This is a genomic window from Chromobacterium sp. CCUG 76385 (genome assembly GCF_059916625.1).
Window position 1 is genome coordinate 1 of record NZ_JAUCGU010000031.1, and the last position, 43,046, is coordinate 43,046.

At 63.2% G+C, this 43,046-nt stretch carries 43 protein-coding genes and 2 tRNA genes; 12 read left to right on the forward strand and 33 right to left on the reverse strand.

The window, feature by feature from the left end:
- Positions 1-276: 276 nt before the first annotated feature.
- From QUG01_RS16425 to QUG01_RS16435, 3 genes are all read right to left on the reverse strand, one after another.
- A complete protein-coding gene (locus tag QUG01_RS16425) occupies positions 277-480 on the reverse strand; it encodes a cold-shock protein (protein ID WP_083338705.1) in 204 nt (67 codons plus the stop codon).
- Between the two features lie 641 nt (positions 481-1,121).
- A tRNA-Ser gene (locus QUG01_RS16430) sits at positions 1,122-1,211 on the reverse strand.
- A 97-nt stretch (positions 1,212-1,308) separates the two neighbouring features.
- Positions 1,309-2,202, reverse strand: a complete 894-nt coding sequence (locus tag QUG01_RS16435; protein ID WP_500831041.1) for a LysR family transcriptional regulator — start codon at positions 2,200-2,202, stop codon at positions 1,309-1,311.
- Positions 2,203-2,295: 93 nt separating this feature from the next.
- On the opposite strand from QUG01_RS16435, the gene QUG01_RS16440 reads away from it, so the two are divergent.
- Positions 2,296-2,838: a GNAT family N-acetyltransferase gene (locus QUG01_RS16440; protein WP_500831042.1), complete on the forward strand. Its 543-nt coding sequence runs from the start codon at positions 2,296-2,298 to the stop codon at positions 2,836-2,838.
- A gap of 75 nt (positions 2,839-2,913) precedes the next feature.
- On the opposite strand, the gene QUG01_RS16445 is transcribed toward QUG01_RS16440, so the two are convergent.
- On the reverse strand, positions 2,914-3,117 hold the full coding sequence (locus QUG01_RS16445; RefSeq protein ID WP_011137214.1) for a cold-shock protein: 204 nt from the start codon (positions 3,115-3,117) through the stop codon (positions 2,914-2,916).
- A 225-nt stretch (positions 3,118-3,342) separates the two neighbouring features.
- Between QUG01_RS16445 and clpS the strand changes: the two genes are divergently transcribed.
- Both clpS and clpA read left to right on the forward strand, forming a co-directional pair.
- Entirely contained in the window at positions 3,343-3,651 is a 309-nt protein-coding gene (clpS, locus tag QUG01_RS16450) for an ATP-dependent Clp protease adapter ClpS (protein ID WP_043624381.1), read from the forward strand.
- The gene (gene clpA, locus QUG01_RS16455; protein ID WP_500831043.1) at positions 3,651-5,933 is read left to right on the forward strand and encodes an ATP-dependent Clp protease ATP-binding subunit ClpA; all 2,283 of its coding nucleotides are present in this window, start codon (positions 3,651-3,653) and stop codon (positions 5,931-5,933) included. Before clpS ends, clpA begins: the two co-directional genes overlap by 1 nt.
- Positions 5,934-6,002: 69 nt before the next feature.
- Here the strand turns inward: clpA and xerD are convergent, their stop codons facing one another.
- The 7 genes from xerD to QUG01_RS16490 all read right to left on the reverse strand — a co-directional run bounded on the left by xerD (position 6,003) and on the right by QUG01_RS16490 (position 12,130).
- A complete protein-coding gene (xerD, locus tag QUG01_RS16460; protein ID WP_500831044.1) occupies positions 6,003-6,890 on the reverse strand; it encodes a site-specific tyrosine recombinase XerD in 888 nt (295 codons plus the stop codon).
- On the reverse strand, positions 6,877-7,341 hold the full coding sequence (locus QUG01_RS16465) for a methylated-DNA--[protein]-cysteine S-methyltransferase (protein ID WP_500831045.1): 465 nt from the start codon (positions 7,339-7,341) through the stop codon (positions 6,877-6,879). The genes xerD and QUG01_RS16465 overlap by 14 nt, the downstream gene beginning before the upstream one ends.
- 75 nt (positions 7,342-7,416) lie before the next feature.
- Entirely contained in the window at positions 7,417-7,785 is a 369-nt protein-coding gene (gene rplS, locus QUG01_RS16470; protein ID WP_043624391.1) for a 50S ribosomal protein L19, read from the reverse strand.
- Positions 7,786-7,788: 3 nt separating this feature from the next.
- Entirely contained in the window at positions 7,789-8,556 is a 768-nt protein-coding gene (gene trmD, locus QUG01_RS16475) for a tRNA (guanosine(37)-N1)-methyltransferase TrmD (protein WP_500831046.1), read from the reverse strand.
- Positions 8,556-9,062 (reverse strand): ribosome maturation factor RimM, encoded by a 507-nt coding sequence (rimM, locus tag QUG01_RS16480; RefSeq protein WP_500831047.1) that lies wholly within the window; start codon positions 9,060-9,062, stop codon positions 8,556-8,558. The genes trmD and rimM overlap by 1 nt, the downstream gene beginning before the upstream one ends.
- Before the next feature lie 34 nt (positions 9,063-9,096).
- Complete coding sequence (gene rpsP / locus QUG01_RS16485) at positions 9,097-9,348, reverse strand: 30S ribosomal protein S16 (protein ID WP_011137222.1); 252 nt, start codon at positions 9,346-9,348, stop codon at positions 9,097-9,099.
- Positions 9,349-9,454: 106 nt separating this feature from the next.
- The gene (locus QUG01_RS16490; protein WP_500831048.1) at positions 9,455-12,130 is read right to left on the reverse strand and encodes a bifunctional acetate--CoA ligase family protein/GNAT family N-acetyltransferase; all 2,676 of its coding nucleotides are present in this window, start codon (positions 12,128-12,130) and stop codon (positions 9,455-9,457) included.
- 386 nt (positions 12,131-12,516) lie between these two features.
- Here QUG01_RS16490 and nadA point away from each other — a divergent pair, with 386 nt between their 5' ends.
- The 5 genes from nadA to rpoS all read left to right on the forward strand — a co-directional run bounded on the left by nadA (position 12,517) and on the right by rpoS (position 17,104).
- Positions 12,517-13,434 (forward strand): quinolinate synthase NadA, encoded by a 918-nt coding sequence (nadA, locus tag QUG01_RS16495; protein ID WP_500831049.1) that lies wholly within the window; start codon positions 12,517-12,519, stop codon positions 13,432-13,434.
- Between the two features lie 116 nt (positions 13,435-13,550).
- Complete coding sequence (surE, locus tag QUG01_RS16500; protein ID WP_500831050.1) at positions 13,551-14,294, forward strand: 5'/3'-nucleotidase SurE; 744 nt, start codon at positions 13,551-13,553, stop codon at positions 14,292-14,294.
- Positions 14,279-14,947, forward strand: a complete 669-nt coding sequence (locus QUG01_RS16505; RefSeq protein ID WP_500831051.1) for a protein-L-isoaspartate(D-aspartate) O-methyltransferase — start codon at positions 14,279-14,281, stop codon at positions 14,945-14,947. The genes surE and QUG01_RS16505 overlap by 16 nt, the downstream gene beginning before the upstream one ends.
- Positions 14,948-15,096: 149 nt before the next feature.
- Positions 15,097-16,104: a peptidoglycan DD-metalloendopeptidase family protein gene (locus tag QUG01_RS16510; RefSeq protein WP_500831052.1), complete on the forward strand. Its 1,008-nt coding sequence runs from the start codon at positions 15,097-15,099 to the stop codon at positions 16,102-16,104.
- A 49-nt stretch (positions 16,105-16,153) separates the two neighbouring features.
- Positions 16,154-17,104, forward strand: coding sequence for an RNA polymerase sigma factor RpoS (gene rpoS, locus QUG01_RS16515; protein WP_500831053.1), 951 nt, complete (start codon positions 16,154-16,156; stop codon positions 17,102-17,104).
- Between the two features lie 45 nt (positions 17,105-17,149).
- Here the strand turns inward: rpoS and QUG01_RS16520 are convergent, their stop codons facing one another.
- From QUG01_RS16520 to QUG01_RS16535, 4 genes are read right to left on the reverse strand one after another with little or no spacing between them, the layout of a single operon-like run.
- Positions 17,150-19,078, reverse strand: a complete 1,929-nt coding sequence (locus QUG01_RS16520; protein ID WP_500831054.1) for a transglutaminase TgpA family protein — start codon at positions 19,076-19,078, stop codon at positions 17,150-17,152.
- The gene (locus QUG01_RS16525) at positions 19,075-19,881 is read right to left on the reverse strand and encodes a DUF58 domain-containing protein (RefSeq protein WP_500831055.1); all 807 of its coding nucleotides are present in this window, start codon (positions 19,879-19,881) and stop codon (positions 19,075-19,077) included. The genes QUG01_RS16520 and QUG01_RS16525 overlap by 4 nt, the downstream gene beginning before the upstream one ends.
- Complete coding sequence (locus QUG01_RS16530; RefSeq protein ID WP_500831056.1) at positions 19,866-20,021, reverse strand: hypothetical protein; 156 nt, start codon at positions 20,019-20,021, stop codon at positions 19,866-19,868. Before QUG01_RS16530 ends, QUG01_RS16525 begins: the two co-directional genes overlap by 16 nt.
- A complete protein-coding gene (locus QUG01_RS16535) occupies positions 20,005-20,910 on the reverse strand; it encodes an AAA family ATPase (protein ID WP_500831057.1) in 906 nt (301 codons plus the stop codon). Before QUG01_RS16535 ends, QUG01_RS16530 begins: the two co-directional genes overlap by 17 nt.
- A gap of 73 nt (positions 20,911-20,983) precedes the next feature.
- On the opposite strand from QUG01_RS16535, the gene QUG01_RS16540 reads away from it, so the two are divergent.
- The gene (locus tag QUG01_RS16540; protein ID WP_500831058.1) at positions 20,984-21,943 is read left to right on the forward strand and encodes a histone deacetylase family protein; all 960 of its coding nucleotides are present in this window, start codon (positions 20,984-20,986) and stop codon (positions 21,941-21,943) included.
- Positions 21,944-22,303: 360 nt separating this feature from the next.
- On the opposite strand, the gene QUG01_RS16545 is transcribed toward QUG01_RS16540, so the two are convergent.
- Positions 22,304-23,212, reverse strand: a complete 909-nt coding sequence (locus QUG01_RS16545; RefSeq protein WP_500831059.1) for a LysR substrate-binding domain-containing protein — start codon at positions 23,210-23,212, stop codon at positions 22,304-22,306.
- Between the two features lie 164 nt (positions 23,213-23,376).
- Between QUG01_RS16545 and QUG01_RS16550 the strand changes: the two genes are divergently transcribed.
- The gene (locus QUG01_RS16550; RefSeq protein ID WP_500831060.1) at positions 23,377-23,928 is read left to right on the forward strand and encodes a hypothetical protein; all 552 of its coding nucleotides are present in this window, start codon (positions 23,377-23,379) and stop codon (positions 23,926-23,928) included.
- 33 nt (positions 23,929-23,961) lie between these two features.
- Here the strand turns inward: QUG01_RS16550 and QUG01_RS16555 are convergent, their stop codons facing one another.
- From QUG01_RS16555 to QUG01_RS16635, 17 genes are all read right to left on the reverse strand, one after another.
- Complete coding sequence (locus tag QUG01_RS16555; protein ID WP_500831061.1) at positions 23,962-25,842, reverse strand: polysaccharide biosynthesis protein; 1,881 nt, start codon at positions 25,840-25,842, stop codon at positions 23,962-23,964.
- Between the two features lie 2 nt (positions 25,843-25,844).
- A complete protein-coding gene (locus QUG01_RS16560) occupies positions 25,845-26,312 on the reverse strand; it encodes a GNAT family N-acetyltransferase (RefSeq protein WP_500831062.1) in 468 nt (155 codons plus the stop codon).
- Positions 26,309-26,977: a sugar transferase gene (locus QUG01_RS16565; RefSeq protein WP_500831063.1), complete on the reverse strand. Its 669-nt coding sequence runs from the start codon at positions 26,975-26,977 to the stop codon at positions 26,309-26,311. The genes QUG01_RS16560 and QUG01_RS16565 overlap by 4 nt, the downstream gene beginning before the upstream one ends.
- Positions 26,974-28,137 (reverse strand): DegT/DnrJ/EryC1/StrS family aminotransferase, encoded by a 1,164-nt coding sequence (locus QUG01_RS16570; RefSeq protein ID WP_500831064.1) that lies wholly within the window; start codon positions 28,135-28,137, stop codon positions 26,974-26,976. Before QUG01_RS16570 ends, QUG01_RS16565 begins: the two co-directional genes overlap by 4 nt.
- Positions 28,138-28,319: 182 nt before the next feature.
- Positions 28,320-29,549, reverse strand: a complete 1,230-nt coding sequence (locus tag QUG01_RS16575; RefSeq protein ID WP_500831065.1) for a glycosyltransferase family 4 protein — start codon at positions 29,547-29,549, stop codon at positions 28,320-28,322.
- A gap of 113 nt (positions 29,550-29,662) precedes the next feature.
- Positions 29,663-30,757, reverse strand: a complete 1,095-nt coding sequence (locus tag QUG01_RS16580; protein WP_500831066.1) for a glycosyltransferase family 4 protein — start codon at positions 30,755-30,757, stop codon at positions 29,663-29,665.
- Between the two features lie 436 nt (positions 30,758-31,193).
- Positions 31,194-32,264 (reverse strand): glycosyltransferase, encoded by a 1,071-nt coding sequence (locus QUG01_RS16585; RefSeq protein WP_500831067.1) that lies wholly within the window; start codon positions 32,262-32,264, stop codon positions 31,194-31,196.
- Positions 32,257-32,838, reverse strand: coding sequence for an acyltransferase (locus QUG01_RS16590; protein WP_500831068.1), 582 nt, complete (start codon positions 32,836-32,838; stop codon positions 32,257-32,259). The genes QUG01_RS16585 and QUG01_RS16590 overlap by 8 nt, the downstream gene beginning before the upstream one ends.
- Positions 32,835-34,106, reverse strand: a complete 1,272-nt coding sequence (locus QUG01_RS16595) for a lipopolysaccharide biosynthesis protein (RefSeq protein ID WP_500831069.1) — start codon at positions 34,104-34,106, stop codon at positions 32,835-32,837. Before QUG01_RS16595 ends, QUG01_RS16590 begins: the two co-directional genes overlap by 4 nt.
- 5 nt (positions 34,107-34,111) lie before the next feature.
- Complete coding sequence (locus QUG01_RS16600; RefSeq protein ID WP_500831070.1) at positions 34,112-35,209, reverse strand: DegT/DnrJ/EryC1/StrS family aminotransferase; 1,098 nt, start codon at positions 35,207-35,209, stop codon at positions 34,112-34,114.
- Positions 35,210-35,339: 130 nt separating this feature from the next.
- Positions 35,340-35,906 carry an acyltransferase gene (locus tag QUG01_RS16605; RefSeq protein WP_500831071.1) on the reverse strand — a complete coding sequence of 189 codons (567 nt, stop codon included), beginning with the start codon at positions 35,904-35,906 and terminating at the stop codon, positions 35,340-35,342.
- Positions 35,907-35,956: 50 nt separating this feature from the next.
- Entirely contained in the window at positions 35,957-36,319 is a 363-nt protein-coding gene (locus QUG01_RS16610) for a GxxExxY protein (RefSeq protein ID WP_043628184.1), read from the reverse strand.
- Between the two features lie 40 nt (positions 36,320-36,359).
- A complete protein-coding gene (locus QUG01_RS16615) occupies positions 36,360-37,424 on the reverse strand; it encodes a Gfo/Idh/MocA family protein (RefSeq protein WP_500831072.1) in 1,065 nt (354 codons plus the stop codon).
- 105 nt (positions 37,425-37,529) lie between these two features.
- Positions 37,530-38,834 carry a nucleotide sugar dehydrogenase gene (locus QUG01_RS16620; protein ID WP_500831077.1) on the reverse strand — a complete coding sequence of 435 codons (1,305 nt, stop codon included), beginning with the start codon at positions 38,832-38,834 and terminating at the stop codon, positions 37,530-37,532.
- Between the two features lie 224 nt (positions 38,835-39,058).
- The gene (locus QUG01_RS16625) at positions 39,059-39,859 is read right to left on the reverse strand and encodes a polyamine aminopropyltransferase (protein WP_500831073.1); all 801 of its coding nucleotides are present in this window, start codon (positions 39,857-39,859) and stop codon (positions 39,059-39,061) included.
- Complete coding sequence (ttcA, locus tag QUG01_RS16630; protein WP_500831074.1) at positions 39,849-40,817, reverse strand: tRNA 2-thiocytidine(32) synthetase TtcA; 969 nt, start codon at positions 40,815-40,817, stop codon at positions 39,849-39,851. The genes QUG01_RS16625 and ttcA overlap by 11 nt, the downstream gene beginning before the upstream one ends.
- A gap of 77 nt (positions 40,818-40,894) precedes the next feature.
- Positions 40,895-41,653 (reverse strand): pteridine reductase, encoded by a 759-nt coding sequence (locus QUG01_RS16635; protein WP_500831075.1) that lies wholly within the window; start codon positions 41,651-41,653, stop codon positions 40,895-40,897.
- A gap of 81 nt (positions 41,654-41,734) precedes the next feature.
- Here QUG01_RS16635 and QUG01_RS16640 point away from each other — a divergent pair, with 81 nt between their 5' ends.
- Together QUG01_RS16640 and QUG01_RS16645 are read left to right on the forward strand one after the other, a co-directional pair.
- Entirely contained in the window at positions 41,735-42,892 is a 1,158-nt protein-coding gene (locus QUG01_RS16640; RefSeq protein ID WP_500831076.1) for a class I SAM-dependent methyltransferase, read from the forward strand.
- Positions 42,893-42,969: 77 nt separating this feature from the next.
- Positions 42,970-43,046 (forward strand) — tRNA-Met (locus QUG01_RS16645).

Below are 43,046 nucleotides of genomic sequence, written 5' to 3' on the forward strand. Positions count from 1 at the left end.
TGTTCCGCGCTGGCAGAGAATGACTATGCGGCGCGCGAAACGCCTCGATTCGGCGCAAAACGCATCCCGGCGCGACCACTCACCAAACGTCAACAGCCCCTAGGTAGAACCACTTCAACAAGGCTTCGTCGCTCGGAAATGAGCTGCGACTCTTGGTGAGCTTGCTGCGGAAAGACAGCGACTACTTCTTTCTGAAGATCAAAGCCGCGTCCCCCGGTCATCGGGGATGAACCAAAAAAAAAGCCCGCTAGGGGCTTTTTTGATAGCAGCGATAATTTAGAGAGGCTGAATGCCGGATGCTGCCGGACCCTTTTGGCCCATGGCTCTGGTAAAGCTCACTTTTTGGCCTTCATTCAGCGATTTGAATCCATCGGCGCGAATTTCAGAAAAATGAGCGAACAGATCATCACCACCATTGTCCGGGGTGATAAAACCAAAACCTTTTGCGTCGTTGAAAAATTTAACGATACCGGTTTCCATAATTTACTCCTTGTGTCAGTAAGGGCAATAAAATTGCCGAAAAGCATGATAATCAAGGAATAGATAAGGAAACAATGAAGACCAACTGGGTGGGCAACGCGGTGTCGATAGATATGACGCTTGAAGATCCTGCTACCTCACATAGTGCACAGATTACTTTTCAATTGTCAACAAGATTTGTCATCTTGAAAAATGTAGGCTGACCGCATCCACGACGAATTGCATAAATAATTTTAAAATTCATTGAAACTGGCTAGGGGCTGTTGACGTTTGGTGAGCGGTCGCGCCGGGATGCGTTTTGTGACGAATCGAGGCGTTTCGCGCGCCGCATAGTTATTCTCTGCCAGCGCGGAACAACGAAGAGTCGGCGCGAAAGGCGCCCGGCCCTGCGGGTTTGGCGAAACGCAAACGCGATCCACTCACCAAACGTCAACAGCCCCTAGGTCTCTATCTTATTTGCGCACGGGAAAAGTGTTTTGGTGATGTCTATCATCAGTCGAATTATTGTACGCCGCGACGATGGAAAATGCCTTTTCATTGCTGTATGGCAGCAAAACTTGGGTGGCATAATGGATATGCATCCGACAAGAAGCGATGAAAACAAAAAAGCCCTGATTGCTCAGGGCTTTGATGCGTTCTGCTGGCGGAGAGGGAGGGATTCGAACCCTCGGTACGCTTGCACGTACGCCTGATTTCGAGTCAGGTACATTCGACCACTCTGCCACCTCTCCAGCGGTCAGTCGAGGTGCGCATTATGGTTTGAAGCGGTTTTCCTGTCAATACCCGGTTGCAGCTTATTGCGGGCAAACCCCACCCTACTTGGCCAGCCTAGTCGACGCGCCAGTCCCGAGCCAGTTGCCGCGCCGCGGCCAGCGCCCTCTCCTTGGTTGCATCCCGGCGCTTGCCGCCTCGCCAGGCCATCACCACCCGCCAGCGCCCCAGCTCCGGTTCGGCCAGATCCAATTCGTGGAGCAGTCCCTGCGCCAGCTCTTCCCGGACCGCCAACCTGGGCACGAACGCCACGTAGCCATGCCACAAGGCCAGGTCGCGCGCCGCCGTCGCCGGCTGCAGCAGATGGATCGGGCTGTTGGACTGACGCAGCGGCCGCAAGCGCCTGACCAAGTCCTCCGCCGCATCTCCCCAGCGCTGCGGCGCCAAGGGATGAGCGGCAAGCTCGCGCAAGGAAAGGCCGCGCTCGCCCGCCAAAGGATGTGTGGCGCAGACCACGGCCACAATCGGCGACTCGCCCAGCGCTTCCTGCGCTATGCCGGAAACCGCAGGCCGTTGCAGCACGAATCCAATGTCCAGCGTTCCCGCCAACAGCTGCTGCAGAATTTGCGGCGAATGGTCGGTATCGCAACGGATTTCCAACGGCGCGTCCGCCAGTTTGCGCAATAGCGGGCCGAATATCACTCCGGCCAGCGAAGGCAGGCAAGCCAGCCTCAATTTGGGCAGGCCCTGCCCCACGCTCAACTGCTCCCGCCCATCGGCCAAGGCCTCCAGCGCGGTGCGCGCGGCAGGCAAAAAGGCCAGGCAAGCCGCTGTCGGTTCCGCGCCACGACGATGGCGGCTGAACAGGCGGGTCCCCAGCGACGACTCCAGCTGCGCGATGCGCTGGCTGACCTGCGGCTGCGTCCAGCCATGCTTTGCCGCGGTCTGGCTGAAACTGCCCAGCTCCGCCGCGTCGAGCAGCAATTGCAGATCGCTCAAGACAATAGCCATAACCAAAATCCATACCAAAAATCACCAGATAACGTCTTCCATGATATCTAAATCATCACGACAATGACATTTCATTCTTATGGAGACGCCCCCATGCGCTATCTCGAAACCGAAAGACTCATTTTGCGCGCCGTGACAACAGAAGATACCCAAGCTTTGTTCGACATCTACGGCGACCCGGCCACCAATCTCTACAACCCCAATGGCCCCTACCCTAGCCTGGAATATGCTCGACAACGAATGGCCAGCTGGCTGGAGGGCTGGGCAGCGGATGGCATCGGACAGTGGGCTGTAGAAAAAAGAGAGGCGCCGGGCCATGTGATCGGCTTTGGTGGACTATCCTATAAGGACTACGGCGGCGAAATGCGCTTGAATCTGGGCTACCGTTTCGCCACGTCGGCCTGGGGCTGCGGTTATGCCAGCGAAACGGCCCGCGCGGCTATAGGGTTTGCATTCGGAGAGAGGGCGCGAGAGGCGATTTACGGCATGGTGCGGCCGGCCAATCTGCAATCGATCCGCGTGTTGGCCAAGCAGGGTTTTCGACAGATTGGACAACTGTCGGATGTGCCCGGCCATCCGCCGTCACAGGTCTTTATGCTGAGCCGAGACGACTACGCCAGAGAGTGCGGAAAATGAAAAACCCGCCGGGGGCGGGCTTTTTTGGAATACGACTATCAGCTCGCCGCGCGGCGAGACTGGCCCAGAACCCAATTAGGCGTTCTGGATATTAGACGCTTGCTTACCTTTCGGACCGGACACCACTTCAAAGCTTACACGTTGACCCTCTTTCAGAGTCTTGAAGCCTTGCATGTTGATGGCCGAGAAGTGAGCGAACAGATCTTCGCCGCCTTCATCCGGAGTAATAAAGCCGAAGCCTTTTGCGTCATTGAACCACTTCACGGTACCAAATGCCATTTAACTTCCTTGCAAAAAAAGGCTGGTGAAGCCGACCAACTTAGAGCTTAATAGAGTGACAGAACTTGCTGGATCGCAAAATGCCAAACAGTTAAGCCAAGCACCAGCTGCATTTCTACGCAACCCGGGCGACGACGTCAAGTGATAGCGGTCTTACGGCCCCCCTTGAAAAAAAGTCAGAGGGAACCAAAATTGAAGTAAGGCACCGTTTCCATGAAAGTCGACATGTCCACCTCGGTCAAAGACGATGCCCAGCTTGAGGCGTCACGGGTTAGGGAAAACCCTCCACCGATGTATAAGGTGTTGTTATTGAACGATGATTTTACCCCGATGGACTTCGTGGTGCAGGTTCTCCAGCAGTTCTTCCATATGAACAGAGAGAAGGCCACACAAATCATGCTGCAAGTCCACACGCAAGGTCACGGCGTGTGTGGCGTTTATACCAAAGACGTGGCTGCAACGAAGGTCGAGCAGGTGTTGCAATATGCGAAAGCGCATCAGCATCCGCTTCAGTGCGTAATGGAGGAAAACTGATGATTGCCCAGGAGCTTGAAGTAAGCCTGCACATGGCGTTCATGGACGCACGGCGCAAGCGCCACGAGTTCATCAGCGTGGAGCATCTGCTGCTCGCGATGACCGACAATCCGTCGGCCGCAGAGGTGTTGCGAGCCTGCGGGGCGAATATCGACCAACTCAAAAAACAACTGTCCGACTTCATCGACGAGCACACGCCCACCGTGCCCGGCGAGACCGAGGTCGAGACGCAACCCACCCTCGGCTTCCAGCGGGTGATTCAACGCGCCATCCTGCACGTGCAGTCGTCGGGCAAGAAAGAAGTGTCCGGCGCCAACATCCTGGTCGCCATCTTTGGCGAAAAGGATTCGCACGCGGTGTATTACCTGCACCAGCAGGGCATCTCGCGCCTGGATGTCGTCAACTTCATCTCCCACGGCATCACCAAGCAGCGGTCGCAGCAGCAGCCGCAGGAGCCGCGCGACAATAGCAACAGCGACGCGGACAGCGAGGAGCAGGTCACCGGTCCGGGCGGGGCGCTGGAGAACTACACCCAGAACCTCAACCAGATGGCGCGCGACGGCAAGATCGATCCCTTGATCGGCCGCGAGCAGGAGCTGGAGCGGACGGTGCAGATCCTGTGCCGCCGCCGCAAGAACAATCCGCTGCTGGTCGGCGAGGCCGGTGTCGGCAAAACCGCCATCGCCGAAGGCCTTGCGCGCCGCATCGTCAATGGCGAGGTGCCGGAGATTTTGTCCAAGTCCACCGTTTACGCGCTGGACATGGGCGCCCTGCTGGCCGGCACCAAGTACCGCGGCGATTTCGAACAGCGGCTAAAGGCCGTCATCAAGCAGTTGACCGATGACACCAACGCCATCCTGTTCATCGACGAGATCCACACGCTGATCGGCGCCGGCGCGGCCTCGGGCGGCACGCTGGACGCGTCCAACCTGCTGAAGCCGGCCCTGTCCAACGGCAGCCTGCGTTGCATAGGCGCGACCACATACAACGAGTACCGCGGCATCTTCGAGAAGGACAACGCGCTGTCGCGCCGTTTCCAGAAGATAGACGTGACCGAGCCTACCGTGCAGCAGACGGTGGAAATCCTGAAGGGGCTGAAATCCCGCTTCGAGGCCCACCATGGCGTCAAGTACACGCAATCGGCCCTGTCCACCGCGGCGGAGCTGTCGGCGCGCTACATCAATGACCGCCACCTGCCGGACAAAGCCATTGATGTGATCGACGAAGCCGGCGCGGCGCAGAAGATTCTGCCGAAGTCCAAGCAGAAGAAGGTCATCAACAAATCGGAAATCGAGGAGATCGTCGCCAAGATCGCCCGCATTCCACCGAAGACCGTCTCCAGCGACGACAAGAACGTGCTGAAGAATCTGGAGCGCGACCTGAAGAACGTCGTGTTCGGCCAGGAAAAAGCCATCGAAGGACTGGCCAGCGCGATCAAGATGACGCGCTCCGGCCTGGGCAACCCGCAGAAGCCGATCGGATCGTTCCTGTTCTCCGGCCCCACCGGCGTCGGCAAAACCGAACTGGCGCGCCAGCTGGCCTACATCCTCGGCGTCGAGCTGATCCGCTTCGACATGTCCGAGTACATGGAGCGCCACGCGGTGTCCCGCCTGATCGGCGCGCCTCCGGGCTATGTCGGTTTCGAACAGGGCGGCCAGCTGACGGAAGCCATCAATAAGCATCCGTACACCGTGCTGCTGCTGGACGAGATCGAGAAGGCGCATCCGGACATCTACAACGTCCTGCTGCAGGTGATGGACCACGGCACGCTGACCGACAACAACGGCCGCAAGGCGGACTTCCGCAACGTGGTGCTGATCATGACCACCAACGCGGGCGCGGAATCGCTGTCCAAGCCTTCGCTGGGCTTCACCCAGACCAAGGCCGCGGGCGACGAGATGGGCGACATCAAGAAGATGTTCAGCCCCGAGTTCCGCAACCGCCTGGATGCCATCATCCCGTTCGGCATGCTGGACGAGCAGATCATCCTGCAGGTGGTGGACAAGTTCCTGATGCAGCTGGAGCAGCAACTGTCGGAGAAGCATGTCGACATCCACTTCACCGACGAGCTGCGCCAATACCTGGCGAAGAACGGCTTCGATCCTCTGATGGGCGCGCGTCCGATGGCACGCCTGATTCAGGACACGCTGCGCAAAGCGCTGGCGGACGAGCTGCTGTTCGGCCGTCTGGTGGCCGGCGGCGAGGTGACGGTGACGGTCATTGACGGCAAGGTGGAGCTACAGTTCGACCAGGACGCCCTGGCCGCCGCCGAACCGGCCTGATGCTAGGCTGCTCTTTCAAGCAAACGCCCGCGCATGCGGGCGTTTTTGTTTGGCGCGCTCGCCCCGGCATCAACCGCGCGGATGATGGCGCGCATGCAGTTGCTTTAGCCGCTCCCGCGCCACATGGGTATAGATCTGGGTGGTGGAGATGTCGGCGTGGCCCAGCAGCAGCTGCACCACGCGCAGGTCGGCGCCGTGATTGACCAGATGGGTGGCGAAGGCGTGCCGCAGCACGTGCGGGCTGACCTGGGACAGGCCCTGGCGGCCGGCGTATTGCGAAATCAGATGCCAGGCCATCTGCCGCGTCATCCCGGCCTTGCGCTGCGTGACAAACAGAGCGTCGCAGGGATGGCCGGCCAGCAGCAGCGGCCGCGCCTGTTTCAGGTAGCGCAGCAGCCAGTCCTGAGCGATTTCGCCCAAGGGCACCAGCCGTTCCTTGCTGCCCTTGCCCACTGTCTTGACCACGCCGTCCAGCAGATTCAGCTGGTTCAGCGTCAAGCCCACCAGTTCGGACACCCGCAGGCCGCTGGCGTACAGCACCTCCAGCATGGCGCGGTCGCGCAGGCCCAGCGGCGTCGCCACGTCCGGCGCGGCCAGCAAGGCCTCGACATCGACTTCGGACAGGGACTTGGGCAAACGCTGGCCCTGCTTGGGCGAGGCCAGATTGGCGCTGGGATCATCCTGCCGCTGGCCGCTTTGCAGCAGGTATTGGTAATAACGGCGCAAGGCCGAAGTCAACCGGGCGCGGGTGGCCGGCTTCTCGCTGCCCGCGCCGATCAGCATCGCCCGCTCCAGCTCGTCCCGCCCGGCCCGCTCCAGCGACGCGCCCAGCTCAGCCAGCCGGGCTGCCAGCTTGGACAGGTCGCGGCGATAGGCCGCCAAAGTGTTGTTGGATAGCCCGTCGGCCAGCCATAACTGGTCGAGAAAGGCGTCGATGCTGTCCTTATCCGAGTTCATGCCGCAGCAGCCATCGCTTGATGTCCAGCGTTTCATCGCCGGTGGATTGGTTGAAGCCCCCAAGCCCCGCGCTGGCCACCACGCGGTGGCACGGCACGATGATGGGGATGGGATTGCGGCCGCAAGCGCCGCCGACGGCGCGCGGCGACGACGCGAGCGCCTGGGACAGGTCGAGATAACGCCGGGTCTGGCCGCAGGGGATGGCGGCAATCTGCTCCCATACCCGCAACTGATAGGGCGTGCCGTGCAAGCGGTAAGGCACAGTGAAGGCGTGGCGCGCATCGGCGTAATGGGCGTCCAGCTGCTTGGCCACTTCGGCCGCCAAACTCCCCGCAGCCGGCGCCTGCAAGGCCGCACCCGCCGGCAGGAAACGCAGTTCGACCAGCTCGCCGTCTCGACAGGCCACGCCCAGCCGTCCAAATGGCGCGGCGATCACGGCGCTGTATTCCATCGCATCCCCCCCTGAAACGAAAAAAGCGCAAGGCCAGGCCTTGCGCTTTGATGATAGCGGCGGTCGCCGACAGGATTAACCCTGCTTGCGAGCCGGCAGCTTTTCCTTGATGCGAGCGGACTTGCCGGTGCGGCCGCGCAGGTAGTACAGCTTGGCGCGACGAACGTCACCGCGACGCTTCACTTCAACAGAAGCCACCAGCGGGGAGTAGGTTTGGAAGGTACGCTCAACGCCTTCGCCGGCGGAGATCTTGCGCACGGTGAACGCGCTGTTCAGACCGCGGTTACGCTTGGCGATGACCACGCCTTCGTAAGCCTGCAGACGCTCGCGGTTGCCTTCCTTTACCTTCACCTGAACCACTACGGTGTCGCCCGGGGCGAATTCCGGCAGGGTCTTGCCCAGGCGTGCGATTTCTTCTTGCTCGAGTTTTTGGATCAGATCCATGATTTACTCCGATTTGTTCTGGACATCTTGTTCCTGCTGGTACTCCGCCAGCAGCCGAGATTCCTGTTTTGTCAAAATACGGTCTTTCAGCAGTTCGGGCCGACGTTGCCACGTGCGTCCCAGCGACTGCTTCAGCCGCCATTTGGCGATCAGGGCATGATTACCGGACAACAGCACATCCGGCACCCGCATGCCTCGATACTCTTCGGGTCGGGTATAGTGCGGACAGTCCAGCAGACCATCCACAAATGAGTCTTCGTACGCCGATTGCGCATCGTTGAGCACGCCCGGCAACAAGCGCACCACCGCATCCGCCAGCACCATCGCCGGCAATTCGCCGCCCGACAGCACGTAGTCGCCGATGGAAATTTCCTCGTCGACTTGCGTGGCGATCAACCGCTCATCTATGCCTTCGTAGCGGCCGCACAGCAGTATCAGGCCAGGCCTTTGCGACAGCTCCACCGCCTTGGCGTGCGAGAGCCGCGCGCCCTGCGGCGACAGATACACCACATGGCTGCTCTCGGCGCCGGCTTCGCGCTGGCGCGCGCGCGCGGCGGCAAGGGCCTGCTCCAGCGGTTCGATCTGCATCACCATGCCGGGACCGCCGCCATACGGCCGGTCATCCACCCGACGATAGTTGTCGTGGGTGAAATCGCGCGGGTTCCAGGCATGGAACTGCCACAAGCCCAAGTCAAGCGCCCGCTGGCTGACGCCAAAGCGGGCGATCGAGTCGAACATCTCGGGGAACAGCGTTACCGCGTCGATCTGCATCAGTAATCCAGACCCCAGTCCACCAGGATGCGGCCTTCGGCCAGCAGCACCTCCAACACGTATTGATCCACGAAGGGGATCAGCCTTTGGCCGTGCTCACCCTTCACCACCAATACGTCGTTGGCGCCGGTTTCCAGCAGCGTTTCCACCGTGCCCAGCGTCTCGCCCTGCTGGTTGACGACTGCCAGACCGATCAAATCGTTCCAGTAGTATTCGCCTTCGCCAGCTTCGGGGAGTTCGCTGCGCGGCACGGCAATCTGCATGCCGCGCAACGCTTCCGCTGTGTCGCGCTCGTCGACGCCTTCCAGCTTGGCCGCCAGGGCCTTGGGCTGAACGGCGCCGTTTTCGAATGCGTACGGCTTCCAGCTGCCGTTTTTGCCCAACCACCAGGTCGGGTAATCAAACAGGCTGTCAGCGTATTCGGTATCGGCGTGGATTTTCACCCAGCCCTTAATACCGAAGGCGCCGCGCACAAAGCCCATTACTACGAGATCTTCGTCGCGCATGCGCCCAAATCCGTCTTGATGTTGGATAGCCGGATTAAGCGGCTACGACCTTCTGCTCTTTCAGCAGCTTGGCAACGGAGTCGGACAGCTGGGCGCCAACGCCTACCCAGTAGTTCAGACGGTCCATGGTGAAGCGGACGCGTTCTTGCTTCTCGTTGGCTACCGGGTTGTAGAAGCCAACGCGCTCGATGAAGCGACCGTCACGACGGTTACGGGAATCGGTCACCACGATGTTGTAGAACGGACGGTTCTTGGCGCCGCCGCGTGCCAGACGAATCACTACCATTGTCGATTGTCCTTGAAAAAAACTGGATATAGAAAAGCCCACGATTTTAGGTCAGTTTTCCCTTATCTTGCAAGCGCTTAATGCAAGACTGTATCGGATAGACCGCTCAGAGCGGCTTCAACACCAGCGTCAACGCCCTGTCTTCGGGGTGCGGCTCCACGCTAAACCCCAGTTTATGCATCAGTTTCAACATGCCCTTGTTGCCGGCCAGCACTTCGCCGCGCATCAGCTTCAGGCCCTGCTCGCGCGCCGCGTCGAACAAGGCCTGCATCAATAGATTGCCTATGCCGCGCCCCTGCCAGTCATCCGCCACTTCCAGCGCGAACTCGCAGGCCTCGTTGTCGGGGTCGGTGATGAAGCGGGCCACCGCCAGCATCTCCTCCCCCGCCTCGCCTTCCCGCGTCATCGCCAGCGCCATTTCGCGGTCGTAGTCGAGCTGGGTGAAGCGGACCAGCATGCTCTGCGACAGCTGCTTGATGCTGGAAAGATAGCGGTTGTAGCGGCTTTCCTCAGACAGGTTGCGGACGAAAGCCTGCTGCATGTCGGCGTCTTCCGGCCGCACCGGGCGGATCATCACCGGCGTGCCGTCATGCAACTTGGCGCACACCACCATATGCGTGGGGTAAGGCATGATGGCCATGTGGCCGTAGCGTTTGCGCTCGGCGCCCGCCGGCTGCACCACGATGCGGGCATCCAGCGCGATCACGCCCTTCTCGTCCGCCACCAGCGGGTTGATGTCCAGCTCGCGGATCTGCGGCAGCTCGCATACCATTTCCGACACTTGCAGCAAGACATGGCGCAGCTCGTCCACGTCCACCGGCGGCAGGTTCTTGAACGGCCCCAGCAACTGGCCGATGCGGGTCTGGCTGATCATGCTGTCCACCAGATAATCGTTCAGCGGCGGCAGCGCCAGCGCCAGGTCGTGCATGACTTCCACCGCGATGCCGCCGGCGCCGAACGCCACCACCGGACCGAAGGCGGCGTCGTGAGCCACCCCCACCATCACCTCGCGGGCGAAGCGCCGCTTGCGCATGGGCTGCACCGATACGCCCTCGATGCGCGCGTCCGGCCGCGCCTGCCGCGTGCGGCTGATGATGCCGTCAAAGGCCGCGCGCAAGGTGGCCTCGTTGCTGATGTTCAGCTCCACGCCGCCCACATCGCTCTTATAGATGATGTCCGGCGAATCGATCTTCAGCACCACCGGATAGCCTATCGCCTCGGCCTGGCGCACCGCCTCGTCGGCTTTGCGCGCCAGGGTGGTGGGATTGACCGGGATATGAAAGGCCGCCAGCACCTGCTTGGATTCGCGCTCGGACAGGATTTCCCGCCCTTCGGCCAGCGCCGCGTCTATCACCTTGCGCGCCGCCGCCACGTCGGGATCGTCGCGCTGGCCCTCCAGCGGCCCCGGCGTCTGCAACAGCAGCTGCTGGTTGTGCTGATAGGCCGCCAGATGGCGGAACACCTCGATGCCGTACTCCGGCGCGCTGAAGTGCGCGCATTTGGCCTTGGAGAACAGCTCGCGGCTTTCCGACACCTTGGCGTCGCCCAGCCAGGACAGGAACAGCGGCTTAGCGGTCTCGCGCTGCAGGCCTATCATCAATTGCGCGGTGGTCAGGTGATCGGTGCCGGCCTGCGGCGTGAAGATCACCATCACGCCGTCCACACCCGGATCATCGACACAGGCCTTCACCGCGGTGCGGAAGCGCATCGGACTGGCGTCGCCGATGATGTCCAGCGGATTGCCATGCGACCAGTTGCGCGGCAGCACGCTGTCCAGCAGCTTCATGGTGCCCTCGCTCAGCTTGGCCAGCTCCACGCCGCAATCCACGGCGCTGTCGGCCGCCAGCAAGCCCGGCCCGAAACCGTTGGTCACGATGGCCAGCCGCTTGCCGCCGACGCGGTAATTGGCCGCCAACACCTTGGCGGCGGTGAACAATTGGGCGATCGACGACACCCGCAGCACGCCGGCGCGCGCCAGCGCGGCGTCGAACACATCGCCGCTGGCCACCAGATTGCTGGCGTGGGTGCGGCCGCCGGCATCGTTCTCGAAACGGCCGGACTTGATCACCACCACCGGCTTGGTGCGGGCGGCCGCGCGCAGCGCCGACATGAAGCGGCGGGCATCGTAGATGTGGTGAACATGCAACAGAATGCCCTGGGTGGCGTTGTCGGCCACCAGGTAGTCGAGAATTTCGCCGAATCCAACATCCAGCGCCCCGCCCAGCGACACCACGCTGGAAAAGCCGATCTCCTTGCTGTCCGCCCAGTCCAGCATCGCCGCGCACAGCGCGGACGACTCCGACACCAGCGCCAGATTGCCCGGCCTCACCTTGCCGTTGTAATTGCTGGCGTTGAAGCCGGCCACCGGCCGCATCAGGCCCAGCACATTCGGGCCGAGCAGACGGATGCCGAAGTGGCGGGCGATGGACAGCGCCTCGTTGATCAGTTCCTGCTCCAGCTGTTCGCTGTCGGAAAACTCCTTGGCCAGCAGCACGGCCTTGACGCCCTTCTTGCCGCAATCCTTGACGATGCCCGGCAGCGAACGTATCGCCGTCGCCACCACGGCCAGGTCTATCGGCTCCTCGATCTGCCGCACCGAAGACACCGCCGGAATGCCGCCGACCACCTTGTGGTTCAGATTGACCGGGAACAGCTTGCCCTGAAAGGAGCCGGCCAGCAGATTGGCGAAGACGGCCTGGCCGATGGAGCCGGGACGATCGCTGGCTCCGACCACGGCGACAGTGCGCGGGGAAAACAGCGGGGTCAGATAATGTGGCCTCATGCGTGCGTGTCCTCGGAAACAATATCAATCAGTAGCGCCCTGCCGGCAGGCGCCGGCTGCACTGCAAGATTACGTGATCCATGCGAAATGCGCGCGACAGCATCGGCTGCCGAAACGGAAAGGAAGGACGGCGTGGCCGCCGTCATGCGGCGGCGCCCAGCCCTTCCCATCATGCAGAGCAAACCTGCGCGTCATATTGACCTCCGGCAAACCATACACATGTGGGTAAGCTGGTCCGCAACGGTTGAATTTCGCCGCCGGCCATACCGAGCTAGTGGCGCAGCCTTTACAATATTGCTAACCTTTACAGTTTCGCAATAAACGTATTTTGCGCCGCAGCACGCAACCGGCCGGGAAACCCTCGGCCAGGCAGGAGCCGACACACCATGACGAAACGCGTCGTCACACTCGCTCATTATTACACCCAGCCGGAAATCCAGCAGATGGCCGACAAGGTGGGTGACAGCCTGGAACTGTCGCTGTACGCCAAGGAAGCCCAGGCCGACATCATCGTGTTCGCCGGCGTGCGTTTCATGGCCGAGACCGCGAAGATCCTGAACCCGGAAGCCACGGTGATCCTGCCGGACGCCGGCTCCACCTGTTCGCTGGTGACGCAAACCGACGTCGTCGAGCTGACCCAGTGGCGCAAGCGTTACCCGGACCATGTCCACGTCGCTTACATCAACTCCAGCGCCGAGCATAAGGCAGTGTCCGACTGGATCGTCACCAGCCGCAATGTCGACGACATCATCGCGCATCTGTATGCCGAAGGTAAGAAAGTCATTTTCTCGCCGGACCGCAATATGGGCGGCTACCTCAACGACCAGTACGGCTACGACATGCCGCTGTGGTCCGCCGTGTGCGAAGTGCACGACAAGTTCAACGAGGCCGCGCTGAACGAGGCCTTCGCCGCCGCGTCCGGCGACAAATACCTGATCGCCCACCCGGAAAGCCCGCTGCCGGTGCTGAAGAAGGCCGATTATGTCGGCTCCACTTCCGGCATGCTGAACTGGGTGAAAAACTACCAGGGCAATGCCAAGGCGGTGATCTTCGTCGCCACCGAGGACGGCATCCTGTACAACATGGGGCTGGCCCGCCCGGACCTGGACCTGCGCCAGGCGCCGATCTATGCCGGCTGCCAGTGCAACTCCTGTCCTTACATGAAGATGAACAGCATCGAAGCGGTCAAGCGCGCACAGCAAGGCGAAGGCCTGGTGATCGACTACCTGAGCCCCGAACAGATGGACGCCGCGCGCGTGCCGATCGAACGCATGCTGGAATTCAGCAAACGCTACTACGCCTGAGCCAGGCCGCACAACCCGCCCGACGCGGGTTTTTTTACGGGCCGCCGCCGCCGCGCGGCACTATTCGCTGTCATGATGGCGGCGCTACAATCACGCGATGAATACGGAAAGACAGTATGAAGTTTCTGCTGAGCAACGATGACGGCTACGCCGCCCCTGGCCTCGCCATGCTGGCCCAAACGCTGAGACGTTACGGCGAGGTGGTGGTCGTGGCGCCGGACCGCGACCGCAGCGGCGCCAGCAACTCGCTGACGCTGGACCGCCCGTTGACGGTGCGCTCGGCGGACAACGGCTTTTACTACGTCAACGGCACGCCCACCGACTGCGTGCATCTGGCGGTGACCGGGCTGTTGGATTTCAAGCCTGACATGGTGTTCACCGGCATCAACCACGGCCCCAATATGGGCGACGACACGCTGTATTCCGGCACGATGGCGGCCGCCACCGAAGGCTTCATGCTGGGCATCCCGTCCATCGCGGTTTCGCTGGCCGGCCATAGCGGCAAGCATTTCGCCAGCGCCGGCAAAGTGGTGGAACAATTGGTCGAACGTTGCCTGGAACAGCCGTTGACCCAGCCGGTTCTGCTGAATGTGAACGTTCCGGACGCGCCGCCGGAACAACTCGGCGCGATGCAAGTAACGCGGCTGGGACGCCGCCACGCCGCGCAGCCGGTGATCAAATCTCAGAATCCTCGCGGCGAGACGATATACTGGGTAGGGCCGGTCGGCGCAGTGCAGGATGCCGGGGCCGGAACCGACTTCGGCTGCATTGCGGCGAACCAGCCCTCGGTGACGCCGCTGATGCTGGATCTGACCGCCTACGGGCAATTGGACAGGATTTCCACATGGCTTCACCGCTGACACAGAACAGCCAGGCTTACGGCATGCTTTCCGAGCGCACGCGCCGGCGCATGACCGACCGTCTGCGCCAGCATGGCATCGCCGATGAGCGAGTGCTGACCGCCATGCATGAAGTGCCTCGCCATCTGTTCGTCGATCAGGCCCTGGCCACCCGCGCCTACGACGATGTGTCGCTGCCCATCGGCCACGGCCAGACCATCTCGCAACCGCTGACGGTGGCCCGCATGACCGAACTGCTGATCCAGGGGCGCCCACCCGGCAAGATCCTCGAGATCGGCACCGGCTGCGGCTACCAGACGGCGGTGCTGCTGAAGGCAGGCGCCGAAGTCTATTCAGTGGAACGACTGGGCACGATTCTGGACCAAGCAAGACGCAATCTGCGCGCCGCCAAACTGGTTCACGCCCGCTTGGTGCACGGCGACGGCAATACCGGCCTGGCCGAAGCCGCACCCTTCGACGGCATCATCGTCACCGCCGCCGCGCGCGCGGTGCCGACCGCCCTGGTGGATCAGTTGGCCGACGGCGGCAGAATGGTGCTGCCGCTGGGAGACGGCGAGCAACATTTATGGCTGCTGGAGAAAACCGCGCAAGGTTTGCAAAAGACTAGGCTCGATCCTGTGAAATTTGTGCCACTGCTGAATGGACGCAGTTAAAACTGCAAAAACGCAACACTATCACTGTCAGACAATCGAGCAAGACCCCAACTTAAACGCTTCTACACAAAAACATGCTAAAAATGCATTGCAGGTATGCCCATATATTAGCTGCGCTAGCCGCCACCGCATTGGCCGGCTGCAGCAGCATGGTACAGCAGGCGGCGCCGGTGGAATCCGCGGCGCCCTCGACGATAAGCAGCAGCAAGCCGTCTCCGGTAGCAGCCAACGCCAACCATGCGGCCAATACGGAAGCCATGCCCTACCGGGACGCCGGCAACCTGAATATGCAGCCCGTGGGCCAAGCGCCGGCAGCGTCCGCGCCTGCCGCAGGCGAACAGACTTACGTGGTGAAGCCGGGCGACAATCTGTTCCGGATCTCGTTGAACCACGGCTTGAAATACAAGGATGTCGCCGCCTGGAACAACCTGCCGGATACCGGCATCAAGGTGGGACAGGTGCTGCGGCTGACCCCGCCAGGCGGCGATGCAATCCCGGCGCCGGTTACGACGGCGGCAGCGGCGCAGACGGCGCCAGCGGAACCCGCCGCTGCCGCGGCGACCGGCGGCGCGGTCAAGACGTATCCCAAGGCCCTGAAGCTGCCTTACAGCGGCGAAGCGGCCAAGGACATCGCGGCTCAGAGCGAGGGCCGCGCTGGCGTCAAAAACAACGCTCAGGCATCAAGCTCGACCCCTTCCCCCGCCCCGGGGAAAAAGCAGGAAGCCAGCACGGCAGTTGCCGCCGCGCCGGCGCAGGAGGCCAGCGCCCCCGCGGCCAAGCAGGAAGAAGACGCGGTGGCATGGCTGTGGCCGACCGAAGGCAAGCTCATCAAGGGCTTCTCGGAAAACAATAAAGGCATTGAAATCAGCGGGCGCATGGGCCAGCCGGTGCTCGCGGCAGGAGATGGCAAGGTGGTGTACAGCGGGACCGGGCTGCGCGGCTACGGCAAGCTGATCATCATCAAGCACAACAAGACTTTCCTGTCGGCTTACGCGCATAACAGCCAGCTGCTGGTCAAGGAGGGACAGTCTGTCAAGAAAGGGCAGAAGATTGCCGAAATGGGCAATACCGATGCCGACCAAGTCAAGCTGCACTTTGAGGTGCGCCGTTTCGGCAAGCCTGTGGATCCGATGCAGTATCTTGAACACAAGTCCTAGCGGGTAGGCTCTGCCCCCGCCGGGACAAGACAGCGACGGGGGTAGAGACATGAGCAACGAAATCGATATCCTGGACGAGAACGAAATTCTCGATGAGGAAGCCGGCGAAGAAGCCGCAGCGGAGGCCGAAGCCGAAGAAAGCGCGGACAGCACCGCGGTCTTTGAAGACGTGGTCGCCGATGTCACCCAGATTTACCTGAACGACATCGGCAACAACGCGCTGCTGACCCCGCAGGAAGAGCTGGCGCTGGCGCGCCGCGTAGTGGCCGGGGAGTTTGAAGCGCGCCAGAAGATGATCGAGCACAATCTGCGGCTGGTAGTGAACATCGCCAAGCACTACATCAACCGAGGACTGGCGCTGCTGGATCTGATCGAGGAAGGCAATATCGGCTTGATGCACGCGCTGGAAAAGTTCGATCCGGAGCGCGGCTTCCGCTTCTCCACCTATGCCACCTGGTGGATACGCCAAAGCATAGAGCGGGCCATCATGAACCAGTCGCGCACCATCCGGCTGCCGGTGCATGTGATCAAGGAACTGAACGTCTACCTGCGCGCCTCGCGCCACCTGGAAAGCCAGATCGGCCGCGAACCCACGCTGGACGAGATCGCCCACTTGGTCGGCAAACCGGTGGACGACGTGCGCAAGGTGATGAACCTGAACGAGCGCATGGCCTCGCTGGATGCGCCGCTGGACATCGACCCGATGCTGTCCATCGGCGAATCGATCCCGGACGAGCAGCATGAGGAGCCGGAGCTGCAGCTGCACAACAGCCAGCTGGAAACCTTCGTCCACGACTGGCTGGGCCAGCTGAACGAAAAGCAGCGGCTGGTGATCGAACGGCGCTACGGCTTGAACGGCTACGAGATCTGCACGCTGGAAGAGCTGGCCGCCTCGCTGAACCTGACCCGCGAGCGCGTGCGGCAGATCCAGATCGAAGGGCTGGAGCAGTTGCGCCGCATCCTGCGCCGCAAGGGCATCTCGCGCGACTTCCTGCTCTAAGCGCGGCAAACCTCGCTCATCGGCCCGGCCCCATGCCGGGCCTTGTCATTTCCAGCGCCGCGCCTGGCGCAACCAGCGCCGCTCCCGCGCCGCATCGGCCTGCGGCTGGCGATAGCGCAGCTCGACATACTCCTTCACCAGCCGCTGCAGACGAGCAAAATCCTCGCGCGGCAGGCCCTGGGCCGCCTTCAGCAGCTCAATCGGCCCAAGCGCGGGCGAGACTGCGACGCCGCGCTGCGCCAGCCGCTGCCGCAACCTCATCCATCCTTCGGCCAGCGGCGGCTGCCGCGGCCGTCTGCGCCACCACCAAGCCAGCGGCAATAGCGCCAGCGCCATGCCGATCAGCAGGCCGCGCACCACGCTGCCGCCATCGACATCGTCCCCCAGCCCCAGACGCCGGAACAAGCCGCGCTGCCGGGCGGCATCGTAACCGACCACCCATTGCTGCCAGGCGAAATTCGCCGCCTGCCATTGCTGCCGCCAACGCCGCAGCCATTGCGGCGGCAGCGCCGCGCCCGCGCCGTCCGCGCCGCGCAAAGCCGGCAGAGACTGTTCCGCCCCCTGCTCCAGCCGATTCGGAGAAACCGCCGAGGTCGGATCCACTCTCAGCCATTGCCTCTGATCCGCAAGCCAGACCTCAACCCAAGCGTGGGCGTCGGAGGAGCGCACCAGCCAGAAGCGGCCCAACGGATTGTATTCCCCGCCCTGATAGCCGATCACCACTCGCGCCGGCATGCCGGCGGCTCGGGCGAGAAAGGCGAAGGCCGAGGCATAATGCTCGCAAAACCCCTGCCGCGTGCCGAACAAAAACGCGTCCACCGGCTGCTCGCCCAGCAATGGCGGCTGCAAGGTGTAGCGGAAGCCCCCCAGCCGCAGATATTGCAATGCCTCCCGCACAAAGCCGGTTTCGCCGCCGCCACGCTGCCGCAGCTGCCATGCCAGCGCCCGGCTTCTGGCGTTGCCAGCCGGCAGTTGCAGATAAAAGGCGCGTCTGCCGGCCGACAGCGGCTCCGAAAGACGCGCGCCGACCATGCTGAGCAGCCGATAACGCGCCAGATCGTCCTGGCCGCGATCCTGGCGCAGCAAGCCGCCGGGCGCCATATGACTGCCCGGCGTGGCGGCCTGCGGCATCTCCAGCGCCGGCACACGCCCCTGATCGGCGCGCAGCGTCAGGCTGTAAGCCAGTGGACGGCCTCCGGAGATGGCCAGCGGCGATGGCCGCGACTCGGCGGCGCGCAGCCAGCGCCTACCATCAAACGCGTCCAACAGCATCACCCGCCAGTACAGCTGATCCTGGCGCGGCGGCGGCCCATCGAACACCACGCTGAATGCCGGCTCCCGATTCAGAATCAGTTTGCTGATGCTCCCAGGCTCCATATCCTCGCCCAGGCCGCTGCCGGCGGCAGGCTGTTGCCGCGGCATGCTCCACAGCGGCTCCGGCAGGCGCGGCATCATCACGAACAGCACCAGCATGATGGGCAGCGACAATAGCAAGGCCTGCGCCGCGCTGCGCCAGCTGCCGCGCGGCAAGCCGCCCGCCAGCATGGCGGTGGCCCAGGTCAGCAACAGCAAGGCAGCCACCAGCCAAGCCGCCATCAGCAGGGACTGGTTGAACAGCAGCGGCATCGCCGCCAGGAAAAAACCCAGCGCCAACAGCACGCGCCAGTCGCGCAGCGTGGCGGTTTCATAGGCTTTGAACGCCGTCAGCAGCACCAGCAACGCCACGCCGCCCTCGCGGCCGATCAAGGTGCCCAGTTGCAGCCAAGCCCCGCCGATGGAAAGCATCAGCAGCGGCAACAGCAACCAGCGCGACGGCAAGCGCCCAGCGCGACGGGCCAGCCAGCCGCGCCCGAGCAAGGCCGCGCCGCCCAGGGCCATCAACCACAGCGGCAGAAACCATGCCAAGGGCAGCATGACCCAGGCCAATGCCAGCAGCGCCGGTCCATGGCGCATGGCCGGCCCCGCCCCGCTCATTCGCGGCTCCCGAACAAGGCCAGCGCGGCCAGCGCCAGATCGCGTTGCCGCGGCTGCGGACCGATCTCGGCATCGGGCAGGCACAGCCGGTAGCGCTGGCGTAGCCGCTCGCACTGCTCCACCCGCCAGGCCATCCGCGACAATCTCCGTTCCGCGTCCGTCTCCTGGCCGTAATCGCTCCAGCGGATCAGCCGCAGCGCGCTGCACGCCTCGCCGACGAAACGCTTGCTGGCCAAGGTGTCGCGCTGCGCCAATACCTTCCAGGCGATCTGCCGCGGCGTATCGCCATGGCGGTAGGCGTCGAGGTGGGAAAAGTCGTCTCCGCCTGGACGCGCATCGCCGCCCTCCCCGCCATCGCCTTCGCCGGCGCCGCGCGACGCGTCAGGCAAAGGCGCCGGATAGACCAGCGCCCGCGCGTCCAGCCGCAACACTGCCCAGGCGCGGATCAAGCCGAATGGCGCTTCGCTTTGCGCCACGCATGGCGGCAACGCCAGCCAGCCGCGGCGGGTGGTCGGCACCGCCAGCGCCGCCTCGCCGCCATGGCCGTCGAAAACGCAGGGAATGAGAGCATCGTCCAGACCCAAGAGATGCAGCGACAGCTGCCGCGCCTGCGGCTGCGGACTGTCCAGCCGCAGGCGGAAACCGGCAGGGTCGCCGGCGAACACCGGCGCGGCGGCCTCGGCCGACACGATCAGGCCGGACAACTGGCGATAGGCCATCAGCACCGCCACCAGCGCCAGCCCCACGATCCAGAACGCCAAGGCATAGGCCAGGCTGACCTGGTAATTCAGCGCCCCCCCCACACCGCCAGCGCCACCGTCAGCAACAACAAGCCAAAACGGGTAGGCAACAGGTATATCCGGCGCTGCGTCAGTTCGCAGCGCTCTTGCAGCGGCAGCCGCGCCAGCCACCAATGCCGGAAGCGATCACGGAATGGCGACATGGGCGAGCAGCCGCTCCAGTTCCTGCCCGACGTCCACGCCGGACGCCGACTGCAGCCGGTGCGCCGCCACCGGCAGAAAGATCGCCTTGACGTCCTCCGGCAACAGATGATCGCGCCCGGCCAGCAAGGCCCAGCCGCGGGCGGCGGCCACCAGGGCCTGCCCGGCGCGCGGACTCAGCCCGGTGACGAACAGGCCGGGACGCCGCGTGGCTTCCAGCAGCGCCAGCAAATAGTCGGCCAGGGCCGGCGACACCGTCACGGCGGCGGCCTGCTGCTGCAGCGACAGCAGCTCGCCCTGCGACATCACCGCCTGGAATCGCGCCAGCAGGTCGCGCCTATCCTCGCCCATCAGCAGCGCCCGTTCCGCCTCGCGCGGCGGATAACCGAGGGAAATCCGCATCAGAAAGCGGTCCAACTGCGATTCCGGCAAGGGAAACGTCCCCATCTGCTCGCCGGGGTTCTGCGTGGCGATGACGAAAAACGGCGACGGCAACGCATGGGTCTCGCCGTCTATCGACACCTGGCGCTCCTCCATCGCCTCCAGCAAGGCCGACTGCACCTTGGGCGAGGCGCGGTTGATCTCGTCGGCCAGCAGCACTTGGGTGAACACCGGCCCCTTGTGCAGCTCGAAGCGCCCGCCGTCGCGCTGATAGATGCTGACGCCCAGGATATCGGCCGGCAGCAGGTCGCTGGTGAACTGCACCCGGCGGTAATCCAGGCCCAAGACGGTGGCCAGGCCGTGCGCCAGCGTGGTCTTGCCGACGCCGGGGACATCGTCGATCAACAGATGGCCGCGCGCGATCAGACAAGCGAAGGCCAGCCGGATCGGCTGCGGTTTGCCCAGGATAAGCGTGTTCAGTTGCCGGTAGGCAAGGGAGAGAGATTGCATTTGACCCCGGTTGCGCGCAGTATTTATCAAAATCACATATTCGATACCCATTGTAAGCGCGTAGGGAGCGTACGTGTTCAACTGGCTGAAAAACCGCCTGCAGCGCAACGGCCTGACGGCCTACATCACCCATCCCGACTGCCTGCTGCACAATATGGGGGTGGGCCACCCGGAATGCCCGGAGCGGCTGACGGCTATCCGCGACCAGCTGATGGCCTCGCAGATCTTCGACACCCTGCAGGAAGTCGAAGCGCCGGAAGCCACCTATGAACAGCTGGCGCGCGTCCACCCGCCCCGTTACGTCGAATATCTGGAAGCCTGCGCGCCCAGCGTCGGCACCTTCCGCATGGACCCGGACACCGCGATGTCGCCCGGCACGTTGAAAGCGGCCCACCGCGCCGCCGGCGCCGTGGTGAAGGCGGTGGAGCTGGTGGCCGAGGACAAGGCGCCCAACGCCTTCTGCGCCATCCGCCCGCCCGGCCACCATGCCGAGAGCGACAAGGCGATGGGCTTCTGCTTCTTCAACAACATCGCCGTCGGCGTCGCCCACGCGCTGGCCCAGTACAAGTTCGAGCGGGTGGCGGTCATCGATTTCGACGTCCACCACGGCAACGGCACCGAGGAAATCCTGCACGACGATCCGCGCGTGCTGATGGTGTCCACCTTTCAGCACCCGTTCTACCCCTATTGCGGCGACAAACCGCAAGGGCCGAACATGCATAACGTTCCTTTGAAGGCCGGCAGCGGCGGGCGCGAATTCCGCGAGGCGGTGGAAAACGTCTGGCTGCCGCTGCTGCACGACTTCCAGCCGCAGATGCTGTTCATCTCCGCCGGCTTCGACGCCCACCGCGAGGACGATATGGGTTCGCTGGGCCTGACCGAAGCCGACTACGAATGGGTGACGCGCCATCTGCTGCAGATCGCCGACCAATACTGCGCCGGCCGCATCGTATCGGTGCTGGAGGGCGGCTACGATCTGTCGGCGCTGGGGCGCAGCGTGGCCGCCCACATCCGCGTGCTGTCGGAAGGTTGAACGTTGTCTTTATGGCTGGCGACCAACCCTGTTCAGTTCCGATGGCGGAACGAGAGAATTTCAGATGCGCTCCGCCTAGGGGCTGTTGACGTTTGGTGAGCGGTCGCGCCGGGATGCGTTTTGCGACGAATCGAGGCGTTTCGCGCGCCGCATAGTTATTCTCTGCCAGCGCGGAACAACGAAGAGTCGGCGCGAAAGGCGCCCGGCCCTGCGGGTTTGGCCGCTTTGGGCCGGAAGCCACGTTGCCCAGCCCTTGCATAGAATGACTATGCGTCGGACTGTGCGCCTTGCTTCCGGCACAAATCGGCTCAAACGCGATCCACTCACCAAACGTCAACAGCCCCTAGCGCAAGTAGAGGCTCACACTGTCGGATAGCGCGCGCAGAGATAATCCCACAACGCCTCCTGTTCCGGCTTGGCGCGACGGTGGTCGCAATACAGCTGGACTTCCATTTCCACGCTCCATTCATCGCCGCCGGCCACCGCCAGCAGGCCGGCCGCGCACTCGGCGGCCACCGAGCTTTCCGGCAGAAAGGCGAGGCCATGGCCGGCCAAGGCCATCTGCTTCAGTCCCTCGGCCATATCGGTCTCGTAGCGCAAGGACAGGTGCGCCGGCTGCGGCCCGCTGACCAGCAGCAAATCGCTCATCAAACGGAAATAGGCGTTGCTGGCATAGCCCAGAAAAGGCAGCGGCGCGTCCGGCCACCCCGGCAGCGCATACATGGGCGCGCCGTCCGCGGCGATGGAGTACGGCCGCAAGCGCTCCACGCCCAGCCGCAGCCCGCCATAGCGCGCGTCATGCAGCTCCACCGGCTGCTTGGGATGGTGGTAGCACATCAGGAAGTCGCTGCCGCCTTCGACAAAAGCCAGCACCGCGTCGTGCACGTTGCTGGCCTGCAGGCGGCAAGACAGCTGGCCGAAGCCGTCCTCGACCGCGGTCAGCCACTTGGGAAAATACGAGAACGACAGCGTGTGCGGCACCGCGAATTCCAGCGTGCCCCGCGGCAAGGGCTGCAGGCCGCGCAGCATGGTGCGAGTGGTATTCAGTTGGGCCAACAGCGGCACCGCCTGCTCGCGCAGCAGCTTGCCGGCGGCGGTGAGCTTGGTCGGATAGGTGGTGCGGTCTATCAGATCCGCACCCAGCCAGCTCTCCAAGGCGCGGATGCGCCGGGAGAAAGCCGGCTGCGTCAGGTGGCGCAGTTCGGCGGAACGGGTGAAGCTGCCGGTATCGGCCAGCACCAGGAAGTCTTCCAGCCAGCGGGTTTCCATCGCTCAAGGTCCAGATTGCGGATGCCAGATGGTACACCGCCAGGGCACTTTGCGGCGCGCGCGGACTCTACCATGAGTCCCGCAGCCGCAATGTCACAACCCATGCACCAAACCCAAACGACAATCCCATCAACATGGCAAAGGTCCGCATTTAGTTTACAGATATGAACGCGCTTACCGTTCCCCTCCATACGCCGCTGCCACGACGACCGCTGGCCATCGCCGCCAGCCTGCTGTTGCATGCGCTGGCGCTGCTCGCCTTGAAGACCGCGCAACCGCAGCCGGCTGCCGCGCCACAGCCGCTGCGGGTCAGCATGGTGTCCATCACCCTGCCCCCGCCTGACACGCCATCACGGGCCGCTTCGGCGCAGCCGGCGCCCGCGGCGCGATCGCCACGCCCAGCCCATTCCGCTCGCGCCGCAACTGCCGTTGAAACAGCCGCCCGGCCGGCGCGGCAGGGAAAAGCCTCAGCCAGCGCCGGGCACGCGGAACCACTTCTTACCATCGAGGGGCTGCGCCAGCAGATGCGGCAGCTGGAACCGGAAAATCCCAAGGCCAAACCGCTGCGCGAAGATCCGGAAAAAGCCCGGCTGGCGCGCAATATCAATCGCGCCGAGCGCGCCGACTGCGCCAAGGCCTACGCCAACCTGGGCCTGCTCGCCGCACCCATGCTGCTGAAAGACGCCTTCGATAAAGACAACGGCTGCAAGTGGTAGCTTGCAGCCGTTGATTAAGGGATAGGGGGGCGATCAGCCCTGCAACGTCACCCAGTCCTGCGTCGCCTCCGCGGCCTGGAATTCATGCACCGCCTCCTGCATCAGGGCGAAGGCCTGCGGGGCGTCCAGCCGCTGGCAAGCGTCCTGCAGACGCGCCAGCAAGGACGCCATTTCGGCTTCGGACAGATGGTATTCCTGGGCGCGCATGATGCGGGCGTGGTCGGTCGGCAGCACGTTGTCGCCGATCAACAGCTCCTCGTACAGCTTCTCGCCCGGACGCAGGCCGGTGACGCGGATGGCGATATCGCCGTCCGGCTGGCTTTCGTCCTTCACCTCCAGGCCGGACAGGTGAATCATGCGCCGCGCCAGGTCGATGATCTTGACCGGCTCGCCCATGTCCAGCACAAACACGTCGCCGCCGTCGCCCATCGCGCCGGCCTGGATCACCAGTTGCGCCGCCTCGGGGATGGTCATGAAGTAGCGCGTGATGTCGGCGTGGGTCAGCGTGATCGGGCCGCCGGCCTTGATCTGGCGGCGGAACAGCGGCACCACGGAGCCGGAGCTGCCCAGCACGTTGCCGAAGCGCACCATCACGAAACGCGTCTTGCTGCCGCGCGCGTGGCGGGTTTGCAGCGTCAGTTCGGCCAGGCGCTTGGTGGCGCCCATCACATTGGTGGGACGCACGGCCTTGTCGGTGGAGATCAGCACGAAGGTGTCGACGCCGCTGTCTTCCGCCGCGCGCGCCGTAGTGTCGGTGCCGAAGGCGTTGTTGACGATGCCGGCGATCGGGTTGTGCTCCACCATCGGCACGTGCTTGTAGGCGGCGGCGTGATACACCGTCTCCACCTTGAAGGCGCGCATCACTTGGGTCAGCCGATCATAATCCGTCACCGAACCCAAGATAGGCGTGCGCGGGATGCGCGGTGCGATCTGGGCCAGCTCCTGATCGATGCTGTACAGGGCGAACTCGGACAGTTCGAACAACACGATGCGCGCCGGCCGGTTGCGGACGATCTGCCGCGCCAGCTCCGAGCCGATGGAGCCGCCGGCGCCGGTCACCATCACCACCTTGTCGCGGATGTTGCGCGCCAGCAGTTCGGCCTTGGGCGGCACCGGATCGCGGCCCAGCAGGTCCTCGATCTCGACTTCCTTCAACTCCTCCACCCGCGCCTCGCCCGAGACCAGATCGGCCATGCCGGGCAGCCGTTTGATCGGCACGCGCAGTTTTTCCAGCGATTCCAGAATCTCGCGCTGGCGGCCGCGGCCGACCGAGGGCATGGCCAGCAGAATGCACTTGGCCTGGGTATCCTTGACCAACGCCGGCAGCTCGTCCGGCGCGTGCACCGCCACGCCGCGGTAGGTGCGGCGATGCAAGTCCGGATTGTCGTCGACAAAGGCCATGGGCCGGTATTCGCGCCCAGCCTGCAAGGCCAGCATCAGCTGCAGGCCGGCCTGGCCGGCGCCGTAGATGATGACCGGATCGCGCGGGGCCTCGGTGGCGTCGATGCGCCGCACCAGGCCGCGCAGCAGGAAGCGGCTGCCGCCGATATAGGCCATGGCGAACACCCAGAAGATGATCACCGAAGTGCGCGGCATGGCCCAGATGTGGAACATCTGAATCACGCCCTGCAGCACCAATACGGACAAAGTCACGCCGCTGAACACGGTGTAGATGATCTTGTCGTCCAGATAGCGCAACACGGCGCGATACAGCCCCAGCTTGATGAAGATGGGAATGGCCCACAAGGGCGGCACGATGAAGACCCACAAATGCGCGTTGAGTTTAGGGTCCCAATAGCCGCCCAGGCGCAGGAACACGGCGCTCCACAAAGCGAGCGGCAACAGCAGCGCGTCCATCAGCGCCAGCATCGCCATCTTGTTGTGGCGGGAGAAGGCTAGCAGTTTTTCAAACATGGTCATTCTTTCGTATCCGGCAGCCATTGGTACAACGCATCCGGACAACATTCCTCGTTATCTTGGCCATCGCTGAGGCGCAACAGCGTAAAACCATGCGCCTCATAGAAACGACGCGCCCCGGCATTGGCCTGAAACACGAACAAGCGGCAGGCCTGTTTCCACTGCGACAATACCTGCCCCAGCAGGGCGCGGCCTATGCCGTTTCCCTGCTGGCCAGGCGCGACATACAGCTGATCCAGCCAGCGCATGCCATCTTGCATGGAGCAGGCGGCAAAGCCTGCGATCTGGCCATCACGCTCGGCCAGCCAGACCTGGCTGGTTTGCAACAGCGCATCGGCAAACCAGCTGCGCACCGACGCCTCATCATGCGCCAGCGGCGCATAAGGCATTTCCCGGCGACAGGCCAAATAGATGGCGGCCAGCGCATCGGCATCGGCAAGCCGGGGTTGGCGGATAGTCCACCTCATCGGGTCACGATCTTCATCAGGGTGGCGACGATGATGCGGATATCCTCGAACAAGCTGTGCGTCTCGGCATAGCGCACGTAGTAACCGAGCTTTTCCGGCAACACCTGTTCGATATAGGCGCGTTCCGGATCGTCAGCTCGGCCCAGTATCTCGTTTTCATCGATCATGCGGATCGACGCCCAATCGGTGATGCCGGGGCGCACCGACAGCACGATATCGCGCACCTCTTCCGGATAATGCGCCACGTACTTCGGCACCTCCGGACGCGGGCCGACCAGGCTCATGTCGCCGAACAGAACGTCGATCAATTGCGGGAGTTCGTCCAGCTTGGTCTTGCGCAGGATGCGGCCGGCGCCGGTGACGCGGCTGTCCGCGCCAACGGTCAGTTGGCCCTGGCGTTCGGTATCCACCTGCATGGTGCGGAATTTGTGGATGCGGAACAGCGTGCCGCCGCGCCCCACCCGCACTTGGCGGAAAAACACCGGCCCCGGCGAGTCCAGCTTCACCCACAAGGCGACCGCCAACAGCGGCAGCGCCAGCACCGCCAAGCCCAGGCTCGATGCCGCAATGTCGAACAGGCGCTTGATCAGCCGCGAGCCGTGGCGGGGCGGCCGGCAGCAAGGCGGCAACAGCTCGCCGCCCTTTTTTTCCAACCGCTGGCTCATGCGCCCAGAATCTCGCGCACCGCGGCGATGACGCGGGTCTGGTCATCGTCCGTCATCTTGGTGTACAGCGGCAGCGTCACCTCGGCTTCAAACGCCGCGTCGGCCACCGGGAATTGCTCGCGCGTCAGCTGGTAGCCGTCGCGCCATACCGGCTGGCGGTGCAGCGGGATGAAGTGCACCGAGCAGCCGATGCCCTTCTCCGCCATCTTGGCGATAAAGTCGTCGCGGGAGATGCCAGCCTCCGGCTTGAGACGCACCGGGTACAAATGCCAGGCGTGGTTGCTGCCCTCGTCCTTGGCGCGCGCCGGCAGGATCAGCGGCAGGTCGGCCAGCTCGCGGTCGAAGCGCTGGGCCATGACTTCACGCTTTTCATAGAAGCCGCGGATTTTCTTCAACTGATGGATGCCCATCGCCGCGGCGGTGTCCGGCATATTGTACTTGTAGCCCGGCGCGACCACTTCGTAGAACCAGGCCGGGGTCTTGGACACATAGCGGTCGAAGGCGTCGCGGCTGATGCCGTGCAGGCGCATCACCTTGCAGCGGGCGATGATGTCCTTGTTTTTCGACACCACCATGCCGCCTTCGCCGGTGGTCATGGTCTTGTTGGCGTAGAAGCTGAATACCGTCACGTCCGAATCCAGCGTGCCCACCAGCTTGCCCTTGTAGTAGGTGGGCATGGCGTGGGCGGCGTCTTCCACCACTTGCAGACCGTGTTCGCGGGCAATGGCGATGATCTCGTCCATGTCGCAGGCCAGGCCGGCGAAGTGCACCGGCATGATGGCCTTGGTCTTGGTCGTGATCGCAGCGCGGATGGCAGCCGGGCTGATGTTGAAGGTGGCGGCATCCACATCCACGCACACCGGATGCGCGCCCAAGTAGCGCACCACTTCGGCGGTGGCGGTGAAGGTGTAGGACGGCACGATCACCTCGTCGCCTTCCTGGATGCCGATCGCCTCCAGCGCCAGGTGCAGGCCGGCGGTGGCGGAATTGACCGCGATCGCCTCGACGCCGTCGCCGAGGAAGGCGGCGAAATCGGCCTCGAACTGCTTGGTCTTAGGCCCAGTCGTCACCCAGCCGGAACGCAGCGCGTCGACGACTTCGTTGATCTCTTCCTCGCCGATGTCCGGCAAGGCAAACGGCAAAAATTTCTGTTCGCTCATTTCTCAGTCTTTCGTCTTTGCGCGGCCTCGCATGGCCGCCGTCCATATCCATCGCCGCGTGCTTGGCGCGGCCTACCAAATCTTGCGTAGGGCGGAAGCCCCGAAGGGGCGTTCCGCCATCACTCTATTCATCTCAACAAAGGCGGAACGCCCGCGCAGCGGGCTTCCGCCCTACGCCAAAATCACAGTTTCACCGCCGCCAGAAAACGCCGCGCCAGCACCGCGTAATCGTGGTTGGCCAGCACATAGGCCTTGCCGGCCGCGCCCATGGCTTCGCGCTCGGCCAGCGGCAGCACCGCCATGCGCTTGACCGCGTCTGCGATCACCGCCGGATCTTCCACGCCGATGCTGATGCCGGCACCGGCATCGCGCACCATGTCATTGCCGGCTTCCACCGAGTGGATCACCGGCTTGCCCGCCATCATGTAGTCGAACAGCTTGTTCGGATTAATGCCGAATCGGTAGATAGGCAGCTTGCGCCAGCCGATGTACAGCGCGTCGCATTCGGCCAGGAAGGCCGGCACGCTGCGCTTGGCGATGGACGGCAGGAACAGCACATTGTTCAGCTTCAGCTCTGCCGCGCGCGCCACCAGCGCTTCCTTGTCCGGGCCGTCCCCCACCAAGACGAATGTCACCGGCGCGTCCTGCATCAGGGCCGCGGCTTCCAGCAGATAATCCAGCGCGTTGGCCAGGCCGTGGCCGCCGGCGTAGCCGACGACAAAACGGCCATGGGCTTTGAGTTCGGCCAGCCTCATGCGGTGTTCGGCCGGCAAGGCTTGCGCCTCGCCCTGCCACTCCGTCACGTCCACGCCGTTGGGAATCACCGCGTATTTTTCCGGCGCCATGCCATGCGCCATCATGTAGTCCTTGGCGCAGGGCAGCATGGACACTACGGTGTCGGCGCGCTTGTAACCGAAATCCTCGGCCCATTGCAGCAGGCGGATGAAGGGATGCTTCGGCGACATGCCGCCGACCTCCACCGGCGTCAGCGGCCACAAGTCATGCACCTCGTACACCAACCGGGCCCCGGTCTTGCCGGCGATCCATGCCGCCGGCACGGTGTCCAGCGGATAGGTGGACGAGGCGATCACCACGTCCGGTTTCCATTGCTTCAAATAGCGGCCAGACAAGCCCATCACCTTGCCAAGGAAGCTGAAAATGTTCAGCACCCTGCCGACGCCGTTGCCGCTGTACGGCCGCGTCTTGCACCAGGTGTAGCGGATGCCGGCTATGTCTTCGTCCAGATATTTTCCCTGCACTTGCGGGTGGGTCTGCCGCAGGTGAGACACATCGGCCGCCAGCATGTTCACTTCGTGCCCGGCTTGCACCCATTCACGCGCCAGGTAGTAGGGGCGGAATTCCATGCCGTGGCGCGGGCTGCCGGCGTAGTGGTTGATGTAGAGTATTTTCATTATTCGATATCGCCACGAAACCCACGAAAGACACGAAATACATTCGCAAGCTCGTTTGAAAATGACTTCCTTGTTTCGTGTTCTTTCGTGGGTTTTGTGGCTAAAAATCAGGATTATAAGGACGCATACAGCGCCACCAGCTTGTCGGCTTCCGCCGCCCAGCTGTATTTGCTCAGCACCGCCCGCTTGCCGGACTCGCCCAGCTGGCGCATGCGCTCTTCGTCGCCCAGCAGTTCGTTGATGGAGGCGGCGATGGCGGCGGCGTCCTGCGGGTCTACCAGCACGCCGCAGCCGGCGTCGGCTACGATCTCGCGCCACACCGGGAAGTCGCTGGCGATCACCGGCATGCCGGCGGCCATGTATTCAAACAGTTTGATCGGCAGCGCGTCGACGTAATTGGGCGTGGGGAACAAAGTCACCAGGCCGATCTTGCTCCTGGCCAATACCTCGGCCACGCCCTGGCGGTCCAGAATGCCCAGATCGTTGACCCGCGCCCAGCCCGGTTGGGCCGTTAGCATGGCCTTCAGATCGCTCTCGCTCCACGGGCCGGCCAGATTGAGCCGGGTGGAGGTGTCCGGCAGCGCGGCGACGATCGGTTCGATGCCGCGGATGCGGCTGATGCCGCCGATATAGCACACCTCGTTGCGGCGGCTTTCCCACGGCGTGTCGCGCACCAGCTCCTCCAGGATCGGGAAGTTGCACACGTCGAACGCCTTGGCGCCCAGCCTCTCGAAGCGTTTGCGGATGTGCGGGGTGGAGGTGACGATGGCGTCGAAGCGGCGCGCCGCCCAGTCCTCCAGCGTCTCGAAGCCGCCGGACACCAGCGGTCGCACCGCGCCGGGTATCCAGTGCTTGGCCAGTATCTGGCGCGGCACGTCCTCGTGCACGTCGTACACCACCTTGATGCCGGCCTGTTTCAGCCGCACGCCGGCGGGAATCAGTTCCGGGTCGTGGAAATGCACCACGTCAGGCCGCAGCTTCAACGCGGCCTGGTAGACGCGCTTGACGGTGCCGGTCATGCGAGCGAAACGACCGCCGGTCTTGGGGCCGACGTCGTGGATGCGCACGCCGTTGCAGATTTCCTCGCCCAGGCCATCGGCGACGATCAGCGTCACCTCATGGCCGGCCGCCGCCAGCGAACTGCACTCCTTGACGAAGATGCGGATGTCGTGGCGCGGGTGCGCGGAGGTCAGGTGGGCAATTTTCATTACAGATTCAAACCTTTATTTGTTGCTTGGCTAGGGGCTGTTGACGTTAGGTGGGCGGTCGCGCCGGGATGCGTTTTGCGACGAATCGAGGCGTTTCGCGCGCCGCATAGTCATTCTCTGCCAGCGCGGAACAACGAAGAGTCGGCGCGAAAGGCACCCGGCCCTGCGGGTTTGGCCGCTTTGGGCCGGAAGCCGCGTTGCCCAGCCCTTGCATAGAATAACTATGCGTCGGACTGTGCGCCTTGCTTCCGGCACAAATCGGCTCAAACGCGATCCACTCACCAAACGTCAACAGCCCCTAGCCCAAACAGACCAAACCCTTTTAGCCACGAACCACACGAACGCGCGCCAAACATTTTATTGAAACTGCGCCAATCCCGCTTCTGGATGCTGGCCAATGGTTGCGTGTCCTTTCGTGTCTTTTCGTGGCGAAAAATTAAGCTAACTCTCGATACAATGCGGCAAAGCCGGCCATATTGGCCCGATGCAGCGCCTTGGCCGCCACCAGGCCGCGATTCATCTCGGCGATTGCCTGCAAGGCCGCGTCATCCTCGGCGCGGGCCATGGCGCGGCACAGCTCGGGGCCCAGACGGCCGACATCCTCGGCGATGGCGCCGTTGAGGCCGTCTATGGTCCATTCGCCATTGGCCGGCAGATTGGACAACAGCGGGAAGCAGCCATGACCCATCGCCTCCAGCAGGCTGATGCTGGTGGCGTCGGAACGCGGCACGCTGACGAAAACGCGCGATTCGGCATACAGCTTGTCCAGCGTCGCGCTATCGACAAACCCCGTGAATTCGACGCGCTTGAGGCCCAGCGACGCCGCCAGTTGTTTCAGGCCATTCGTTTCGCTGCCGCTGGCGGCGACGACCAAGTTCCAGTCGTGGAAGCGGCCGCTGCTTTCCACCTCGGCCCAGCCCTTGAGGATGGCGGCGATGCGGTATAGCGGCTTGTGCAGCCGGCAGGACAGCACTTGCTTCTGCTTGGCGGCGATAATCGGCGCCGGCGGCAAGGCGTCGATGCCGTAATTGAGCAGCGATATCCGGCAATCGCCGGCCAATTCGCGTATCTTCGCCGCCATGTACAGCGAGTCGGAAGTGATGGCCGCCGCGGCTTGCAGATTGCCGCGCACCATGGCCCGCATCAGCCGGTTCTGGTCCGGCAGCAGCAGCACATCGGACCCCCAGGCAGTCAGCAGCATCGGGATGCTCGAGCCACGCAGCGCGCGGCGCGCGTGCCAGGCCACGCTGTTGGCCTGGTGGACGTGGACCACGTCGGGCTTCACCTCGGCGATCCAGGCCTTGAGCCGACCCGCTGTAGACAGCGCCTTCAGGCTGAAGTCCATTCGCAGCACAGTTTTCAGATTGGCCGGCCGCTTATCCGCCGGCACCTCGCCGTTGCAGGCCAGATACAACTCGTCCACATGCGGCGCGATGCCGGACAGGAAGCGCCAGGTATGAATCGAAGCCGAACCCACCACCAGCAGGCGGGCGATGCGATCAGTCATGGGCCCAGGCCTCATACAGCGGGTGCAAATCCGGATGCTGCGCCAGCCATTCGGCGTCGGTATCGCGGGTATCGCCGACCACCCGCGCCGGATTGCCGGCCAGGATGGCGAAATCGGGATAGTCACCTGCCTGCACAAAACTATAGGCCGACACGATGCTGCCCTTACCCAAGGTAACGCCCGGCATCAATACCGAATGCGGGCCGATGAAGCTGTATTTGCCGAGCTTGGTCGGCTTCTTCAGGTAACCCGCGTGGTTGCCGCGGTCCAAGTATTCGCGGCCGTACAGCCGGATCGCCACATGGCTGGAGTGCGTCAGCAGGGACACATAGTTGGTGATCTGACAGCCCTCGCCTATATACAGGCCGCCGGAGGAATCGATCAGGTTGAAATGGCCGATATAGACATTGTCCTCGACCATCAGCTTGTCGATATGCTCGATCCGCGTCATGTTGGAGACGCGGGTGCGCTTCAGGTACGCGCCGTCGCCGCGACGAAAGCCGTATACCATGCGCGGCCGGATCCAGGCGGACAGCCGGAAGCGGATGCGGCTGAAAAGTCCGTGCAAAGTCATCGCGCCGCCTTATAAAGCCAGGTGAAATAAGCAATGAAATAGCCGGCCATCACCACCGAGACCAGCTGGAACGTCGCCACCGCATCCTGCCAGATATGGAAGCCCAACCATAGCGACCCGAGGAACAGCACGGCCTGCACCAGGGACAGGAAAAACGCGAAACGTTGCCGATTGATCACCGGCGGCACCATGCCCAGCGGCGAGGCGACGAAGTGGAACAGGATGAACAACGACATCGCCTCGGCGTAACGGCCGGCCTCGCTCCAGTTGGCGCCGAATACCAGCGAGAACAAGGGCTCGCCGAAAATCTGGATTACCAGGAAGGGGAACATCGCCATGCCGAACAAGGTCAGCATCATCTTGCGCAAAATGGGCCGCAGCGGCAGCCCTTGATTCCGCGCCTCCGCCAGCTCCTTGTAGGCCACTTGCGCCACCGCCTGGCCGATAAAGGCCGCCGGCAGCTTCAGCACCCGCATCATCAGGCCATACATGCCGACGGCGGAGGTGCCAGCCAGCACCGTCAAGACCACCAGCGTGGCCGAATCCAACAACGCCGTGCTCAGGGCATGCGGCGCGTTGATCTTGGGAAACTCGATATAGGCAAGCGCGGCGCCGCGCATGTCCTGGCGGTTGACGTCACGGCGCCAGGCGAACTTGGCCTTGAGGTCGGTCCAGGCCTGCGCCAGCAGCGAGCCCAGCTGGCCGGCCAACTGGCCCAGAATCAGCCCGCCGGCGCCGGCGCCCAGCCAACCGGCCAGCACCTGGGTGCCGGCCATGCCGAACGACTGCGCCATGCGGCCATTGGCATTGGCCTGATAGCGCCGGTGGCGGTTGTTCCAGTTGGTCCAGGCCTGCATCAACCCGGCCAGCAGCACCGACAGCGGCAACAAGGCCAGCCACGACTGCAGCGTCGGCGCGCCCAGGCGGGCGGCGATATGCGCATGCCCGCCCAGCAGCACCACCAGCGCGATCAACAGCGACAAGGCGCCGGCGCACAGGATGGACAAGCCCATCAGATTGCTGGCCCGCTTGTCGTCGGCCGGCAGCACGATGGCCATCTCGTAGCGCGCGGTGGCCAGCACGGCCAAGGTCGACATCCAGGACACGTACACGGTCTGGATGCCAACCTCATGCGGATTGTACAGGCGCGTGATCAGCGGCGACACCAATAGCGGCACCACCTGGGCGACGGCCGCGCCGGTGACCAAGGTGATGACGTGGCGGACAAAGCCGGTTTTGGGCACGCGCAGCGACGACAAGGTCAGCATGCTCCTCAGCCCAGCGCCTTCTTCACCGCAGCCACAATGGCGTCTTGCGCCTCTTCCGTCAGGAAGGGATGCATCGGCAGGCTCATCACGCGCTTGCCGGCGGCTTCTGCGTGCGGGAAGCGGCCTTCGGCCAGGCCCAGGTGGGCGAAGGCCGGTTGCAGGTGCAGCGGAATCGGGTAGTGCACAGCGGTCGGCACGCCCAGTTCCTTCAACTTGGCCTGAACGTCGTCGCGATGATCGACCTCGATGGTGTACTGGGCGTAGACGTGGGTATTGCCCGGCTGGATCACCGGCACGCGGGCCACATCCTGCAGCAGCGCGCTGTAGCGGGCGCCGATGCGCTCGCGGGCGGCCACTTCATCCGGGAAGCTCGGCAGCTTGGCCAGCAGCACCGCGGCCTGGATGGTGTCCAGCCGGCCGTTCAGGCCGATGACTGGATGATGGTAGCGGCGATCCTGGCCATGGACGCGGATTTCCCGGATCTTCTTGGCCAGCGCGTCGTCGCTGGTAAACACCGCGCCGCCGTCGCCATAGCAGCCCAGCGGCTTGCTGGGGAAGAAGCTGGTGCAGCCTATGGTGGACAAATTGCCGGACTTCTTGCCGTGCTGGCTGGCGCCGAAGCTTTGCGCGCCGTCCTCGATCACCGCGATGCTGTGCTTGGCGGCGATGGCGTTGATGGCGTCAAAGTCCGCGGCCTGGCCGTACAGGCTGACCGGCATGATCGCGCGGGTGCGCGGCGTGATCGCCGCTTCCAGCAGCGCCGGGTCCAGGTTGTAGCTGACGGGGTCGATGTCGACGAACACCGGCTTGGCGCCCAATAGCGCGATCATCTCGCCGGTAGCGATGAAGGTGAACGGAGTGGTGATCACCTCGTCGCCAGGGCCGATGCCCAAGGCCATCATCGCGATCAGCAGCGCCTTGGTGCCATCACATACCCCAATGACGTGCTTGGCGCCGCAGTAGGCGGCCAGTTGCTCCTCCAGCTCTTTGACTTCAGGCCCCATGATGTACTGGCCATGGTCCAGCACCGTGTGGATGCGGGCGTCGATGTCGGCTTTCAGATGCTGGTATTGCGCTTTCAGATCAATGAACTGGATGAACATGGTTTAAACCTTCTTTTGCCACGAAATCCACGAAAAACACGCAAATACGCACCGAATTTCCAAATTGCCATCCTGCGCGTCCGATCTACTATTTTTCGTGTCGTTTCCTGGGTTTCGTGGCTAAAAACTATCAAACCGGCGTGCAATGATTGCCGCCGACCTCGTAATGAATGCCGCAAGTCGGACACGGGTGGGTGCCGATATCGTTGGACAGCCGCTCGCCGCAGGCGCACATCCAGCCGATGCGCTTGGCCGGCGCGCCCACCATCAGCGCGTAGGCCGGCACATCCCGCGTCACCACCGCGCCCGCACCGATGAAGGCGTACTCGCCCACCGTGTGGCCGCAGACGATGGTGGCGTTGGCGCCAATCGACGCGCCTTTTTTCACCACGGTGCGGCGGTACTCGTTTTTGCGGTTGACGTGGCTGCGCGGATTGTTGACGTTGGTAAACACCATGGACGGGCCGCAGAACACATCGTCCTCCAGCGTCACCGCGTCGTAGATTGAGACGTTGTTCTGCACCTTGACGTTGTCGCCGATCAGCACATCGTTGCCGACGAACACGTTCTGCCCAAACGAACAGCCCTTGCCTATCTTCGCGCCGCCGCAGATGTGCACCCAGTGCCAGACACGGGTGCCTTCGCCCAGGGTCGCGCCTTCGTCGACGATGGCGCTGGGGTGGATGGTGTAGTTCATTTCTAAAAACCCTTCATTGGCCACGAAAACCACAAACAACACGAACGAAACTACAAAACTACGCGAATGATTTCCGCTTTCGGGTATGCAAAATTCACCAGCAATCCAACCCGAATTCCGGTTGCCTTCAGGTAATTAAGCACCTGCGCCCGGTGAGCATCGCCAACTTTGGATTGCGCTTTCAACTCCAACAAAACGCGGTCCTCCACAATCAGATCGGCGCAATACTCACCAACCTCTTCGCCTTTGTAGCAGATCGTCAGAGGACATTGCGCCTGGACGGCCAAACCTTGCTTTTTCAACTCGGAGAACAAGGCCCGCTCGTATACCTTTTCCAGAAATCCATGCCCCAACTCACGGTAAACCTCAAACACACAACCTTGTATCCGATAACAAAGTTCCTGTTCGAGCATGCTTTCGTGTTCTTTCGTGGTTTTCGTGGCCAAACGATAATCAGTAATCCAGCGGCAGGCTGACGCGGCGGCCGTCGCGGGCGGACAGATACATCGCGATCAGCAGCTCCAGCGACTTCAAGCCTTCGCGGCCGTCGGTTTCCGGCGTGGCTTCGCCGCGCATGGTCTTGATCACGTTGTCGTAGTACAGCGGGTGGCCGAAGCCGTACACGCTGGTCGTCGCGTAGCTGGCGTTCTTGATCTCGTCGTCCATGGCATGCGGCTCGGCGAACTCCCAGTGCTGGATTTCGTTGACGGCCACGCCGCCGACGCGCACCGAGCCCTTTTCGCCCAGAATTGTGATGCTGCCTTCCAGGTTCTTCGGGTAGGTCAGCATGGTCACGTTCATGCTGCCCAGCGCGCCGGAGCGCCACTTGACGCTGACGGTGCCGGTGTCTTCCACCTCGATATTGCGCGCCAAGGTGGCAGTGTAGGCCTGCACGCTCTCAACCGGGCCGATCAGCCAATCCAACAGGTCGACATAGTGGCTGGCCTGGTTCATGAAGGCGCCGCCGTCGAACTCCCAGGTGCCGCGCCAGCCGGCCGCGTCGTAATACTCTTGCGGACGAGTCCAGAACACATTGACGTTGACCATATAGATGCGGCCGAAGCGCTTTTCCGTCATCGCGCGCTTCAACAGCTGCAGCGTGTCGTTGCGGCGGTTCTGCTTGACCACGAACAGGTATTTCTTTGCCTTGTCCGCCGCCTTGACCATTTCCAGGCCATCTTCCCAGCGGGTGGCCATCGGCTTCTCGGTCATCACATGGAAGCCCGCCTCGGAACACTCGATGCTCTGCGTCGGGTGCAGGCCGGACGGCGTGGTCAGGATGACGATGTCGGCGTTGGTTTTGGCCAGCATGTCGGTCAGGCTGGCATGGCCGCGGGCGCCGGTGCGCTCGACGGCGGCTTGCAGCGCCGCGGGATCGATATCGCAAACATCCACCAGCTCGGCGCGGTCTGCGTGCTTCTCCAGCGCGCCGAAGTGGTTGTTGGCGATGCGGCCGCAGCCCACCAGGGCGAAGCGGATCTTGCGGTCGGTGATCGGGGGAAGGTGCAGGGTTTGCATATTACGCGATACCTTTATGAGCCACGAAACCCACTACAAAACACAAAAACCGTCCCGCTTCCGGGTTTGGCTTTCGTGGATTTCGTGGGTTTCGCAGCAAAAAAATCAAGCCTTGACGATATTGTCGGCCGGTTGCAGGTACTTGCCGCGGCTGTCGACGATCAATTGGGCCTTGGACTTGATCATTTCGTAATCGAACTTGTCGTGGTCAGTGGCCAGCAGCACGCAGTCGTAGCTGGCGATGGACTCGGCGGTCAGCGGCACGCTGGACAGCTCGAAGTGGTGCTCGCGCATCTTCGGGAACACCGGCACGTGCGGGTCGCTGTACGCCACTTCCGCGCCCAGGTCGCGCAGTTTTTCCATCAGGAACACAGACGGGCTTTCGCGCATGTCGTCGACGTTCTTTTTGTAAGCAATGCCCAGCACCAGTACCTTGCTGCCATTGATAGCCTTCTTGCGCAGGTTCAGCGCGGAAGCCACTTTCGAGACCACATAATCGGGCATGGCGCTGTTCACTTCGCCGGCCAGCTCGATGAAGCGGGTATTGACGCCGTATTCGCGCGCCTTCCAGGTCAGGTAGAACGGGTCGATCGGGATGCAGTGGCCGCCCAGGCCCGGGCCCGGATAGTAGGGCACGAAGCCGAACGGTTTGGTGGCCGCGGCGCGGATCACTTCGTGGATGTCGATGCCCATCTTGTCGGCGACGATCTTCATCTCGTTGACCAGGCCGATGTTGACCGCGCGGTGGATGTTCTCCAAGAGCTTGGTCATCTCGGCGGCGCGGGTGGACGACACCGGCACCACTTTGTCGATCACCGCGCCATAAAGCGCCACGCCGATTTCCTGGCAGGCCTCGCTGTAGCCGCCGCACACCTTGGGGATGGTGCGGGTGGTGAAATTCGGGTTGCCCGGATCTTCGCGCTCTGGCGAGAACACTAGGAAGGCGTTTTCGCCGACCTTCAGGCCGCGCGACTCGATGCGCGGCAGCAGTTCTTCATCGGTGGTGCCCGGATAGGTGGTGGACTCCAGCGAGACCAGATGGCCTTCGCGCAGGAAGGGCACCAGGCTGTCGATGGTATTCAGCACGAAGGACAGATCCGGCTCGCGGTATTTGTTCAGCGGGGTCGGCACGCACAGGATCAGCGTGTCGGCTTCGCCGGCGCGGGAAAAGTCGGTAGTGGCTTCGAAACCGCGGGTCAGGGCGGTGGCGATGCTGTCGGCGGAGATGTGCTCGATATAGCTGTTGCCGGCCATCAAGGCATCGACCTTGCTCTGGTCGATGTCGAAGCCCAGCACCTTGTAGCCGACTTCGGCGAAACGCAGCATCAGCGGCAGGCCGACATAGCCCAGCCCCACGATGCCGATCACAGCGGATTTGTCCGCGATACGATTGAGCAGTTGCTGCTTGATCACGATGAATGTCCCAACAGGATGTAAAAGCTTGAGCGGCGGACGCCCGTCCGCCGCCCGGTCATTCGGTACTGACTGTATTGTCCCGCCACGTCTGACCCGGGCCCGCAGCCCGAAACCGGCGCGCAATGCGCATGCAGCTTGGCATTATACGCCGCGCCGCGCCGGCTTTTGGGTAAGCAAACGTAACCGATCCGCCGATTTTGCGACGGATTTGTCCTGGCTCAGATCAGCAGGTGGCCGGCGGTCTGCTGGTTGGTCTGCTTCAGCCGGTTGACGAATTCGCCAAACTCCAAGCCAAAGCGTCCTTCCAGCTCGTCAGCGCGTTTCTTCAGCGCCTCCCACTGCGTCAGCGTCGGGCTCTGGCGGAAAGCCATGACCGCGACGTTGCCGTGAGTGGCCGCAGGCAATTCGATCACCCGACCCTCGAAAACGTTCAACAGACGCTCGATGAAGCTGTGGTAGCGCTTGTCGCCGCTCCACCAATTGGTGACGAATACGCCCTTCGGGCTCAGCGCGCGCTTGCAGTCCTCGAAAAAGTCCTCCGTGGTCAGCGCGTCGACGATCTGCAGGCCGTCGAAGCCGTCCACCAGGATGGCGTCGGTGGAGCCGCGGAAGATCTTCACGTAGTCCGCGCCGTCGGCCTCGACGATCTCGAAGAAGTCGCCCTCTTCCGGCAGCTGGAAAAACGCGCGCGCCACCGCGATCACCTGCGGATTGATGTCCACCGCCACGCTGACCGCGTCCGGCAGATATTCGTCGATGAAGCGGGCGAAGGAGCCGCCGCCCAGGCCGATCTGCAGGATGTGCTGCGGCGTGTCGTTCCACAGCAGGAAACCCATCATCGCGCGGCTGTAGCTGAGCACCAGATCCGGCGGATCGTCCAGGTCCATCGAACTCTGGATGGTTTCCGAGCCCAGATGCAGCGAGCGGATATTGCCCTCTTCCGAGATTTCCACTTCCGGCATTTCCTCCACCGCGGCGCGCACGCGGCGGCGGAACGGATGCAAAGCCCTACGCGCCACAGCTGTCTTCCTTGGGACGGGAGTCCAGAATGCTGATGGTGCGCTTGGCCAGCCGCGCCTCCTCCACATCATCCTCATGCGGCGCCGGATCGCGGAACTCTTCCTTGTCAAACGCCGTGTCGCCATCGATGAACGGCGCGTCGCCGGTCTTCAAACCGGCAAAGTCGAACAGCTTGGTGTCGGCCAGATGCGACGGAACGACGTTTTGCAGCGCGCGGAACATGCTCTCCACGCGGCCGGGGAAACGCTTGTCCCAGTCGTTGACCATTTCCTTCACCACCTGGCGCTGCAGATTGGGTTGCGAGCCGCACAGATTGCACGGAATGATGGGGAAGCCGCGCCAGTCGGCGTAGCGGATAATGTCCTTTTCGCGGCAATAGGCCAGCGGGCGGATCACCATGTGGCGGCCGTCGTCGGACACCAGCTTGGGCGGCATCGCCTTCATCTTGCCGCCGTAGAACATGTTCAGGAACAGCGTATGCAGGATGTCGTCGCGATGGTGGCCCAGCGCGATCTTGGTGGCGCCCAACTCGTCGGCCACGCGGTACAGGATGCCGCGGCGCAGGCGCGAGCACAGGCTGCAGGTGGTCTTGCCTTCCGGCACCAGGCGCTTGACGATGGAGTAGGTGTCTTCCTCGACGATGCGGTACTCCACGCCGATGGACTTCAGATACTGCGGCAGCACATGCTCCGGGAAGCCCGGCTGCTTCTGGTCCAGATTGACCGCGACGATGGAGAAATTGATCGGCGCGGACTTCTGCAGGCCAAGCAGGATGTCCAGCAAGGTATAGCTGTCCTTGCCGCCGGACAGGCAGACCATCACCCGGTCGCCTTCTTCGATCATATTGAAATCATTGATGGCGTCACCGACATGGTGACGCAGGCGCTTGGCCAGCTTGTTGCCTTCAAACGCGGCCTTCTTGGCTTTGTCGTCGAGCACGGCGTTCTGTTCGGACATCGGGATGCGGCTAAGAAATTGAAAAACAGGCGATTTTACCGTTTTCCGCCGCCAAAATCCATGGCGGCGAAAAACCGTTACAGCACGATGCTGCGTCCGCCATCCACCGCCAGGATCTGCCCGGTGACATAGCCGGCGTCCAGCAACAGGAAAGCCACCGCGCGGGCGATGTCTTCCGGCACGCCGGTGCGTTGCAGCGGAATGGTGGCTTCTATCCTGGCGCGCGCCTCCGGGCTGAACGATGCCTCATCTTCCGGCCACAGATTGACGCCGGGCGCCACGCCGTTGACGCGCACCGCCGGCGCCAGCTCGATCGCCAGGCTGCGGATCAGCTGGGCATGGCCGGCCTTGGCCAGGTTGTACACCACATGGCGCGCCATCGGCCGGTCGACGTGGATGTCGACGATGCCGACGATGGCGCCGCCGCGGCGCGTCAGCTCCGGCGCCAGCGCCTGGCTCAGGAACAAGGGTGCTTTCAGATTGCTGCCCATCAGGTCGTGCCAGGCCGCCTCGTCGATCTGGCCCACTTCGGTCGGAAAAAAACTGGACGCGTTGTTCACCAGCCCGTCCAAGCGGCCAAACGCCGCCACCGCGGCCTCGGCCAAAGCCGGCAGCGCCGCCGTGTCCAGTAAATCGGCCTGGACCAGCTTCGCGCTATCGGGACGGATGGCGTTCAACTCCGCCGCCAGCGCCTCGGCCGCGGCGCGCGAGCCGCGGTAATGCAGCACCAGCCGCAAGCCGCGGCCATGCAGCAAACGGGCGATGCCCGCCCCCACCCGCCGCGCGCCGCCGGTAATCAGGACCACACGCTCATCTTGTTGTTGCTCTGTTAGCATTGCTTCCTCATTTCGAATTGCCCCTTCACGGGGACGGCGCTTTGCACCACAATCGCGCCACATTGTAGCAGGACGAAAACCATGACCACCCTACCCGCCGCCAGCCCCGAGGCGCTGGCCGTCAGCCAGGCCCTGTGCGGCCGCATCCGCGAAGCGATAGCGCAAGCGGGCGGCTGGATACCGTTTTCGCATTATATGGAATTGGCGCTGTACGCGCCCGGCATGGGTTACTACGCCGCCGGCAGCCGCAAGCTCGGCGCAGACGGCGACTTCATCACCGCGCCGGAACTGACGCCGCTGTTTGGGCAGTGCCTGGCGCGCCAGCTGGCCGAACTGCTGACGCAAACGGCCGGCGCGATCTACGAATTCGGCGCCGGCACCGGCAAGCTGGCGATAGACCTGCTGGCCGAGCTGGAAACGCTGGGTTGTTTGCCGCAGAAATACGTGATCCTGGACCTGTCGCCAGACTTGATAGACCGCCAGCGCGACAATATCCGCGCCGCGCTGCCGCACTTGGCGGATCGCGTCGAATGGGCCAGCCGGCTGCCGGGCGCCATCGACGGCATCGTCATCGGCAACGAATTGCTGGACGCCATGCCGTGCGAGATGGTGTTCCGCGACGAAAACCGCCAGCTGCGCCAACGCGGGGTGACGATACGCGACGGCGCCCTCGCCTATGAAGACCGCGATTTCGCCGATGCCCGGCTGGCTGAGCTGGCCGCGCAGCTGGTGCCGGACATCCCGCGCTATGAAACCGAAATCAGCCTCGCCAACCGCGGCTTCATCGCCAGCCTGGCCGGCGCGCTGACCCGCGGCGCCATCCTGATGATCGACTACGGTCATGCGGCGTCCGAGTACTATCACCCGGAACGCAGCATGGGCACGCTGCTGGGCCACTACCGCCACCACACGGTGCAAGACCCGTTCTACCTGCCCGGCCTGATGGATCTGACCTGCCACGTCGACTTCACCGCCGTCGCGCAGAGCGGCATAGACGCTGGGCTGGACCTGATAGGCTACGCCAGCCAAGCCCAGTTCCTGCTCAACTGCGGCCTGACCGAGCTGCTGCAGCAATGGGACGCCAACGATGTCAAAACCTATCTGCCGGTGGCCAAGGCCGCGCAGCGGCTGCTGTCGCCGCAGGAAATGGGCGAAACCTTCAAGGCGATAGGCTTCGGCAAAGGCGTATCGATAGACTGGCTGGGCTTCGCCCGCGGCGACCGCTGCTACACGCTGTGATTTTTTCGGAAGCGGGCTTGACAGCCCTTTAGCCGCTGCGTATAGTTCGCGTCTCGGTGCAGGCGCATCGAAATTGTGGCGAATTAGCTCAGTCGGTTAGAGCGACGGAATCATAATCCGCAGGTCCGGGGTTCGAGTCCCTGATTCGCCACCA

What these genes read in the sequence shown, in the direction of transcription:
- QUG01_RS16510 (WP_500831052.1), top strand. Translation starts at nt 15,097, where the DNA reads ATGGTACAGCAGGCGGCGCCGGTGGAATCCGCGGCGCCCTCGACGATA.
- QUG01_RS16520 (WP_500831054.1), bottom strand. Translation starts at nt 19,078, where the DNA reads ATGAGCGGGGCGGGGCCGGCCATGCGCCATGGACCGGCGCTGCTGGCA.
- QUG01_RS16465 (WP_500831045.1), bottom strand. Translation starts at nt 7,341, where the DNA reads ATGGAATACAGCGCCGTGATCGCCGCGCCATTTGGACGGCTGGGCGTG.
- QUG01_RS16560 (WP_500831062.1), bottom strand. Translation starts at nt 26,312, where the DNA reads ATGAGGTGGACTATCCGCCAACCCCGGCTTGCCGATGCCGATGCGCTG.
- rimM (WP_500831047.1), bottom strand. Translation starts at nt 9,062, where the DNA reads ATGCGCGACGAAGATCTCGTAGTAATGGGCTTTGTGCGCGGCGCCTTC.
- QUG01_RS16545 (WP_500831059.1), bottom strand. Translation starts at nt 23,212, where the DNA reads ATGGAAACCCGCTGGCTGGAAGACTTCCTGGTGCTGGCCGATACCGGC.
- rpoS (WP_500831053.1), top strand. Translation starts at nt 16,154, where the DNA reads ATGAGCAACGAAATCGATATCCTGGACGAGAACGAAATTCTCGATGAG.
- QUG01_RS16590 (WP_500831068.1), bottom strand. Translation starts at nt 32,838, where the DNA reads ATGACTTTGCACGGACTTTTCAGCCGCATCCGCTTCCGGCTGTCCGCC.
- QUG01_RS16535 (WP_500831057.1), bottom strand. Translation starts at nt 20,910, where the DNA reads ATGCAATCTCTCTCCCTTGCCTACCGGCAACTGAACACGCTTATCCTG.
- nadA (WP_500831049.1), top strand. Translation starts at nt 12,517, where the DNA reads ATGACGAAACGCGTCGTCACACTCGCTCATTATTACACCCAGCCGGAA.
- rpsP (WP_011137222.1), bottom strand. Translation starts at nt 9,348, where the DNA reads ATGGTAGTGATTCGTCTGGCACGCGGCGGCGCCAAGAACCGTCCGTTC.
- QUG01_RS16555 (WP_500831061.1), bottom strand. Translation starts at nt 25,842, where the DNA reads ATGTTTGAAAAACTGCTAGCCTTCTCCCGCCACAACAAGATGGCGATG.
- surE (WP_500831050.1), top strand. Translation starts at nt 13,551, where the DNA reads ATGAAGTTTCTGCTGAGCAACGATGACGGCTACGCCGCCCCTGGCCTC.
- clpA (WP_500831043.1), top strand. Translation starts at nt 3,651, where the DNA reads ATGATTGCCCAGGAGCTTGAAGTAAGCCTGCACATGGCGTTCATGGAC.
- QUG01_RS16610 (WP_043628184.1), bottom strand. Translation starts at nt 36,319, where the DNA reads ATGCTCGAACAGGAACTTTGTTATCGGATACAAGGTTGTGTGTTTGAG.
- QUG01_RS16490 (WP_500831048.1), bottom strand. Translation starts at nt 12,130, where the DNA reads ATGAGGCCACATTATCTGACCCCGCTGTTTTCCCCGCGCACTGTCGCC.
- QUG01_RS16595 (WP_500831069.1), bottom strand. Translation starts at nt 34,106, where the DNA reads ATGCTGACCTTGTCGTCGCTGCGCGTGCCCAAAACCGGCTTTGTCCGC.
- QUG01_RS16570 (WP_500831064.1), bottom strand. Translation starts at nt 28,137, where the DNA reads ATGAGCGAACAGAAATTTTTGCCGTTTGCCTTGCCGGACATCGGCGAG.
- QUG01_RS16575 (WP_500831065.1), bottom strand. Translation starts at nt 29,549, where the DNA reads ATGAAAATACTCTACATCAACCACTACGCCGGCAGCCCGCGCCACGGC.
- QUG01_RS16530 (WP_500831056.1), bottom strand. Translation starts at nt 20,021, where the DNA reads ATGTCGCCATTCCGTGATCGCTTCCGGCATTGGTGGCTGGCGCGGCTG.
- QUG01_RS16640 (WP_500831076.1), top strand. Translation starts at nt 41,735, where the DNA reads ATGACCACCCTACCCGCCGCCAGCCCCGAGGCGCTGGCCGTCAGCCAG.
- xerD (WP_500831044.1), bottom strand. Translation starts at nt 6,890, where the DNA reads ATGAACTCGGATAAGGACAGCATCGACGCCTTTCTCGACCAGTTATGG.
- QUG01_RS16615 (WP_500831072.1), bottom strand. Translation starts at nt 37,424, where the DNA reads ATGCAAACCCTGCACCTTCCCCCGATCACCGACCGCAAGATCCGCTTC.
- QUG01_RS16580 (WP_500831066.1), bottom strand. Translation starts at nt 30,757, where the DNA reads ATGAAAATTGCCCACCTGACCTCCGCGCACCCGCGCCACGACATCCGC.
- QUG01_RS16605 (WP_500831071.1), bottom strand. Translation starts at nt 35,906, where the DNA reads ATGAACTACACCATCCACCCCAGCGCCATCGTCGACGAAGGCGCGACC.
- trmD (WP_500831046.1), bottom strand. Translation starts at nt 8,556, where the DNA reads ATGCAGATCGACGCGGTAACGCTGTTCCCCGAGATGTTCGACTCGATC.
- QUG01_RS16565 (WP_500831063.1), bottom strand. Translation starts at nt 26,977, where the DNA reads ATGAGCCAGCGGTTGGAAAAAAAGGGCGGCGAGCTGTTGCCGCCTTGC.
- QUG01_RS16550 (WP_500831060.1), top strand. Translation starts at nt 23,377, where the DNA reads ATGAACGCGCTTACCGTTCCCCTCCATACGCCGCTGCCACGACGACCG.
- QUG01_RS16440 (WP_500831042.1), top strand. Translation starts at nt 2,296, where the DNA reads ATGCGCTATCTCGAAACCGAAAGACTCATTTTGCGCGCCGTGACAACA.
- clpS (WP_043624381.1), top strand. Translation starts at nt 3,343, where the DNA reads ATGTCCACCTCGGTCAAAGACGATGCCCAGCTTGAGGCGTCACGGGTT.
- ttcA (WP_500831074.1), bottom strand. Translation starts at nt 40,817, where the DNA reads ATGTCCGAACAGAACGCCGTGCTCGACGACAAAGCCAAGAAGGCCGCG.
- QUG01_RS16635 (WP_500831075.1), bottom strand. Translation starts at nt 41,653, where the DNA reads ATGCTAACAGAGCAACAACAAGATGAGCGTGTGGTCCTGATTACCGGC.
- QUG01_RS16445 (WP_011137214.1), bottom strand. Translation starts at nt 3,117, where the DNA reads ATGGCATTTGGTACCGTGAAGTGGTTCAATGACGCAAAAGGCTTCGGC.
- QUG01_RS16435 (WP_500831041.1), bottom strand. Translation starts at nt 2,202, where the DNA reads ATGGCTATTGTCTTGAGCGATCTGCAATTGCTGCTCGACGCGGCGGAG.
- QUG01_RS16505 (WP_500831051.1), top strand. Translation starts at nt 14,279, where the DNA reads ATGGCTTCACCGCTGACACAGAACAGCCAGGCTTACGGCATGCTTTCC.
- QUG01_RS16600 (WP_500831070.1), bottom strand. Translation starts at nt 35,209, where the DNA reads ATGTTCATCCAGTTCATTGATCTGAAAGCGCAATACCAGCATCTGAAA.
- QUG01_RS16585 (WP_500831067.1), bottom strand. Translation starts at nt 32,264, where the DNA reads ATGACTGATCGCATCGCCCGCCTGCTGGTGGTGGGTTCGGCTTCGATT.
- QUG01_RS16425 (WP_083338705.1), bottom strand. Translation starts at nt 480, where the DNA reads ATGGAAACCGGTATCGTTAAATTTTTCAACGACGCAAAAGGTTTTGGT.
- rplS (WP_043624391.1), bottom strand. Translation starts at nt 7,785, where the DNA reads ATGGATCTGATCCAAAAACTCGAGCAAGAAGAAATCGCACGCCTGGGC.